Origin of the sequence: Herbidospora sakaeratensis (assembly GCF_001570525.1) — a bacterium.
GTDB lineage: Bacteria > Actinomycetota > Actinomycetes > Streptosporangiales > Streptosporangiaceae > Herbidospora > Herbidospora sakaeratensis.
The window spans coordinates 102478-146064 of the sequence record NZ_BBXC01000025.1 but is presented as its reverse complement, the minus strand read 5'-3'; the positions used below and the strand labels follow the sequence as shown (position 1 = coordinate 146064).

At 70.8% G+C, this 43587-nt stretch carries 35 protein-coding genes; 12 read left to right on the top strand and 23 right to left on the bottom strand.

What is annotated here, in order from left to right; genetic code table 11:
* Positions 1-380: cellulose binding domain-containing protein (locus AW271_RS35300; protein ID WP_174553137.1), on the top strand; the 380-nt coding region annotated here is incomplete at its 5' end.
* A 117-nt stretch (positions 381-497) separates the two neighbouring features.
* On the opposite strand, the gene ligA is transcribed toward AW271_RS35300, so the two are convergent.
* The 3 genes from ligA to AW271_RS35285 all read right to left on the bottom strand — a co-directional run bounded on the left by ligA (position 498) and on the right by AW271_RS35285 (position 4196).
* Positions 498-2690 carry an NAD-dependent DNA ligase LigA gene (gene ligA / locus AW271_RS35295; RefSeq protein ID WP_062342188.1) on the bottom strand — a complete coding sequence of 731 codons (2193 nt, stop codon included), beginning with the start codon at positions 2688-2690 and terminating at the stop codon, positions 498-500.
* Between the two features lie 61 nt (positions 2691-2751).
* A complete protein-coding gene (locus tag AW271_RS35290) occupies positions 2752-3153 on the bottom strand; it encodes a hypothetical protein (protein ID WP_157554960.1) in 402 nt (133 codons plus the stop codon).
* A gap of 41 nt (positions 3154-3194) precedes the next feature.
* Positions 3195-4196, bottom strand: a complete 1002-nt coding sequence (locus AW271_RS35285) for a methionine synthase (RefSeq protein ID WP_062342184.1) — start codon at positions 4194-4196, stop codon at positions 3195-3197.
* Positions 4197-4215: 19 nt separating this feature from the next.
* Between AW271_RS35285 and AW271_RS35280 the strand changes: the two genes are divergently transcribed.
* Positions 4216-4848 (top strand): MBL fold metallo-hydrolase, encoded by a 633-nt coding sequence (locus tag AW271_RS35280; RefSeq protein ID WP_062342183.1) that lies wholly within the window; start codon positions 4216-4218, stop codon positions 4846-4848.
* A gap of 241 nt (positions 4849-5089) precedes the next feature.
* Here the strand turns inward: AW271_RS35280 and mnmA are convergent, their stop codons facing one another.
* Positions 5090-6172 (bottom strand): tRNA 2-thiouridine(34) synthase MnmA, encoded by a 1083-nt coding sequence (gene mnmA / locus AW271_RS35275; RefSeq protein WP_275935792.1) that lies wholly within the window; start codon positions 6170-6172, stop codon positions 5090-5092.
* A 59-nt stretch (positions 6173-6231) separates the two neighbouring features.
* Here mnmA and AW271_RS35270 point away from each other — a divergent pair, with 59 nt between their 5' ends.
* Complete coding sequence (locus tag AW271_RS35270) at positions 6232-7239, top strand: DUF695 domain-containing protein (protein WP_062342181.1); 1008 nt, start codon at positions 6232-6234, stop codon at positions 7237-7239.
* Positions 7240-7405: 166 nt separating this feature from the next.
* Here the strand turns inward: AW271_RS35270 and AW271_RS35265 are convergent, their stop codons facing one another.
* The 11 genes from AW271_RS35265 to glgP form a co-directional block, all read right to left on the bottom strand.
* Positions 7406-8551, bottom strand: a complete 1146-nt coding sequence (locus tag AW271_RS35265; RefSeq protein WP_083977692.1) for a cysteine desulfurase family protein — start codon at positions 8549-8551, stop codon at positions 7406-7408.
* Between the two features lie 339 nt (positions 8552-8890).
* Positions 8891-9838 carry an electron transfer flavoprotein subunit alpha/FixB family protein gene (locus AW271_RS35260; RefSeq protein WP_062342177.1) on the bottom strand — a complete coding sequence of 316 codons (948 nt, stop codon included), beginning with the start codon at positions 9836-9838 and terminating at the stop codon, positions 8891-8893.
* A 12-nt stretch (positions 9839-9850) separates the two neighbouring features.
* Positions 9851-10633, bottom strand: a complete 783-nt coding sequence (locus tag AW271_RS35255) for an electron transfer flavoprotein subunit beta/FixA family protein (protein WP_062342175.1) — start codon at positions 10631-10633, stop codon at positions 9851-9853.
* Positions 10634-10788: 155 nt separating this feature from the next.
* Positions 10789-12021 carry a serine/threonine-protein kinase gene (locus AW271_RS35250; RefSeq protein ID WP_062342173.1) on the bottom strand — a complete coding sequence of 411 codons (1233 nt, stop codon included), beginning with the start codon at positions 12019-12021 and terminating at the stop codon, positions 10789-10791.
* 53 nt (positions 12022-12074) lie between these two features.
* Positions 12075-14054, bottom strand: coding sequence for a serine/threonine-protein kinase (locus AW271_RS35245; protein WP_062342171.1), 1980 nt, complete (start codon positions 14052-14054; stop codon positions 12075-12077).
* Positions 14055-16406 carry a serine/threonine-protein kinase gene (locus tag AW271_RS41755; RefSeq protein ID WP_218008256.1) on the bottom strand — a complete coding sequence of 784 codons (2352 nt, stop codon included), beginning with the start codon at positions 16404-16406 and terminating at the stop codon, positions 14055-14057.
* 106 nt (positions 16407-16512) lie between these two features.
* Positions 16513-17025, bottom strand: coding sequence for a YbaK/EbsC family protein (locus AW271_RS35235; protein WP_062342167.1), 513 nt, complete (start codon positions 17023-17025; stop codon positions 16513-16515).
* Complete coding sequence (locus tag AW271_RS35230) at positions 17025-18521, bottom strand: flavin monoamine oxidase family protein (protein WP_062342166.1); 1497 nt, start codon at positions 18519-18521, stop codon at positions 17025-17027. Before AW271_RS35230 ends, AW271_RS35235 begins: the two co-directional genes overlap by 1 nt.
* Positions 18518-19360 (bottom strand): M55 family metallopeptidase, encoded by an 843-nt coding sequence (locus AW271_RS35225; RefSeq protein WP_062342163.1) that lies wholly within the window; start codon positions 19358-19360, stop codon positions 18518-18520. Before AW271_RS35225 ends, AW271_RS35230 begins: the two co-directional genes overlap by 4 nt.
* Positions 19360-19560, bottom strand: coding sequence for a hypothetical protein (locus AW271_RS35220; protein ID WP_034386164.1), 201 nt, complete (start codon positions 19558-19560; stop codon positions 19360-19362). Before AW271_RS35220 ends, AW271_RS35225 begins: the two co-directional genes overlap by 1 nt.
* 110 nt (positions 19561-19670) lie before the next feature.
* Positions 19671-22268 carry an alpha-glucan family phosphorylase gene (glgP, locus tag AW271_RS35215; RefSeq protein WP_062342161.1) on the bottom strand — a complete coding sequence of 866 codons (2598 nt, stop codon included), beginning with the start codon at positions 22266-22268 and terminating at the stop codon, positions 19671-19673.
* A gap of 349 nt (positions 22269-22617) precedes the next feature.
* Here glgP and AW271_RS35210 point away from each other — a divergent pair, with 349 nt between their 5' ends.
* The 6 genes from AW271_RS35210 to sppA all read left to right on the top strand — a co-directional run bounded on the left by AW271_RS35210 (position 22618) and on the right by sppA (position 33483).
* The gene (locus AW271_RS35210; protein WP_062342159.1) at positions 22618-24702 is read left to right on the top strand and encodes an alpha-1,4-glucan--maltose-1-phosphate maltosyltransferase; all 2085 of its coding nucleotides are present in this window, start codon (positions 22618-22620) and stop codon (positions 24700-24702) included.
* A 33-nt stretch (positions 24703-24735) separates the two neighbouring features.
* On the top strand, positions 24736-26469 hold the full coding sequence (treS, locus tag AW271_RS35205; protein ID WP_062342156.1) for a maltose alpha-D-glucosyltransferase: 1734 nt from the start codon (positions 24736-24738) through the stop codon (positions 26467-26469).
* A gap of 3 nt (positions 26470-26472) precedes the next feature.
* The gene (locus AW271_RS35200; RefSeq protein WP_062342154.1) at positions 26473-27822 is read left to right on the top strand and encodes a maltokinase N-terminal cap-like domain-containing protein; all 1350 of its coding nucleotides are present in this window, start codon (positions 26473-26475) and stop codon (positions 27820-27822) included.
* Between the two features lie 12 nt (positions 27823-27834).
* Entirely contained in the window at positions 27835-29979 is a 2145-nt protein-coding gene (gene glgB / locus AW271_RS35195) for a 1,4-alpha-glucan branching protein GlgB (RefSeq protein ID WP_062342152.1), read from the top strand.
* A gap of 147 nt (positions 29980-30126) precedes the next feature.
* On the top strand, positions 30127-31725 hold the full coding sequence (locus tag AW271_RS35190) for a glycosyl hydrolase family 18 protein (RefSeq protein WP_245653353.1): 1599 nt from the start codon (positions 30127-30129) through the stop codon (positions 31723-31725).
* A 69-nt stretch (positions 31726-31794) separates the two neighbouring features.
* Positions 31795-33483 (top strand): signal peptide peptidase SppA, encoded by a 1689-nt coding sequence (sppA, locus tag AW271_RS35185; RefSeq protein WP_062342150.1) that lies wholly within the window; start codon positions 31795-31797, stop codon positions 33481-33483.
* Here the strand turns inward: sppA and AW271_RS35180 are convergent.
* From AW271_RS35180 to AW271_RS35160, 5 genes are read right to left on the bottom strand one after another with little or no spacing between them, the layout of a single operon-like run.
* Positions 33480-33980 (bottom strand): flavin reductase family protein, encoded by a 501-nt coding sequence (locus AW271_RS35180; protein ID WP_062342148.1) that lies wholly within the window; start codon positions 33978-33980, stop codon positions 33480-33482. The two genes, sppA and AW271_RS35180, sit on opposite strands and share 4 nt — an antisense overlap.
* Complete coding sequence (locus AW271_RS35175) at positions 33980-34894, bottom strand: ABC transporter substrate-binding protein (RefSeq protein WP_083977698.1); 915 nt, start codon at positions 34892-34894, stop codon at positions 33980-33982. Before AW271_RS35175 ends, AW271_RS35180 begins: the two co-directional genes overlap by 1 nt.
* A 36-nt stretch (positions 34895-34930) precedes the next feature.
* Positions 34931-35593: an ABC transporter permease gene (locus AW271_RS35170; protein ID WP_030456524.1), complete on the bottom strand. Its 663-nt coding sequence runs from the start codon at positions 35591-35593 to the stop codon at positions 34931-34933.
* Positions 35590-36255: an ABC transporter permease gene (locus AW271_RS35165; RefSeq protein WP_062342142.1), complete on the bottom strand. Its 666-nt coding sequence runs from the start codon at positions 36253-36255 to the stop codon at positions 35590-35592. The genes AW271_RS35170 and AW271_RS35165 overlap by 4 nt, the downstream gene beginning before the upstream one ends.
* Positions 36248-37201, bottom strand: coding sequence for an ABC transporter ATP-binding protein (locus AW271_RS35160; protein ID WP_062342140.1), 954 nt, complete (start codon positions 37199-37201; stop codon positions 36248-36250). The genes AW271_RS35165 and AW271_RS35160 overlap by 8 nt, the downstream gene beginning before the upstream one ends.
* A 189-nt stretch (positions 37202-37390) precedes the next feature.
* Here AW271_RS35160 and AW271_RS35155 point away from each other — a divergent pair, with 189 nt between their 5' ends.
* Positions 37391-38791 carry an RNA polymerase sigma factor gene (locus AW271_RS35155; RefSeq protein ID WP_062342138.1) on the top strand — a complete coding sequence of 467 codons (1401 nt, stop codon included), beginning with the start codon at positions 37391-37393 and terminating at the stop codon, positions 38789-38791.
* A gap of 4 nt (positions 38792-38795) precedes the next feature.
* Here AW271_RS35155 and AW271_RS35150 read toward each other — a convergent pair whose 3' ends face one another.
* The 3 genes from AW271_RS35150 to AW271_RS35140 form a co-directional block, all read right to left on the bottom strand.
* Positions 38796-39131, bottom strand: coding sequence for a hotdog family protein (locus AW271_RS35150; protein WP_062342137.1), 336 nt, complete (start codon positions 39129-39131; stop codon positions 38796-38798).
* Positions 39132-39541: 410 nt separating this feature from the next.
* Positions 39542-40696 (bottom strand): acyl-CoA dehydrogenase family protein, encoded by a 1155-nt coding sequence (locus tag AW271_RS35145; protein ID WP_062342135.1) that lies wholly within the window; start codon positions 40694-40696, stop codon positions 39542-39544.
* Entirely contained in the window at positions 40681-41700 is a 1020-nt protein-coding gene (locus AW271_RS35140) for an acyl-CoA dehydrogenase family protein (RefSeq protein ID WP_062342133.1), read from the bottom strand. Before AW271_RS35140 ends, AW271_RS35145 begins: the two co-directional genes overlap by 16 nt.
* A 96-nt stretch (positions 41701-41796) precedes the next feature.
* Here AW271_RS35140 and AW271_RS35135 point away from each other — a divergent pair, with 96 nt between their 5' ends.
* Positions 41797-42414 carry a TetR family transcriptional regulator gene (locus tag AW271_RS35135; RefSeq protein WP_062342131.1) on the top strand — a complete coding sequence of 206 codons (618 nt, stop codon included), beginning with the start codon at positions 41797-41799 and terminating at the stop codon, positions 42412-42414.
* A 20-nt stretch (positions 42415-42434) separates the two neighbouring features.
* Positions 42435-43550, top strand: a complete 1116-nt coding sequence (locus AW271_RS35130) for a steroid 3-ketoacyl-CoA thiolase (protein ID WP_062342129.1) — start codon at positions 42435-42437, stop codon at positions 43548-43550.
* The last annotated feature ends 37 nt before the right edge of the window (positions 43551-43587 follow it).

Here is a 43587-nt window from a genome sequence, read left to right as displayed (position 1 = left end):
CGCCGACCCCCACCCCGACCCCGACGCCCACGCCGACCCCCACCCCGACCCCCACCCCGACGCCCACCCCGGGCGGTAAGGCGTGCGCGGCGACCTACCGGATCATCAACCCGTGGGGCGGCGGCTTCCAGGCCGAGGTCGCGGTCCGCAACAGCGGCAGCGTCGGACTCACCGGCTGGCGGGTGAACTGGACGTTCGCCAACGGCCAGACCATCACCCAGTTGTGGAGCGGCAGCCACACCCAGTCGGGCGGCAACGTCCAGGTGACCAACCTCAACTGGAACGGCAACCTCGCCCCGAACGCCAGCACGAACTTCGGCTTCACGGCCAACTCCGGCAGCACCAACAACGTCCCGTCGGTGACCTGCACGGCGCTGTAGTCCCCTGAACTCTGCGGGCTGCGCCGAACCACACCCGAGCACCCCCGCAGACCGAGGCCACTCGTTCCGGCCCAGAAGCCCGGAACGGGTGGCCTCTTCCATGCCCGCGGGGACCGGCTACTCCTCCCCCACGACCGCCACGCTCCCGGCCGCCTCGGGGCCCTCGGTCAGCAGCACCCCGAAGCCCTCCTCGTCGAGGATCGGCACCTTCAGCGCCACCGCCTTGTCGTACTTCGAGCCCGCGTTCTCGCCCACCACGACGAAGTTCGTCTTCTTGGACACCGACGACGTCACCTTGCCGCCCCGGGCGGTGATCGCCAGCGACGCCTCGTCGCGGCTGTGCCTCGCCAGGGTCCCGGTGACGACGAAGGTCAGCCCGGCCAGCGTCTGCGGTTGCCGGTCGACGGGTTCGGGGTCTTCCATCCGGACCCCCGCCGCCCGCCACCGGTCGACGATCTCCCGGTGCCAGTCGACCTCGAACCACTCCCTGATGGTCTCGGCCACACGTGCGCCGATGCCCTCGACCTCGGCCAGTTCCTCGGCCGAGGCGTCGGCGATGGCCTGGATCGAGCGGAACCGCCCGGCCAGTTCGGTTGCGGTGGGCAGCCCGACGTGCCGGATCGACAACGCCACCAGCACCCGCGCGACCGGGGCGAACTTCGCCTTCTCCAGGTTCTCGAGCATGGTCAGCGCGGTCTTGGTGGGCGCGCCCGACTTGTTGGCGAAGAAGGTGACCTGCTTCTCCTCGCCCGTCTCGGGGTCGAGCCTGGGCAGGCCGCTCTCCTGGTCGCGGACCGTCGACGTGATCGACAGCAGCTGCTCGACGGTCAGGTCGAACAGGTCGGCCTCGGTGCGGACGACCGCCTCGCCGTCGGCCGGCCGCTGGGTGAGGGCGGTGGCCGCCTCGTAGCCGAGGCCCTCGATGTCGAAGGCGTTACGGCCCGCGGCGAAGAAGATGCGCTCGCGCAGCTGCGCTGGGCAGGCCCGGGTGTTGGGGCAGCGCAGGTCGGCGTCGCCCTCGCGTTCGTAGGCGAGCTCGGTGCCGCACTCGGGGCAGTGGGTCGGCATCACGAACGCCCGCTCGCCGCCGTCGCGGAGGTCGGCCACCGGCGCGACGATCTCGGGGATCACGTCGCCGGCCTTGCGGAGCACGACCGTGTCGCCGATCAGCACGCCCTTGCGCGCGACCTCGGACGCGTTGTGCAGTGTCGCCCGCTCGACCGTCGACCCGGCCACGACCACCGGGGTCATCATGCCGAACGGGGTGACCCGGCCGGTCCGGCCGATGCCGACGCGGATGTCGAGGAGCTTGGTGGTGACCTCTTCTGGCGGGTATTTGTAGGCGATGGCCCACCGGGGCGCCTTGCTCGTCGAGCCCAGCTGCCGCTGCACGTCGACCCGGTCGAGCTTGACCACGACGCCGTCGATCTCGTATTCGGTGTCGTGGCGGTGTTCGGCGTAGTGGTCGACGAACCCCTGGACCTCGGTCATCGTCGCGACGACCCGGTAGCGGTCGCTGACCGGCAGGCCGAACGACTTCAGCCGGTCGTACATGTCGGACTGGGCCGTGGGCGGCGCGGCGCCCTCCCACTTGCCGACGCCGTGGACGATCATGCGCAGCGCGCGGTGGGCGGTGACGCGCGGGTCCTTCTGCCGCAGCGACCCCGCCGCGGAGTTGCGCGGGTTGGCGAAGGGCGGCTTGCCGGCGTCCATGAGCTCCTGATTGAGCTTCTCGAAGCCCCACACCGGCAGGAACACCTCGCCCCGGACCTCCATGAGGTCGGGCACGTCGTCGCCGGTCAGCCGTTCGGGCACGTCGGCGATGGTGCGCACGTTGGGGGTCACGTCTTCGCCGACCCGGCCGTCGCCGCGGGTGGCGGCCCTGACCAGGCGGCCCTTCTCGTAGACGAGCGCGACCGCCAGCCCGTCGATCTTCAGCTCGCACAGGTAGGGCGCGGGATCACGCTCGGCCAGCCGCTCGGCCCGGCCCTGCCAGGCGGCCAGGTCGGCCGCGTTGAAGGCGTTGTCGAGGCTTTCGAGCCGCTGCAGGTGCTCGACGGCGGTGAACTCGGTCGAGATCGGCGCGCCGACCTTCTGCGTCGGCGAATCGGGCGTGCGCAGCTCCGGACGCCGCTCCTCGATGGCGGTGATCTCCCGCATCCAGGAGTCGTATTCGGCGTCGCTGACCGTCGGCGAGTCGAGCACGTAGTAGCGCCAGCTCGCCTGCTCGATCAGCTCCGTGAGCTCCGAGTGCCGCCTGCTGAGCTCGGCCTCTTCCGGACTCGGCTCCGGCGCGGTCTGCTCGGTCATGCCCCGCTCCCCTCATCGCGACTCAGGGAAAACCTATCGCCGCCGACCGACTTTCCCGTGCTCAGCCGCCCTGCGCCCAGACCCCCTCATAAGCGGAGCAACGCCCGGTGACCGCCGTGGCCGTGCCCCGGCAGACCCGCGCCTCGACGCTGAGAACGTGTCCGGTTTTGAGGGTGACCGTGCTCCATCCGGCCTTACAGGTCTTGTACGACTTGTACACCGTTTTGCCGCCATCGGTCAGGTACCGGAACCGCACCCATGAACACGAACCGCCCGCCGTGGCGTCGTGGAGCCGCCCGGTGATCTTGAGACCCGTGGCGGTGGAGACGATCTTCCCGTTCGTGACCCGGCCCTTGCCGTCGGCCGACTTCACCGGCCCCCAGTGCCAGGTGTCGGCGGCGGCCGGAGCCGCCGCGACGAGGAGCCCGGCCAGCACCGCGCCCATGACCAGAAATATCCGCATAGTGCAGGAATACCGGGCCACGCTTGCAATCGGATGTACTCCTACTCCTCCTCCGGGTCCTCCCGCAGCACCCGGGCCGACTCCCGGCACTTGGCCAGCGCCGCCTTCGCGTAGGCGGGCGAGGCCCCCGCGAGCCCGCAGGCCGGGGTGAGCACGACCTGGTGCGCCAGCCCTTCTGGCCGGAAGCCCAGCCGCCGCCACAACTCCAGCGCGGGCTTGGCGACCACGCCGACGTCGGGCAGCCTGCTGTCGGTGCCCGGCACCACGCCCAGGAAGAAGGCGGTCCCGGCCTCGATGGCCGCCCCGAGCGCGTCCTCGTCACGCCGCCGCAGGAGCCCCGCGTCGAGCGAGATGCCCTTGGCCCCGGCCGTGCGCAGCACCTCGAACGGCACCGCGGGCGCGCAGCAGTGCACGATCGGGAACTCGGCCGCCGCCAGCACCTGCCCCAGCCGCGCGGCGGCCAGCGGCCCCTCGACCGCCGCGAGCCGCGAGAACCCCGACGCCGTCGGCACCGTCCCGGCCAGCACGCCCGGCAGCCCCGGCTCGTCGACCTGCACCACGAGAGAGGCCCCCGGAACGCGTTTCCGCACGTCGGCGATGTGCGCCGCGAGCCCCTCTGTCAGCGAGTCGGTCACGTCGCGGACCGCCCCCGCGTCGGCGAGGATCTTGTCGCCGTAACGCAGCTCGACGGCCCCGACGAGGGTCCACGGCCCGCAGACCTGGATCTTCAGCGGCCCGGTGTACCCCTGCGCGACCTCCTCCAGCGCGTCGAGGTCACGCAGCAGGTGATCACGCGCCCGCTTGTGGTCACGCCCCGGCCGGTCGGCGACGCGCCAGCCCGAGGGCTGCACCTCGACGGCCAGTTCGACGAGCAACGAGGCGGTACGCCCGATCAGGTCGGCCCCCACCCCCCGCGCCGGCAACTCGGGCAGATAAGGCATCGGCAGCTCCCCCAAAACGGTGCGGAGCGCCTCGAAATGATCTTCGCCGGGGTGGGAGCCGACCCCGGTGGCGGTGGCCTGGTCCCATGGGTACGAATGCACGAGGACTAGCTTAGGAATTATGAAGCTCACCAAACTCGGCCATGCCTGCTGGCGCTTCGAGAAGGACGGCCGCACGTTCGTCCTCGACCCGGGCAGCTTCAGCGGAACCGGCCTGCTCGACGGCGCGGAAGCCGTCCTGATCACCCACGAGCACGTCGACCACCTCGACGTGAACCTGATCAAGTCGGCAAGTCCCGACCTGGAGGTATGGACCTGCAACGGGGTCGTGAACACCCTCGGCGAGGTCCCCGTCAAGATCCAGACGGTCCGCGAGGGCGACGTCTTCGACGTGGCCGGCTTCTCCGTGCGCGTCATCGGCGAATGGCACGCCCCGACCATCCCCGACGCCCCGATCATCCAGAACGTCGGCTTCCTGATCGACGACCGCGTCTTCTACCCGGGCGACGCCCTGACCGACCCGGGGGTGCCCGTCGAAACCCTGCTGGCCCCGTCGAACGCGCCGTGGTTGCGGGTGTGGGACTTCATCGAATACCTCAGGACCGTCCGGCCCGACCACGCCTTCTCGACCCACGACGGGCTGGTCAACGAGGTGGGCCAGGGCATGATCGACAACTTCATGACGATGGAGGGCAAGAAGCAGAAGGCCGACATGCGCCGCCTCAAGCCCGGCGAATCAGTGGAATTCGCCTGAGCCCACCCCGGAATGCCGGCACCCGAACCCATCCAGGGAACTCGGCGCGTGATCCCACCAGGGAAGCCGGCACCCGAAATCCATCCGGGAAGCGGCGCCGATCAGCCTGTGGGCAAGCATCACGACGCCCAAGATCCGTCGTCGCGGCGCGCACCGGGAGCGGCCAGCCCGCGCCGGATTCAACGAGGGCCGGAAACGGCGGTCGGGGCCGGCCGGGCGGAGCCGTAACGGAAAAAGAGATCTACGCGGCGGAGGCGATCGTGGCTGAGCCGATGACGGTGTCGCCGTCGTAGAGCACAGCCCCCTGACCAGGCGCGACGCCGGTGGCAGGCGCTTCGAGCGTGATGTGCACGTCGCCCTCGCCGAGCCGCACCCGCGCCGGATAGACCTCGCCGTGCGCCCGCAGCTGCACCGAGCACCCGATCTCACCTGACGAGGTGTCGACCGGCCCGTTCCAGACCGGCTTGGTCGCGACGATGGACGTCACCTCGAGCGCCGCCCGGGGCCCCACGGTCACCGTGTTGGACACCGGCTCGATCGACAACACGTAGCGCGGCCGCCCGTCGGCGGCGGGCCGGTCGATGTTGAGGCCCTTGCGCTGCCCGACCGTGTAGCCGAACGCGCCGCCGTGGGTGCCGACGACCTTGCCCGACAACGCGTCGACGATGGGCCCCTCGGACTCGCCGAGGCGGTCGGCCAGGAACGCCCGGGTGTCGCCGTCGGCGATGAAGCAGATGTCGTGGGAGTCGGGCTTGTCGGCGACGGTCAGCCCCCGGCGGGCGGCCTCTTCGCGCACCTGGGCCTTGGTCGAGTCGCCCAGCGGGAAGATCGCGTGGGAGAGCTGCTCGCGGGTCAGCACGCCGAGCACGTAGGACTGGTCTTTGCCCTCGTCGGGCGAGCGCCGCAGCACCCCGTCCTCAAGACGGGCGTGGTGGCCGGTCGCGACGGCGTCGAAGCCGAGGGCCAGGGCCCGGTCGAGCACCGCCTCGAACTTGATCTTCTCGTTGCAGCGCAGGCAGGGGTTGGGAGTGCGCCCGGCGGCGTATTCGGCCACGAAGTCTTCGACGACGTCGCGGTGGAACCGCTCGGCCATGTCCCAGATGTAGAAGGGGATGCCGATGACGTCGGCGGCCCGGCGGGCGTCGCGCGAGTCTTCGACGGTGCAGCAGCCCCGGGCGCCGGTGCGGTAGGACTGCGGGTTGGACGACAGCGCGAGGTGCACACCCGTCACATCGTGGCCGGCCTCCGCGATTCGGGCGGCGGCCACGGCCGAGTCGACGCCGCCGGACATGGCGGCGAGCACGCGCAGAGGCTTGAATCCCATAACCCTTCGAGCCTACCCGCGTTGGCGTCCTGCCCGTCCTGCTGGTTGGATTGCACGCCATGCGGTTGTTCGGGCGCAAGAGCGAGCCGGTTGACCCGGCGGTGGCGATCTCCGAGTTCTGGACGTGGTGGGCCGAGACCCGCCCCCGGGTGGAGGCCGCCGACGACAAGGCGGAACTGATGGCCCCCGCCGTGGCGGCGATCGACCCCGGCCTGGTCTGGGAGGTCGGCAACGGACGGGGCAGCCTGTTCTCCCTGACGGTCAGCTCGGCCGCCAACCCGGAACTGCGCTCCGTGGCCCACCGCTGGGCCCAGGCGGCCCCCGAACCTGACGCGATGTGGGAGTTCCATCCGTCGCGGCAGGCCGCCTCGATCCCGGCCGACGTGCGGTTCCCGGCCGGCCCCCACGAGTTCGACATGGCCCGGTTCGTGGTGGCCCTGCGGGTGCCCCCGGGCAGCCCGAGGGTCGACATCTCGGCCTATCACCCGATCTTCGAGGACATCGACGACGACACCCGCATGGACACCGCCATGCTGGCCCTCGACCGCCTCCTCGGCGAAGACGAGGTCGCCCGCTGGGTCGGCGACGTCACCGCCGCCCAGATCGAGCCGATCGACGCCCTCCCCGCGATCCACCTCCCGGCCGTGGTCGCCGACGTCGCCGAGGGCTTCCAGGACGAACAGTGGGCCCTGCTCGAAGGCACCACGGCCCGCGGCAAGAAGCTCACCGCGACCGCCAGGTTCCCGCTGCGCCCGGTCGACTACCCCCTCTACGACCAGCACATCGCCGTCACCCTGCCCTACCGCAAGTCAGACGGCGACGGCCTCCCGGCCGGCGACTCCCTCGACGCCCTCAACGCCTTCCACCAGACCCTCACCGCGGCCCTGGGCCCTGCGGTCGTCGCCGCCCACGTGAGCTCCGAGGGCGTGCGCACCTTCCACGTCTACGCCGACCCGACGGGCACCACCGAACGCGCGGTCAGAGACCTGGTCTGGAAAGAGGGCCGCCCCGCGATCGTCGTCACGATGGACCCGGAATGGTCCGCCGTGGCTCACTTTCTTACCTAGCGCGTGCTCCGCACGCGCGGGCCTGAGCGCTTTTGATCCGGTGTCTTCCCTCGTCGCTCCGGTTCGCTTCGCTCTCCTGCGCTCCTCAGTCCAGACACCGGCGCGCTCAGGCACAGCACAAGTTGACCTGGCCAGAAAAGCATGAGCAGACCTGGTTTTCCGAACGTCAGGAGAGGCCGGCTCGGCGGGCCCGCTCCACGACGCCGCCGATGACCTCGCCGACCCATTCGACGTCTTCGACCGTCGAGGTGTGACCCAGCGAGAACCGCAACGAGCCGCGTGCCCGTGCGCCGTCCTGGCCCATCGCGAGCAGCACGTGAGACGGCTGCGCGACCCCGGCCGAGCAGGCCGAGCCGGTCGAGCACTCGACGCCCTTGGCGTCGAGCAGCATCAGCAGCGCGTCGCCCTCGCACCCCGGGAAGGTGAAGTGGGCGTTGCCCGGCAGCCGCTGGTCGAGGTCGCCGTTGACGACCACGTCGGGCACGGCGGCCCGGACCTTGGCGATCAGCAGGTCGCGCAGCTCGGTCAGCCGGGCGGCCAGCGCGGCCCGGCGTTCCACGGCCAGGTGGACCGCCGTGGCGAAGCCCGCGATGGCGGGCGCGTCGAGGGTGCCCGAGCGCACGTCGCGCTCCTGGCCGCCGCCGTGCAGGACCGGCACCGGGTCGACGCCGCGCGCCAGCAGCAGCGCCCCGACCCCCATCGGGCCGCCGACCTTGTGCCCGGAGATGGTCATCGCGTCGACGCCGGAGGCGGCGAAGTCGACGTCGAGCTGGGCGACCGCCTGCACGGCGTCGGTGTGGAAGGGCACCCCGGCCTCGTGGGCGATGGCCGCCAGCTCGTGGATCGGCTGGACGGTGCCGACCTCGTTGTTGGCCCACATCACGCTGACCAGCGCGACGTCGTCGCCGATCGCCGCCTTCAGCGTCTCGGGCCGCACCCGCCCCTGGGCGTCGACGGGCAGCAGTTCGACCCGCGCCGCCTGGTGGTCGGCCAGCCAGTGGGCCGGATCGAGCGCGGCGTGGTGTTCGATCGAGCTGAGCAGCACCCGGGGCCGCCGCCGCGCCCAGAACAGCCCCTTGATCGCGAGATTGTCGGCTTCGGTCCCCCCGGCCGTGAACACGACCTCACTGGGCCGGGCCCCGAGCGCGCAGGCGATGGTCTCGCGCGACTCCTCGACGATGCGCCGGGTGCGCCGCCCCGCGGCGTGGAGTGAAGAGGCGTTTCCGACCCGGGAGAGCTCCGCCACCATCGCGGCGACCGCCTCGGGAACCATCGGCGTGGTCGCGGCGTGATCCAGGTAGGCAGTTCGCACCAAACAAGCGTATCCGCAGTGAACTCCGACTCCACCGCGGGGAATTGGTGGTCGCCCACTACGGCCCGGGCCGTAAGGGCGACCTGAATCGGTCTGCCCGCCGGACAGCCCTTGGAAACCCCTCGTTCACGTGGTGGAAAGGCCGAAAGACTGCGCTCCGTTACGGCTCCGCCTGGCCGGCGCCCCCCGCCGCCGAGCCTCGGGCGCCGCACCCCACGCCACCCGGCCGCGCCCGCTCCCCGCCGCAACGCCCCATGGCGACCACACCCGAGTGCGACGCCCCCCGCGACACGAAGAAGGGCGCCGAGACCGAAGCCCCGGCGCCCTCAGGAACGCGGACTACTTCCGCTTGGTGATCTCGTCGATCAGCTGCGGCAGCACCTTGTGCAGGTCGCCCACCACGCCGAAGTCGGCGATCTCCCAGATCGGGGCCTGCCCGTCCTTGTTGATCACGACGATCGTCTTGGCGGTCTGCATGCCGGCCCGGTGCTGGATAGCCCCGGAGATGCCCGCCGCGATGTAGAGCTGCGGCGCCACGGTCTTGCCGGTCTGCCCGACCTGGAACTCGTGCGGGTACCACCCGGAGTCGGTCACCGCGCGGGACGCGCCGACGGCCGCGCCGAGCGAGTCGGCCAGCTGCTCGATGATCGAGAAGTCGGCGCCCACGCCGCGTCCGCCGGAGACCACGATCGCGGCCTCGGTCAGCTCGGGACGGGAGCTGGTCTTCTCCTTCACCCGCTCGACCACCCGCGCCCCGCGGGCGGCGTCGGAGAGCGCGACGTCGACCTTCTCCTCCGTGCCCGCGCCGGCGGTGGCCACCGGCTGGGTCGAGTTGGGCCGCAGGGCGATGATCGGGGTGCCCTTGGCGACCTTGCTGTGCACGATCACGCCGCCGCCGAACACGGGCTGCTCGGCGACGAAGCCCTCGGCCACGCCGACCGCGTCGGTGATGACGCCGCTGTCGGTCTTGATGGCCAGGCGGCCCGCGACCTCCTTGCCCTCGGTGGTCGAGGCGATCAGGACCGCCGCCGGGGACCGGCTGCCGACCAGCGAGGCGAGCAGTTCGGCCTTGGGGGCCACCAGGTGGTCGGCGATGTCGGCCGAGTCGGCGACGTAGATCTTCTCCGCGCCGTACTCCGACAGGCGCGCCTTGGCGACGTCGGTGTAGCCGGGACCGGCCCACACGGCCGACGGCTCGCCGAGCGAGCGGGCCAGGGTGAGCAGTTCGAGGGTGACCTTCTTGATCTCGCCGTCGACCTGTTCGACGAGCACCAGGATCTCTGCCATTGCCAACCCTCCCTAGATGAACTTCTTCGACACGAGGAACTCGGCCGCCTTGGTGCCGCCGTCGCCCTCGTCGTTGACCACGACGCCCTTGCCGCGCGGGGGCGCGGGGGTGAAGTCGGCGACCACGCTCCAGGCGGCGGCGAGGCCGATCTGGGCGGGGTCGATCTCGGCGTCGGCGATGCCGATCTTCTCGATCGGCTTCTTCTTGGCCGCCATGATGCCCTTGAACGACGGGTAGCGCGGCTTGAAGGGGTCGGGCTTCTCGACGACCGACACGACGGCGGGCAGCGTGGCCTCGACCTTGTCGTAGCCGTAGTCGGTCTGCCGGTGGATGCTGATCGCCGAGCCGGAGACCTCGATCTTGCTGGCCAGCGTCAGCTGCGGCACGCCGAGGCGCTCGGCGAGCATCGCGGCGAGCATGCCGGTGCGGGCGTCGGTCGACTCGGAGCCGAGGATGACGACGTCGAACCCGATCTTCTTGAGCGCCTGGGACAGCGCGTAGGAGGTCGAGAGGGCGTCGGAGCCGTGCAGCGCCTCGTCGGACAGGTGGACGGCCTTGTCGGCGCCCATCGCGAGGGCCTTGCGGATGGCGTCGGTGGCCTGGTCGGGCCCCATGGTGAGGACCGTCACCTCGCCGCCGTAGGCCTCTTTCAGCTTGAGAGCGTCTTCGACCGCGTATTCGCAGAGCTCGTTGATGACCCCGTTGGCGCTGCGGTCGATCGTGTTGTCATCGGACCGCAGCTTGCGCTCGGTCGCGGTGTCGGGAACCTGCTTCACGCAGACGACGATGTTCATGGCCGGTGGCCGACCTCCCGTACTCAGACGGCTGACGCCGCAGCGGACGACTGGCTATTTGTTACCCACGGGTAGCTTACTCACAAACCCCGCGTACGGTGCACTTGCCCTCACCATACCGAACTATGTTCTGGAAGCGTGAGGGCGGGGGGTGGTCAGCTCGCGAGGACGAGCACGCCGAGCGCGAAGAGCACCGCGCCGACGGCCAGCAGCAGAATAAACGTGCTGAAGAAGGTGCTCAGCACCCACCAGAGCACGATCGAGCCCGCGATGGCCGACAGGTCGAGGACCACGCGGCCCTTCGCCTTGGCCGCCAGGCCGAACATGGCGTCGATGAGGAGCGCCAGACCGTACACGACGAGGAGAAGGAGAGAGGCCTCGGGCAGGTGCTCGCGGCCGGTCGCGGCGAGCAGGCCGACGACCGCGCAGGTGCCGATCACCCAGCGGCGCCGCACCACGTCGCGGCGGCGGGCGAAGGCGATCTCGGCCGGCGAGCGGGTGTCGGGCGGCGGCGCGGCCGCCGCCTTCAGCTCGACGGTCTCCTCCTCGCGGTGGGCGCTCGCCGGCGCCGGGGTGACCGGGCTGACCGGCGTGACCGGGCGCTGGGCGCCCAGGCGGGCGAGCAGCTGACCGGCCGTCGGGCGGGCCGCCGGATCGGTGGCCAGGGCGTCGCGCAGGATCGGGACCAGCCACGACGGCACCCCCGTCAGATCGGGGTCGTGGTGGACGATCCGGTAGGCGACCGCCGGCGCGGGACCCTGGCCATAGATCGGACGGCCGGTGGCGGCGAAGGCGAGGGTCGTGGCGAACGCGAACACGTCGGCGGGCGGCCCGGCCTCGCGCCCTTCGAGGACCTCGGGGGCCAGGTAGCCGGGGGTGCCGACGACCGCGCCGGTGTCGGTCACCGAGACCAGGTCGAGCGCGGAGGCGATGCCGAAGTCGATGAGATAGGGCTCGCCGTCGGCCAGCATCACGTTGGCCGGCTTCAGGTCGCGGTGGACGACCCCCGCGTCGTGGATCGCCGCCAGCGCCTCGGCCAGGCCGCGCGCCAGCCGCAGCAGGTCGGCGCCGTCTTCGACCGGGCCCTCGGCGACGATCGTCGACAGGGCCCGGCCGGGCACGTAGCGGGTGACGATGTAGGGCCGGTCGCCGTCGAGCGACACGTCGAGCACCTCGGCGATGTGCGGCCCGCGCACCCGCAACATCGTCTCGACCTCACGCGACAACCGGGTGATGGCCGAGCCGTCGGCCACTATGTGGGGGTGCAGCACCTTGACCGCGACGGTGCGGCCCTCGGCGTCGAGCGCCAGATGCACCTCACCGAACCCACCCTTGCCAAGGGGTGACAGCAGCCGATAGGGACCGGCGTTTGAGACGCTCGACTCCACCGGCTGCTCCCTTCAGGATTCACGAGTCATCGTGCCCCGTCGCGGGCTCTGGCTCACTTTCCGACGAGGAAACCCAATCCGATCTGGCTCATCAGGTCTTCGAACAGGCCGGTGATCAGGTTGACCGCCGTGTCCTGTCCCTTGCCGAGACTGGCGACCAGGTCGTCGATCACCGCCGACGGGGGCCGCCAGGGCGTCCAGACGGCTTCGGCCGACAACGCGGTCATCACGATGAAGAACGCCAGCGTGCCGAACACCAGGGTGACCACCATGCCGGCGCCGGGGCTGCGGATCGCGCCCGCCAGGGCCCGCTGCACCGCCTGGCGCGGCTTGCGCCCGCCCGGCAGCAGGAACAACCCGCCCACGAACGCCGCCGCCGCGTAGGCCGCCGCGCCGTCGGTCGTCAGCCCGCCCAGGTAGCGGCAGGCCCCCCACACGCAGATGCCGAACAGGATGCCCAGCGGCACGTGGACGAGGGTGGCCAGCACCGCCTTGACGAGCGCCCAGGGGGTGCCGAGCACGGCCCGCATCGGGTCGGAGTTGCTGGTGCCCCGGATCGAGCGGCGCTCGCTCAGGTCGCCGACGAGCGAGTTGCCGACCCGCAGGCACAACACCAGCACGATCGCGAACAGGCTCACCATCACCGGCAGCAGGCACGCCGCGCCGACCAGGGTCGCCAGCATCAGCCCCGCCATGACGGGGTGGCTGGTCTTGTAGCGCGGCCGGTCCTGCTCCGGCTGCGCCGGCGGCGGGGCGTAGGGCCGTGCCTGCGGCGGGGCCGGTCGCTGCTGCTGGGGCGCCGGGAAGCCGGCCACCCGCTGGTCGGTGTACTGCGGCGGCGCGAACTGCGGCGGCGGCTGGTAGGGCGGCACGTTCGCCGGGACGTAGGGAGGCGGCTGGCCGGCCCCGCGCCGCCGCGACTCCTTCTGCGGCCGCGGCTCGCGCTCGGGCGCGACGTAGTTGACCGGCGGCAGCAGGTCGGAGAAGGTCTCGTCGCGCCGCGCCCGGGGCACGGCGTCGTCGAGCACGCGGGTGCCGTCGCTCAGCACCCGGGTGCCGTCGTTGAGGACGCGCGTGCCGTCGGTGAGCACCCGCGTCCCGTCGTTGAGGATCCGGGTGCCGTCGGCCAGCACGCGGGTGCCGTCGGAGAGCACCCGGGTGCCGTCGGGCGGCTGGTTCTTCTGGACGGCGGTGCCGCCCTCCTTGAACACCGTCACCGACGGGTCGAGGGCGCGCGAGAGCTTCAGCAGCGACCCGGCCGTCGGACGGGCGGTGGAGTCGGTCGCCAGGGCCAGCCGCAACCAGCCGCGCAGGAACGCGGGCGCGGCGTCGACCTGGGCCTTGCCCTCCAGGATGTTGTAACAGACCGCCTCGAAGGTGCCCTGGCCGAACGGCGGCTTGCCCGTCGCGGCGAAGAACACGGTCGCGGCCAGCGCGTGGACGTCGGCCGCCTGGGTGATCTCGCTGTCACGGATGATCTCGGGCGCCAGATAGCCGGGCGTGCCGACGAACATGCCCGTCTGGGTGAGCCGGGTGGCGTTCACCAGGTGGGCGATGCCGAAGTCGATGACCAGCGGTTCGAACGTGCCGGATCCGTCGTCGACGAGCATCACGTTGGCCGGCTTGAGGTCGCGGTGGATGACGTCGGCCTGGTGGATGGCCACCAGCGCCTCGCACAACCCGCGGGCCAGCTTGGTCAGTTCGTCGCCCTTGAGCGGGCCGTCTTCGAGCACCCGCTGCTCAAGGGTCCGGCCCGGCGCGAAGCGGGTGACGATGTAGGGCGTGGCGCCGGTCAGGTCGGCGTCGAGCACCGCGGCGACGCGGCTGCTGCGCACCCGGCGCATCGTCTCGACCTCGCGGGTGAGACGGTCGCGCGCCTTCAGGTCGGATGCGACGTGTGGGTGGAGGACCTTCACGGCGACTTGGCGATCGTCGGAGTCGAGCCCCAGATGGACGACGCCCATCCCGCCCTCGCCAAGTCGCCGGAGCAATCGGTATGGACCGATCCGCTCCGGTGCTTCCGTTGCGGCCACCTATGACCCCCCTAGTCCTGATTTCCGCAGTTGTTCCAGCCGTTGTGTCAGCTCCGGCAGGTCGAAACCCCAGATCAAACCTGCCGTATGAATGTCGGAACTGAGCGACAACAGCGCGACTCCTGCGAGGACCACCGCCACCACCCCCACGATGGCCGCGACCCCGATCGCCATACCCCTGGTGGGGAACAGCGATGCCAGCGTACGGCGTACCTGGCGGGTGGGGGCCTCGACGGCGGGGCCGGCGCAGACCGTCCAGAGGGCGACCGCGACGCCCCAGCCGAGAGTGGCGGGGATGTCCATGTTCGTGAGCACCGTCAGCAGCAGCGTGACGGGGATGCCGAGGATGAGGCCGTAGAAGATGAGGCCCAGCGTCGCCCCGGCCGACCTGGCCAGCGCGGCGGGCTCGTTGAGCACCCGGAACACATCGCCGGCCGCCGCGCTGACCTGCCGCTGGCCGTTGAGCTGCGGCTGGGCGATGTCGGCGGCCCGGAAGAGGATGACGCTCGGGATGATCAGCAGCGCGGCCAGCGTCGGCGCGATCGCCGCGCCGCCGAGCAGCGCCACCTGCATGAGCACGCTCGCCACGCCGTAGGCGCGGGAGCGCTGCAACATGGCGCCCGGACGCGCGCTCGGGTTGTGCAGCGGCGGGGGCGGCGGGACGCGCAGCGTCTCCAGGAACGGCGCCGGCTTGGGCTGGTGGACCTGCGGGGTGCGCTCGTAGAGCTCCGCGGGCTGCTCGAAGAGCGCCTGCTGCGGGTTCTGCTGCGACTGGCGCAGTTCCTCGGGCCGGACCCGGCGCGTGGGCAGGTCGCCGTCGCGTGGTTGCTCCCAGCCGCCCTGACCGGCCCGGCGGGTCGGCATGTCGCCGTCGTTCCAGCCGCTCTGCTGACCGGGCATCCGCGTGGGGACGTCGCCCTCGCCGGACAGCCCGGCCCGGCGCAGGTCGTCGCCGGTGACCCGGACCGTGGGGAACGGGTCGCCACCGCCCCGGCCGGGCACGTGCCCGGGACCGGACGGGTTGACGGCCTGCCGCGGCGCGGTGGGCTCGGCGAGGCCGGGATTCGCACCGGGGTTCTGACCGGGGTTCGGCCCGGTGTTCGGGTGGCCGGCGAGGCCGGAAGGACCGGTCCCGTGCTGATGGGCGGCGCTCTGGCCGGTCTGCCCCGGATAGCCGGCTGCGCCGGTGCCCGGATGAGCCGGTGAAGGCCTTCCGGCACCGGGGCCCGTCTGGCCCGGGTAGCCCTGGTTCGGGCGGTTCGGGTGGCCCTGGGTCGGGCGGACGTCGCTCGTCGGGATCGGCTCGGCCGGGGGCTGGTGGCCCGCGTAGGGGGTGTCGTTCAGGAGGGAGACGTACTCCTCCTGGGTCGGCTGGCGGCGCACGACCGGGGTGATCAGCGGGTTGGCCTTCTGGCCGGCCACCGGCTGGTTGACCTGGTCGTTCGACGGGGGCCGCGGCGTGGGCGGCGGGCCGTCGACGCCGAAGACGGCGATCGGCTGGCCGTGGTCGTCGATGTTGGGGACCGTGGTGACCTCGTCGGGCACCCGAGGGCGCCGCGCCTGCGGCATCAGCCGGGCCACCTGCTCGCGCAGCTCGACCGCCCGGGGGCGGCGCGAGGGGTCGCGCTGGAACGCCGCGCGCAGCACGGCCTGGATCACCGGCGGGGCGGCGTCGACGTTGGCCTTGCCCGACGTGATGTTGAAGAAGATCATCTCCAGCGTGCCCTTGCCGAACGGCGGCAGGCCGGTCGCGGCGTAGAGCAGGGTGCCGGCCCAGGCGTGCACGTCGACCTCGGGCCCGGCCTCGTGACCTTCGATGATCTCGGGGGCCAGGTAGCCGGGGGTGCCGATGAACATGCCGGTCTGGGTCAGCCGGGTCGCGTCGACCGCCTGCGCGATGCCGAAGTCGATCAGCACCGGGTCGCCGTCGAGCATGAGCACGTTGCCCGGCTTCAGGTCGCGGTGGATGACCCCGGCCGCGTGGACGGCCGACAACGCGTCGGCCACGCCGTAGGCGATCTTGAGCAGACCTTCGACCGACATCGGGCCGTCGGTCTTGATCAGGTCGTCGAGGGGTTTGCCGGGGACGTAGCGCGTGACGATGTAGGGCCGCTGGCCCGTCACGTCGGCGTCGACGACCTCGGCGATGTAGGGGTTGCGGACCCGCCGCATCGTCTCGACCTCGCGGGAGAGCCGGCGGCGCGCGGTGTCGTCGCCCGCGACCTCCGGGCGCAGCACCTTGACGGCCACCTGCCTGCCGTGAGGGTCGAGGGCCAGGTGGACCACGCCCATGCCGCCTTCACCGAGCCGCCTGAGCAGCCGGTAGGGGCCAAGTCGGTCGTCCTGATTCATGCCTTAAGCACCATACCGACTAAAACACCGCCCATGAGTGAACCATCAGGCCACATTCCTGCCCTGTACAACGGCAGGATTGGTCCAACGGTTTCCCACCCTACGGTCACAAAGTGAGCAACAGCACCTCGCCCTGCGTGGCGGTGACGAGATCACTACCGGAAAGCGCCAGCTTGGACCGGCGAAGGCCGCTGCCGACGACGACGAAGTCGCGCCGGGTCACGTTTTCGTCAACGAGCACCGGCCAGCCCTCGGGCAGCCCGATCGGGGTGATTCCGCCGTATTCCATCCCGGTCAGCGAGACGGCGTCGTCCATGGGCGCGAATGAAATCTTGCGGGCGTCCAGGTGACGGCGGACGATCCCGTTGATGTCGGCCCGGTGCGTGGCCAGCACCATGACGGCCGCGTAGCGGGTCTCGCCGCCGCGCTTGGCCGCCACGACGACGCAGTTGGCCGAGTCTTCGGGGGCGACGCCGTACTGCTCGCAGAAGGCGGCGGTGTCGGCCAGGCCGGGGTCGATGGCGGTCGCCCGCAGGTCGATCTTCAGGTCGGGCACGGCCTTCGCCACCGGTTCGGCCAGCAGATCGAGGCGGTCGGCGGCGGGCACCCAGTCGAGCATCAGTTCTCCTTCAGCGCCCTCTCGTGGATCGAGAGCACTGCCTTGCGTGCGGACTCGAAGGCCCCAGCCTGCCAGGCCACCAGGCCGGTCAGCCAGTCGCCCGCCAGGTAGACGCGCCCGTGGGCCGGCGGCACGCCCTGGAGGCCGACGTTCATCATGCCCTCGACGTGCGGCCGGTTCGCCCACGACATCGAGACGGCCGACAGCAGGTCCTTGCGGTAACCGGGCCCGTGGACCTGCTCGCCGGCGCGCAGCGCGCGGTCGAGGCGGGCGGCCGGCGACAGGACGTCGTAGACGGCGGCCTGGTCAGCCACGGTGTAGTAGCCGACCAGCAGGCCCCGGCGTTCGTGGAAGCCGTGGGAGGGGTACCAGATGCGGCCGATGTCGAGGTCGGTCTCGCTGGTGCCGCCGTAGATGTTCTCGTCGAGCTCCCACCAGCGGCGGCCGTACTCCAGGCCGATCTTGCCGCCGGCCAGGAGGAGGCCCCCGCCCAGCTGGAAGACGAGCTCCTGTGGGAGCGAGCTCGGGATGCGGGCCAGGATGTGCGGGGGCAGGGTGGCGACGCAGTAGTCGGCCCGGACCGCGCCGTTGCGGTGTTCGACGACGACCTCGCGGCCGGTGTCGGTGATCTTCGTGGCCGGGGTGCCGGTTCTGATGCGGTGGCGGCCGACGTTGGCGACCAGGGCGTCGACGATGCGGTCCATGCCGCCGACCGGCTGGAACATGGGCATGGCCTGGTCGTGGGCGAGGTCCCAGGTCAGCGCGTAGGGGATGCGGTAGCCCAGCACCTCGCCGACCGACGGGATCGGGCCGGGGGCCGCGCGGCGCTCGCCGCCCTCGTAGGTGAGCTGCTCGCCGAGCTGGCCGAACTCGCGCAGCAGGTCGAGCAGGTTGGTCTTGTCGGCCGCGGTCAGGTCGGCGTCGAGCGCGCCCTGGTTGGCGACCTTGGCCAGCAGTTCCGACAGGTGGCCCTGGGTGTCGGCGCGGGCGGTGCGCAGCCGGATCGACTTTCCCGAGGTGTGGACGTAGGCGTCGGCGTTGGAGTTGACGAAGATCTCCAGGGGCACGCCGAGCTCGCGGCAGTAGTCCATGGTGATCATCCACTGCGCGATGCGGGCCGGGCCGGCGTTGAAGTAGGTGCCCTCGCGGAAGGCGGCCCGCTGGGTGACGCCGCCGATCTCGGCGAGCTCGTCGCCGCCGCGGATCGTCAGGTTCCGGCCGCCGACCTTCTTCGCGGCTTCCAGGATCGTGACGTCGTACCCGGCCTTGAGCAGTTCGTAGGCGACGGCGAGACCGGCGACGCCGGCGCCGAGGATCACGACGCGTTTGGGCGAGCGGCCGGTCAGGGTGAAGTCGCCCGGCTGGGGGGCGGTGTAGGCGCGGGCCTGGCTCGACGGGACCAGCCCGAGCGCGCCCATCGCGGCCAGCATGGCGCCGGCTCCCCCGGCGACGCCGAGCCCGTGGAGGAGAGCCCTGCGGCTTAACTCACCTGTCACCCATATACACCGCTTCCGCACGCGACCTGGCCGGCGATCATGGCGTACAGCCCGAAGAGTGCCATGATCTCCCGGTAGTCGGGCGTTGTGAACTCGGTGTTCCTTGCCGATTTGCGCCGGGTTCCCGGGATGATCGCGCAGGCCGAGGCGATGGCGGTGCTGTTCCACTCCACTTCGAGCGTGTACGGCGGCTCGATGACATAGGGCCGGAAGTCGGGCAGCCGGTTCAGCGCGGTGAAGGTCGACTCCTCGATCTTCCGCTGCGCCACCGCGATCGGCAGCAGTTCGGCGGCGAACATGTCGATGCCCTGCTTGACGGCGACCGTCTCGACGTCGCCGAGCACCTCGCGCGCCTCCTCGCAGACCGCGACGTCGCCGGTGACCAGCACGACCGGCACCCCGACGAACCCGGCGTACGCGGCCACCAGCCGGGTCTCGCCGCAGATCTCGCCGTTCAGCCAGACGTTCTGGATCTCCTTGCCCATCCACGTGTGATTGAGCACGCCGTGGGAGACCCCGGCCCGCGCGTGGTAGCCCGCGAAGATCGCGGCGTCGAAGCCCTCGGTGAGGCCCTGGCCCATGCGGTGGGGCTTGCCGGGGCCGCGGATCAGGGTGGCGCGGGAGTCGAGCTGGTCGATGCGGAGGTTCCTGGTCGAGCCGTGGGCGTCGTTGACCAGCACCTGCGTCGCCCCGGCCGCGAACGCGCCCCGGATGACGGCGTTGGCGTCGCCGGTCATGAACTCACACCCGCGCTCGTAGCCCCGGCCGCCGTGGTGCATCTCCTCGGGGTCGGTGAGCCCGGTGACGCCCTCCATGTCGACGGACAGGTAAACCCGCATCAGTAGCTCCGCAATCGATCGACCTCACGGCGCAGCGCCACCACTTCCCGGCGGAGCATCTGGATCTCCCAGAGCGCCTCCTTCATGTCCTGCGCGTGGTCGGCCCGGGTGACGTACCGGGCGTCGACCCGGACGCGGACGGCCCGGCGCAGCCGGGGCGGGGCGAGCACGCGAAGCATGAGGCGGAGGACGGACCGCATGAGCGGCAACCCTAGCCGGGATGCGAGGAACGTTCCGCACCCAATGGTCACAATAACCGCACGGGCCCGGTTCCCCCGCCAGGGGGAACCGGGCCCGAGGTAGATCTTGCTCAGCGGAGCGTGCCGTTGGTCATGCCGGCCGGCTCCTCGGGCACCGCGATCAGGCCGAGTTCGGCGGGCGAGGCCATCAGCGGGTGGAAGGGCACCACCCTGACCGAGTAGCCGAACGCGCCGGTCCGGTCGAGCGGGATCACCCCGGTGAAGATGGCGTGGCCGTCGTCGTCGAGCGATCCGACGGTCAGCTTCACGTGGTTGGGCTCGATCAGCTCGTCGTGCTGGCCGACCCGGCCGTAGGCGGCCTGCACCTCGACGTCGTCGGGCGACAGTTCGCCCAGCGCGATCGTGGCGTTGACCTCCATGGCGGCCCCCAGTTCCGGGGTGTCGCCGATGCCGGCCGTCTCGACGTGCTCGACCCGGACGGCGGGCCAGGCCTGCGAGACCCGCAACTTCCAGGCCGCGAACGCCTTGGCCTGGGCGTAGCCGTCGCCCGAGAGGGCCTTCGCCGCCCCGGCCGCCGGGCTGTAGAGCTCGACGACGTAGTCGCGCAGCATGCGCCCGGCCAGCACCTTCGGGCCGAGCGAGCTGAGGGTGTGCTTGACCATCTCCAGCCAGCGGCGCGGCAGGCCGTCGGCGGCCCGGTCGTAGAACCGGTCGGCGACCTCGCGCTCGATCAGGTCGTAGAGGGCCGAGGCCTCCAGTTCGTCACGCCGGTCGGGGTCGGAGACGCCGTCGGCGGTCGGGATGGCCCAGCCGTTGTTGCCGTCGAACCACTCGTCCCACCAGCCGTCGCGGATCGACAGGTTCAGGCCGCCGTTGAGCGCGGCCTTCATGCCGGAGGTGCCGCACGCCTCCAGCGGGCGCAGCGGGTTGTTCATCCAGACGTCGCAACCCTGGACGAGCAACTGGCCGACGGTCATGTCGTAGTCGGGCAGGAAGACGATGCGGTGGCGCACGTCCTCCATGTCGGCGAACTTGATGATCTGCTGGATGAGCTTCTTGCCGCCCTCGTCGGCCGGGTGGGCCTTGCCGGCGATCACGATCTGGACCGGCTTGACCGGGTCGAGCAGCAGCGCGCGCAGCCGCTCGGGGTCGCGCAGCATCAGCGTGAGCCGCTTGTAGGAGGGCACCCGGCGGGCGAAGCCGATGGTCAGCACGTCGGGCGACAGGGCCTCGTCGGTCCAGGTCAGCTCGGCGTCGGAGGCGCCGCGCTGCCGCCACGACCTCCGCAGCCGCTTGCGGGCGTCGTTGACCAGGTTGGCGCGCAGTTGCCCGCGGATGGTCCACAGGTCGGCGTCGGAGAGCTTCTGCACGCCCTCCCAGCCCTGGGCGCGCTCGACGATGGTCGGCAGCTCCTTGCCGGCCAGCTCCATGACCTCGCGGCCCACCCACGTGGGGGCGTGCACGCCGTTGGTGATCGAGCCGATCGGGATCTCCGACAGGTCGAAGCCCGGCCACAGGCCCTGGAACATGCCCCGGCTGACCTCGCCGTGCAGGACCGACACGCCGTTGACCCGCTGGGCCAGGCGCATGCCCATGACGGCCATGTTGAAGACGGCCTTCTCGCCGTCGCCGGTGTCGGGCTCGGCGCCGAGGGCGAGCACGCGGTCGACCGGCACGGTCGGCCAGGCGTTGTCGCCGCCGAACTGGCGGGCGATCACGTCGGCCGGGAAACGGTCGATGCCGGCCGGGACCGGGGTGTGGGTGGTGAAGACGGTGCCGGCGCGGACCGCCTCCAGGGCCTCGTCGAACGACAGGCGGGCCTCGGTGAGCTCGCGGATGCGCTCCAGGCCGAGGAAGCCGGCGTGGCCCTCGTTGGTGTGGAAGACCTGCGGCTCGGGGTGGCCGGTGACGCGGCAGTAGGCGCGGATGGCGCGCACGCCGCCGATGCCCAGGAGGAGCTCCTGGAGCAGGCGGTGGTCGCCGCCGCCGCCGTAGAGGCGGTCGGTGACGTCGCGGGCGGTGGTGTCGTTGTCGGCCACGTCGGAGTCGAGCAGCAGCAGCGGGATGCGGCCGACCTGGGCGACCCAGATCTGGGCGTGCAGGCCGGTGCCGCCCGGGAGGCTGATCCGGATGCGGGCGGGGCTGCCGTCGTCCTCCTTCAGGAGGGTGAGCGGGAGGCCGCCGGGGTCGAGAGAGGGGTAGTGCTCCTGCTGCCAGCCCTCGGGAGACAACGACTGGGTGAAGTAGCCGTGGCGGTAGAGCAGGCCGACGCCCAGGATCGGCACGCCGAGGTCGGAGGCGGCCTTCAGGTGGTCGCCGGCCAGGATGCCGAGGCCGCCCGAGTACTGGGGAAGGGCGGCGGCGATGCCGTATTCGGGAGAGAAGTAGCCGACGGCGGCGGGCGCGTCCTGCAGCGTCTGGTACCAGCGCGGCGCCGTCATGTACTCGCGGAGATCGTCGGCGGCGTCGGCCAGGCGGCGCAGGAAACGCCGGTCCTGGGCCAGGGCGCGGAGCCTCTCGGCCGAGACGGCGCCGAGGAGGGCCACGGGGTCGTGCTCGACCCGCTCCCAGACCTCGGGGTCGACCTCGGCGAACAGGTCCATCGTCTCCGGGTGCCATGACCAGCGGAGATTCTGGACCAGCTCGCCAAGCGGCGCGAGCTCGGCCGGAAGGACGGTACGGACGGTGAACCTGCGTATAGCTCTCACGTGGCCAGACCCTAGGCGATCGGAGGGGGTGGATGTGGCCGGAACTTCGCGCCACACAGTGCGAACTCACCATTGGCATACCTGCTCAAACCTCACCGATCGGCCGAGGTGACGGTGAGTACGTGTACGTCGCACGAACCTCCGGAGACCCGTGGATGACACGCGGGTTTGACCCGGCGGACTGACTTTCATTCTGGCGGGTAAAGGGGGAGCATTAGGGCAACTCCAGTACGAGCGAGTGGTCCGGTCAGCGGGCTGTGTTTCGTGCTGCCTCAAGACAGAGCAAAGATCGACAATTGCCCCGTGGACTCCGGCGGTACCGGGCGTGCCGTCGCTACGTTGAGAAACGATGATCGGAAGAATCCCAATCCAGGACATCCATCCCGTCGTCGACTGCGGGAAGCGACCCGCGAAGGCCGCCGCCGGGGAATCCTTCGAGATCACCGCCATCGTGTTCCGCGAGGGACACGACGCGGTGGCCGCCGGGGTCGTGCTCTTCGACCCCGACGGCGTGCCGGGCCGGCTGAGACCCATGCGGGAGCTCGCGCCCGGCACCGACCGGTGGGGCGTCGAGGTCACCCTGCCCGCGGAGGGATTGTGGTCCTACCGCGTCGAGGCCTGGAGCGACCCGATCGCGACCTGGCTCCACGACGCCGGGATCAAGATCCCGCGGGGGCTCGACTCCGATCTGATGTGCGAGGAGGGCGCGCGGTTGTTCGAGCGCGCCGCCAAGGCGGTCCGCGCCGCCGACTGCCCCGACGTCCCGGTCAAGCCGCGTAGGACGACCACGTCGAAGGCGAGGTCCAAAGACCCGGTCTGCGGTCACAAGGCGGCGCTCCAGGCGATGGCGGCCCGGCTCCGCGACGACGACGTCGACCCGCGGGCCCGCTTCGCCGCCGCCCAGCTGCCCGAGACGCAGGCCCTGATCGCCGCCCACCCGCTGCGCGAGCTGGTCACCCGGACCGTCAGGTACAAGGTCATGGTCGACCGCAGGCGGGCCCTGTTCGGTTCCTGGTACGAGTTCTTCCCGCGCTCCGAGGGCGCCATCGTCGAAGAGGGCGTCGCCCCCAAGTCGGGCACGTTCAAGACGGCCGAGAAGCGTCTCCCCGCCGTCGCCCAGATGGGCTTCGACGTGGTCTACCTGCCGCCGATCCACCCGATCGGGGTGGCGTACCGGAAGGGACCGAACAACACCCTCACGCCCGAGCCCTACGACCCCGGCAGCCCGTGGGCGATCGGCGCGGAAGAGGGCGGGCACGACGCGATCCACCCCGACCTGGGCACGATCGACGACTTCGACTCCTTCGTCCGCCGGACCCGTGAGCTGGGCATGGAGGTCGCGCTCGACTTCGCGCTCCAGTGCTCGCCCGACCACCCGTGGGTGAAGGAGCACCCCGAGTGGTTCAACATCAGGGCCGACGGGACGATCGCCTACGCCGAGAACCCGCCGAAGAAGTACCAGGACATCTATCCGCTGAACTTCGACAAGGACCCCGAGGGGATCTACCAGAAGGTGCGCGAGGTGCTGCGCTACTGGATGGACCACGGGGTGCGGATCTTCCGGGTCGACAACCCGCACACCAAGCCGGTGTCGTTCTGGGAGCGGCTGCTGCGCGACGTCCGGGCCACCGACCCCGACGTGCTGTTCCTGGCCGAGGCCTTCACCCGGCCGGCCATGATGCGGACGCTCGGGCGGGTGGGCTTCCACCAGTCGTACACCTACTACACGTGGCGCAACAGCAAGCCGGAGCTCGAGGAGTACCTGACCGAGCTCTCGCGCGAGACAGCCCACTTCATGCGGCCGAACCTGTTCGTCAACACGCCCGACATCCTCCACGAGTACCTGCAGCAGGGCGGGCTGCCCGCGTTCAAGATCCGGGCGGTGCTGGCGGCGATGATGTCGCCGACCTGGGGCGTGTACGCCGGCTACGAACTGGGCGAGAACGTCCCGGTACGCCCCGGCAGCGAGGAGTACCTCGACAGCGAGAAGTACCAATACCGGCCCCGTGACTGGCAGGCGGCCGAACGTGAGGGCCGCAGCCTGGCGCCGTTCATCACGCAGCTGAATTTGTTCAGAAGAGCCCACCCGGCCCTGCAGGAATTGCGTAATCTACGGTTTCACAGCGTCGACCAGCCGGCCGTGATCTGCTTCTCAAAGCGGCTGCCGGGCGCCTACGACACGGCCACACGAAGGCACGCCATAGGCGACGTCGTGCTGACGGTCGTCAATCTTGATCCGCATAACACCCACGAGGGCACCGTCTTCTTGGACATGCCGGCCCTGGGTCTCGACTGGCATGCCGAGTTCGTCGTCGACGACGAGCTGTCGGGCGAGTCGTACCGCTGGCGGCAGGCCAACTACGTGCGCCTCGATCCGCATGTCAATCCTGCACACATCTTCACGCTGCGTCACGGGTCAGCGCACCGCCCATAACAACCGCAGCCTGCACAACCGGGGAGTCCACAGGTGAGCGTTACGACACCTCAGCCGAATCCGCAGAATCAGCACAATGCGCCGATTCCGAACACCTTCACGCACGAGAAGCCGCGCGACGCGTTCTGGTACAAGCGCGCCGTCTTCTACGAGGTGCTCATCCGCGGGTTCGCCGACTCCAACGGCGACGGCACCGGCGACATCCGGGGGCTCATCGACAAGCTCGACTACCTCGAGTGGCTCGGCGTCGACTGCCTCTGGCTGCTGCCGCTCTACGAGTCGCCGCTGCGTGACGGCGGCTACGACATCGCCGACTTCATGAAGATCCTGCCCGACTTCGGCGACCTGGGCGACTTCATCAAGCTGGTCGACGAGGCGCACAAGCGCGGCATCCGGGTCATCGCCGACCTGGTCATGAACCACACCAGCGACCAGCACCCGTGGTTCCAGGCCAGCCGGCACGACCCGACGGGCCCGTTCGGCGACTTCTACGTCTGGAACGACGACGACGAGCTCTACAAGGACGCCCGGATCATCTTCATCGACACCGAGACGTCCAACTGGACCTACGACCCGGTCCGCCAGCAGTACTACTGGCACCGGTTCTTCCACCACCAGCCCGACCTGAACTACGAGAACCCGGCCGTGCAGGAGGCGATGCTGGAGGTCCTGCGCTTCTGGCTCGACCTGGGCATCGACGGCTTCCGCATGGACGCCATCCCCTACCTGTTCGAGGTCGACGGCACCAACTGCGAGAACCTGCCGCAGACCCACGCCTACCTGAAGCGGGTCCGGGCCGAGATCGACCGGCTCTACCCCGACCGGGTGCTGCTGGCCGAGGCCAACCAGTGGCCGAGCGACGTGGTGGAGTACTTCGGCGACCCGGTCACCGGCGGCGACGAGTGCCACATGGCGTTCCACTTCCCGCTGATGCCGCGCATCTTCATGGCGGTGCGCCGCGAGTCGCGCTACCCGATCTCCGAGATCCTGGCCCAGACGCCGAAGATCCCGGAGAACTGCCAGTGGGGCATCTTCCTGCGCAACCACGACGAGCTCACGCTCGAGATGGTCACCGACGAAGAGCGCGACTACATGTACTCCGAGTACGCCAAGGACCCGCGCATGCGGGCCAACGTCGGCATCCGCCGGCGGCTCGCGCCGCTGCTCGACAACGACCGCAACCAGATCGAGCTGTTCACCGCGCTGCTCATGTCGCTGCCGGGCTCCCCGGTGCTCTACTACGGCGACGAGATCGGCATGGGCGACAACATCTGGCTGGGCGACCGCGACGGCGTGCGCACCCCGATGCAGTGGACGCCCGACCGCAACGCCGGGTTCTCCGACTGCGACCCGGGCCGCCTCTACCTGCCGGTGATCATGGACCCGATCTACGGCTACCAGGCGATCAACGTCGAGGCGCAGCAGAAGCACTCCGGTTCGCTGCTCCACTTCACCAAGCGGATGATCGAGATCCGCAAGCGCCACCCGGTCTTCGGGCTGGGCGACTTCACCGAGCTCAACTCCTCCAACCCCAGCGTGCTGGCGTTCGTGCGGGAACTGGGCGACGACCGGGTGCTCTGCGTCAACAACCTGTCGCGGTTCCCGCAGCCGGTGGAGCTGGATCTGCGCCGGTTCGAGGGGGTTTCACCCATCGAGGCGACGGGTAACGTCCCGTTCCCCCCGATTGGCGAACTTCCGTATCTTTTGACGCTCCCGGGGCATGGGTTCTATTGGTTCACCATCCCGCCGTCGTCCCGGGAGGAATAGAAAGTGCTTGCCGAGCTCCTTACCGGATGGATCGCCGATCAACGATGGTTCGCCGGTAAGGGGCGGCCGATCGACGATCTGTCGATCGAGTCCACCGTCCCGCTCGTGGACGGCGACCCCGCCCTGGCCCATCTGATCGTCAAGGTGGTCCAGGGTGACCGCACGACCCGATACCAGCTCCTGCTGGGCCTGCGCGACGCGCTGAGCAGCAGGTTGCGGCACGTCTACATCGGCCGCTGCGAGTGGGACGGCCGCGAGCGCGACGTGTACGACGCCGCCCACGACGCCGAACTCATGGGCCGCCTGCTCCACGGCGTCGCCGGCGACGCGACCGTGGGCCCGCTGAGCTTCCACCGGGTGCCGGGGGCCGAGATCGACACCTCCCAGCGCAGCCTGGTGATGACCGCCGAGCAGTCGAACACCTCGATCGTCTTCGGCGACCAGTACATCCTGAAGATGTTCCGCGTGGTCATCCCGGGGATGAACCCCGAACTCGAGATCGTCCGGGCGCTGGCCGACGAGGGCTCCCACCACGTGGCGCGGCCCTTCGGCTGGGTCGAGGGCGTGATCGACGGCGAGCCCACCACCCTGGCGATCATGCAGGCGTTCCTCGGGGGCGCCAGCGAGGGCTGGGCGATGGCGCTGACCAGCGTGCGCGATCTCTACGCCACCCCGCGCGAGGTGTCCGCGGGCGACGCCGGGGGCGACTTCGCCGCCGAGGCCGAGCGGCTCGGCGTCGCCACCGCCGAGGTCCACCGCGAGATGCGCGAGGCGTTCGGCTACGACGCCCTCGACCCCGACGAGATCCACTCGATGGCCGAGTTGTACCTCGCCCAGCTGGAGCGGGCGGTCGCGGAGGTCCCGGCGCTGGCCGACCACGCCGACGTGGCGCGGGAGGCGTACGACCTGCTGGCCTCGATCGACGAGCCGGTGCTGGTGCAGCGGGTGCACGGCGACTACCACCTCGGCCAGGTCATGCGGACCTACGACGACTGGATCGTGCTCGACTTCGAGGGTGAACCGGGGCAGCCGCTGGCCGAGCGCCGCGCGCTCCACTCGCCGCTGCGCGACGTCGCGGGCATGTTGCGCTCCTTCGAGTACGCCGCCCGCCACCTGCTGGCCGACCACCCCGACGCCGAGACGCTGGAAGACCGGGCCGAGGAGTGGGCGGTGCGCAACCGGGCCGCCTTCCTGTCCGGGTACACGAAGTCGGGCGGCGACCTGCGCCCCGCCGACGTCGTGATGATGCGCGCGCTGGAGCTCGCCAAGGCCGTCTACGAGGTGGTCTACGAGGCGCGCAACCGGCCGTCCTGGCTGCCGATCCCCCTGGCGGCGTTCACCACGAAACACTGAGAGTTGGCATAGATGAGGAACGACTTGGACCGTCTCGCCGGCGGCGCCCACCACGACCCCCATTCGATCCTGGGCGCCCATCTGACGGGCGAGGGCGTGGTCATCCGGGTGCTGCGGCCGTTCGCCGAGACGGTCGAGGCGCTGGTCGACGGGGAGGCCCACGCCCTGGCGCACGTCGAGTTCGGCGTCTTCGAAGTCCTCCTGCCGGGCCTGGACAAGATCCCCGCCTACCGGCTGCGGGTGAAGTACGAGGGCGGCGACGCGATCGAGGCCGGCGACCCCTACCGTCACTGGCCGACGCTCGGCGAGGTCGACCTGCACCTGATCGGCGAGGGCCGCCACGAACGCCTGTGGGAGGTGCTCGGCGCGCGGGTGCTGACCCACGAGGACGAACCGGGCACCGCGTTCGCGGTGTGGGCGCCCAACGCGCTCGGCGTCCGGGTGATCGGCGACTTCAACCACTGGAACGGCGGCGGCCACCCGATGCGGTCGCTGGGCTCGGCCGGGGTGTGGGAGCTGTTCATCCCTGGCGTGGGGGCCGGCACCCGCTACAAGTTCGAGATCCTCGGCGTCGACGGGGTGTGGCGGGGCAAGGCCGACCCGATGGCGCGGCGCACCGAGGTGCCGCCGCTGACCGCCTCGGTCGTCGACGAGTCCGCCTACTCCTGGAACGACGAGGAGTGGATGGCGGCCCGCGCGACCCGCGACGCGCTCAAGGAGCCGATGTCGACCTACGAGGTGCACCTGGGCTCCTGGCGGCCGGGGTTGACCTATCTCGAACTGGCCGACCAGCTGACCGCGTACGTGACCGAGATGGGCTTCACGCACGTCGAGTTCATGCCGGTCGCCGAGCACCCGTTCGGCGGGTCGTGGGGTTACCAGGTCACCTCCTACTACGCGCCGACCTCCCGGTTCGGCTCGCCCGACGAGTTCCGCGCCCTGGTCGACGCGCTGCACCGGGCCGGCATCGGGGTCATCGTCGACTGGGTGCCCGCCCACTTCCCGATGGACGAGTGGGCCCTGGCGCGCTTCGACGGCACTCCCCTGTACGAGCACGCCGACCCCCACCGGGGCGAGCACCCCGACTGGGGCACCTACGTGTTCGACTTCGGCCGCCGCGAGGTGCGGAACTTCCTGGTGGCCAACGCGGTCTACTGGCTGCGCGAGTTCCACATCGACGGCCTGCGGGTCGACGCCGTGGCCTCGATGCTCTACCTCGACTACTCCCGCCGCGACGGCGAGTGGACGCCCAACCAGTTCGGCGGACGCGAGAACCTCGACGCGATCGAGTTCCTCAAGGAGATGAACGCCGTCGCCTACCGCGAGGCCCCCGGCATCGTCACGATCGCCGAGGAGTCGACGGCCTGGCCCGGCGTCTCGCGGCCGGTCCACCTGGGCGGGCTGGGCTTCGGCTTCAAGTGGAACATGGGCTGGATGCACGACACCCTGGCCTACCTCGCCCACGAGCCGGTCTTCCGCCAGTACCACCACCACCAGCTGACGTTCTCGCTGATGTACGCCTACTCCGAGAACTTCGTGCTGCCGCTGTCGCACGACGAGGTCGTCCACCTGAAGGGCTCGCTGCTGGGCAAGATGCCCGGCGACGAGTGGCAGCGCTTCGCCAACCTGCGCGCCCTCTACGCCTTCATGTGGGCCCACCCGGGCAAGCAGTTGCTGTTCATGGGCGGGGAGTTCGGCCAGGGCGGCGAGTGGTCGGAGTCGAAGGGCCTCGACTGGTGGGTGCTCGACTTCGACTTCCACCAGGGCGTGCAGAAGCTGGTCCGCGACCTGAACGGCGTCTACAAGGACACCCCGGCGCTCTACACCCAGGACGACACCGCCGACGGGTTCCGCTGGATCGACGCCGACGACTTCTCGGGGAACGTCTTCTCGTTCGTGCGTTACGGCACCGACGGCTCGGCGCTGGCCTGCGTGACGAACTTCTCCGGCGGCCCCCATGAGGACTACCGGCTGGGCCTGCCCGAGGGCGGCACCTGGACCGAGGTGCTCAACACCGACGCCTACGAGTACGCCGGCAGCGGCGTCGGCAACCTGGGCGGGGTGGTGGCGACCGAGGCCGAGCACCACGGGCTGCCCTACTCGGTCAGGCTGCGGGTGCCGCCGCTCGGGACCATCTGGTTGCGCAAGGAAGCTTGACAGGGGCCCCTTCGGGGGCCCTTTCTTATGGGAACCTTAAGCGCAGATTAACCCCCTTACCGATGAGTTGACCGCCGTCAGATCATGGTCCTAATCTCGGGCTATTAATAGGAAACTTTCCTAAGAGTTACCCCCCGGGAGCGTTCCTTGCGACGTATCACCATCGGCTCGCTGATCGCCGCGGCGGCGCTGCTCGTGCCGTTCGGCTTCGGCCAGGCCGCCGCCGCCACTCCGGCCACCGCCACGTACGCCGTCGACCAGGACTGGGGCAGCGGCTTCCAGGGCAAGGTCACCGTGAAGGCGGGCGACACGGCCCTGCCCACCTGGACGGTCGAGTTCGACCTGCCGGGCGCCACCACCATCAGCTCGGCCTGGGACGCCGACATGGTGAAGTCGGGCAACCACTACACCTTCACCAAGAAGAGCTGGGCGGGCCCGCTCGCCGCCGGCGCCTCGTTCAGCTTCGGCTTCGTCGGCGCCCCGGGCGGCCTGTCGGCGGTCCAGAACTGCAAGCTCAACGGCGCCCCCTGCACCGGCGGCCCGGTGAACCCCTCGCCGTCGCCCACTCCGACGGTTTCGCCTTCCGCCAGCCCCTCCCCCTCGCCGACCCCCACGGTCACTCCCCCGCCGGGCGGTAAGAAGGTCATCGGCTATTTCACCAACTGGGGCGTCTACGGCCGCCAGTTCTACGTGAAGAACCTGCACACCAGCGGCTCCGCCGCCAAGCTGACCCACATCCTGTACGCCTTCGGCAACGTCCAGAACGGCCAGTGCACGATCTCCGACAGCTACGCCGACTACGAGATGGCCTACACCACGGCCAACTCCGTCGACGGCGTCGCCGACACGTGGGACCAGCCGCTGCGCGGCAACTTCAACCAGCTGCGCAAGCTCAAGGCGATGTACCCGGGCCTGAAGGTGATCTTCAGCATCGGCGGCTGGACCTACTCCGGCGGCTTCACCCAGGCCGCCGCGAACCCGACCGCGTTCGCCAACTCCTGCTACAACATGGTCGAGGACCCGCGCTGGGCCGACGTCTTCGACGGCATCGACATCGACTGGGAGTACCCGAACGCCTGCGGCCTCAGCTGTGACGCCTCCGGCTTCGCCTCGTTCAAGAACGTGATGCAGGCCCTGCGCGCCAAGTTCGGTCCCAACGCCCTGGTCACCGCCGCGATCACCGCCGACGGCACCAACGGCGGCAAGATCGACGCCGCCGACTACGGAGGCGCGGCCCAGTACGTCGACTTCTACATGCCGATGACCTACGACTACTTCGGCGCGTTCGCCGCGCAGGGCCCGACCGCCCCGCACTCGCCGCTGACCAGCTACACCGGCATCCCGACCGCCGGCTTCTACAGCGACCTGGCGATCCAGAAGCTCAAGTCGAAGGGCATCCCGGCCGCCAAGCTGCTGCTCGGCATCGGCTTCTACGGCCGAGGCTGGACCGGCGTCACCCAGTCGGCCCCGGGCGGCTCGGCCACCGGCGCGGCGCCGGGCACGTACGAGGCCGGCATCGAGGACTACAAGGTCCTCAAGACCCGCTGCCCGGCCACCGGCACGGTCGGCGGCACGGCGTACGCCCACTGCGGCAACCAGTGGTGGAGCTACGACACCCCCGCCACCATCGCCGGGAAGATGACCTACGCCAAGAACCAGGGTCTGGCCGGCGCCTTCTTCTGGGAGACCAGCGGCGACACCGCCAACGGCGAGCTGATCACCGCGATGAGCAACGGCCTCAAGTAACACCCGTCCTCTGACGGCTGAACGGCTCCGCGCCCTGTGCGCGGGGCCGTTTCGCTTAGTGTGGCTTTCATGGACGCGACCAAGACGATCATCGAGGCCGTCGGCAAGATGCGGCAGCGCCGGACCTCCCCGCTGATGCTGGAGCTCGACCTGACCGAGGGTCTGACCGACGCTCCGCCCGCCGACCCCGTGTCGGCCTTGTTGTCGATGCGCCGGGCCCGGCTGAGCGACGTCATCGGCGGCCTGCGGCGGGCCCGCCGCGACCCCCGCGTGAAGGGCCTGATCGTCAAGATCGGCGGCCATCCGCTCGGGCTGGCCATGGTGCAGGAGATCCGCAACGCGGTCGTGCACTTCCGGGCGGCCGGGAAACTCACCGTGGCCTGGGCCGACAGCTACGGCGAGGTCGCCAACGGCACCGTCCCCTACTACCTGGCCAGCGCCTTCGAGAAGGTCTACCTCCAGCCGTCGGGCGACGTCGGGCTGACCGGCGTGGCGATCGAGCAGCGCTTCCTCAAGGGCGCGCTCGGCAAGCTCGACATCGACTACCAGGTGGGCCAGCGGCACCAGTACAAGACCGCCGCGAACATGTTCACCCAAGACCACATGACCGACGCCCACAAGGAGATGACCGGGCGGCTGGCCGAGTCGCTGACCGAGCAGCTCGTCGCCGGCATCGCCGAGGGCCGCGGCCTAGAGCCCAAGCGGGTGCGCGAACTCATCGACCAGGGCCCCTTCTACGGCCAGGAGGCCGTCGCGGCCGGTCTGGTCGACGGCCTGAAGTACCGCGACGAGGTCTACGCCGACCACGTGCCCGAAGAGACCGTCCTCCTGTACGTCGCCCGCTACGCGAAGACCGCCCTGCCGAAGATGCCCCACCCGGGCGAGCAGGTCGTCGCGCTGGTCCACGGCCACGGCGCGATCAGGCTGGGCCGCAGCGGCCGCTCGCCCCTGGGCGGCGGCAGCGCGATGGGCTCCGACACCATCAGCGCGGCGATCCGCGCGGCTCGCCGCGACGACAAGGTGCGGGCGATCGTCTTCCGGGTCGACAGTCCCGGCGGCTCCTACACCGCCTCCGACTCGATCTGGCGCGAGGTGATCCTGGCCAAGCGGGCGGGCAAGCCGGTCATCGTGTCGATGGGCGACGTCGCCGCCTCGGGCGGCTACTTCGTCTCGATGGCGGCCGACGTCATCTACGCCCAGCCCGGCACCCTCACCGGCTCGATCGGCGTGTTCGGCGGCAAGGCCGTGCTCGGCGGGCTGCTCGACCGGCTCGGCATCGCCACCGAGATCGTCGCCGAGGGCGCCAACGCGGGCATGTTCTCCGCCACCCGGCCGTTCTCCGAGTCGCAGTGGGCCCGCATCAACACCTGGCTCGACCGCGTCTACGACGACTTCGTCGACAAGGTCGCCGAGGGCCGCGGCCTCGACCGCGACAAGGCCGAGTCGCTGGCCAGGGGCCGGGTCTGGACCGGCGCCGACGCACGCGACCACGGGCTGGTCGACGAGCTCGGCGGGGTCGAAGACGCATTGGCCGAGGCGCGCAAGCGGGCCGGGCTGGCCGCCGACGCGCCGGTGCGCTCCTACCCGAAGATCAACCCGCTGGAGCGGCTGATCCCGCCGGAGTCGTCCGAAGACAAGACGGCCGCGATGGCGCGGGTGCGCCTGGAGGCGTGGGGGCCGCTGGCGGCGTTCGCCGCCGAGCTGGGCCTGCCGGCCGCCGGGCCGCTGGTGCTGCCCGGCCAGTGGGTGATCCGCTAGCCGCCGACCGGCCGGTAACGGCCGCGCAGCCGGGTGAGCGGCGGCCTGGCCGCGTCGACGTAGTCGACCGCCGTCACCTGGGCGATGAAGAGCATGTGGTCGCCGGCCGGCACGACCGTCATGGTCTCGGCCTCGACGGCGGCCACCCCGCCCTCGACGATCAGGGCCTCGGAGTGGGCGCCGCGATGGTGGGCCACCGAGGCGAGCAGCAGCCGGGCGCCGGGGCGGCCCGGGGTGGCGAAGCGGGAGGCGATGGCCTGCTGGCCGTCGGCGAGCAGGGTCGCCGCCCACCGGTCGCGCCGCAGCAGCAGCTCGGTCAGGTAGGCGCCGTTCGCGAGGCTGATCAGCACGGTCGGCGGCGTGGCCGAGACCGACAACAGGCTGGTCACGGTGTTGCCGACGTCGTCGCGGTCGTCTTTCACCGTGACGACGGCGACCCCGGCGGCGAGCTGGGCCATCGCCTCGACGAACAGCGCGCCCGCCGCCGGGGTCGTCATCAGAGCAGGCCGTTCTGGGTCAGCCAGTCTTTGGCGACCACCGGCGGGTCGGCCTTGTCGACCGCGACCTGCTTCATCAGTTCGAGCAGGCCCTCGGTGGTGAGCTTGGCCGAGACGGCGTCGAGGGTCGACTTCACCGTGTCGTCGGCGCCGGCCTTGAACACCAGGGGCGCGATGTTGTCGGCGGCGAAGGCGTTCTTGTTGTCCTGGAGCGAGACCAGGTCGTTGAGCAGGATCTTCGGGTCGGTGGTGAAGACGTTGCCGACCTGGATGGTGCCGCTCTTGATGGCGTCGGCCGTGGTCTCGGCCGTGGGCTCCCACGACTTGAACTCCAGGCCGTAGGTGTTCTTGAAGTTCTCCTCCTGACGCTCCTTGAACTCCGGCGGGCCGCCGACCACGAGGTCCTTGGAGATCTTCGCCAGGTCTTCGATCGTCGTCAGGCTCTTCTCGGTCGCGAACGCCTTGGTGACCGTGAGGGAGTTGCCGTCCTGGGCGGCGGCCGGGGTGAGGACCTCGACCTCCGGGGGCAGCTTGGTCTTCAGCGCGGCGACCACGTCGTCGGTCGACTTGGCGGTGGCGGCCGGGTCGACGAAGGCCAGCAGCGAGCCGACGTATTCGGGGAGGACGGTCAGGCCGCCGCTCTTGACCTGGTCGAAGACGACCTCACGGGAGCCGATGTTGGGCTTCTCCTCGACGGTGACGCCCTTGGCCTGGAGGGCCTGCGCGTAGATCGAGCCCAGCAGCACGCTCTCGGGGAAGTTGAAGGAGCCGACGACGACCGTCGAGGCCGCGGCGGAGCCCCCCGAGGCGGCGGGAGCGGACGGGGTGGCCTGCGCCAACGGGTCGCTGCCACCTCCTCCGCAGGCGGATAGGGCGAACACCGCGGCGAGCGCGGTGACGAGTGCTCGTTTCACGTACATTCCCTTCAAAATCGGGGGGATAGGTAGAGATTAGCGGACCTGTCGCACCCCCGGCGAGACGATTACCCGGTTGAGCAGCGTGAACCCGGTCTGCACCGCCAGCGCGAGGAGGACGACCAGGACCGCTCCCCCGAACACCTCGGCGTAGTTCTTCGTCGCCAGCCCGTCGATGATGTATCTCCCCAGCCCCCCAAGCCCGACATATGCCGCCACCGTCGCCGTCGCCACCACGGTGATGGCCGACAGCCGCAGACCCAGCAGGATCAACGGCAGCGCAACAGGCAGCAACGCCCGGAACAGCACCTGGCTTCCCCGCAGACCCATCCCGTATGCGGCGTCGCGCAGATCGGGGTCGGCGCCCCGGATGCCCTCATAGGTGTTGACCAGGATCGGCGGGATCGCCAGGGCGATCAGCGGGATCAGCACCGGCCAGAGCGTGCCGACGCCGATGAGCAGCACGACCAGCACGAGCAGGCCCAGGGTGGGCAGCGCGCGGGCGGCGTTGGCCGACACCACGACGATGACCGCGCCCCGGCCGGTGTGCCCGATGAGCAGGCCGAGCGGGATCGCGATCAGCGCGGCGATGGCGAAGGCCAGGAAGGAGTATTCGAGGTGCTGGAGCAGCCGGAGCGGGATCGCGTCGTCGCCCGACCAGTATTCGGCGCTGCCGAAGAACTCGATGAGCCAGTTCACGCGCGCCTCCTCGCCCACGGCGTCAGCAGGCGCTGGGCCGCGATGATGACCAGGTCGGCGACCAGGGCCAGCGCGACCACGAGCACGATCCCGACCACGATCGGGGTGTAGAACTGCCGCTGCCAGCCGTCGATGAACAGGTAGCCGAGCCCGCCCTGCCCGATGAGCGCGCCCACGCTGACCAGCGAGATGCTCGACACGGCCGCGACGCGCAGCCCGGCCAGCACGACCGGGACCGCGATGGGCAGCTCGACCCGGGTGAGCCGGCGCATCGGCTGGAAGCCCATGGCGACGGCCGACTGGCGTACGTGGTCGGGAACCGACCGCATGCCGTCGACCACGGCCGGGATCAGCACGGCCAGCGAGAACAGGGTCAGCGGGATGATGACGGTCGTCTGGGTCAGGCCGGTGACCGACAGCAGGATCGAGAACAGCGCCAGCGACGGCAGCGAGTAGACGACGTTCATGATGCCGACGGTCGGCTGGTAGAGCCACCGGTAGCGGGCGCACGCGAGGCCGAGCGGGATCGCGATCAGCAGCCCGGCGATCACCGGCACGAACGCCATCACGATGTGGTTCTCCAGCAGCACCTTCACCGAGGTCGGCCCGCCGTTGTCCCAGTTGCGGGCAATCCAGTCCCAGCGGACGAGGGGCTCATCCACGGGCCGCCCCCACGAGCGCGGCCTGGCCGACCACGCCGAGCACCCGCCCGTCGTCGTCGACGGCCACCGCCAGCCCGTCGGGCGACAGCAGCGCGGCGTCGAGCGCGGCCCGCAGGGAGTCGCGCGCCGGATTGAAGGTCCCGTGGCCCTCGGGCGTCACGCCCTCGGGCGCGGGGTCGAGCGCCAGGTTCTTCGCCGGGACGAACCCGAGCCGCCGGATGCCCCGGTCGCGGCCGAGGAACTCGCGCACGAAGTCGTCGGCCGGGTCGCTGAGCAGGTCGGCGGGCGCGGCGACCTGGGCCAGCTTCCCGCCCACCCGCAACACCGCGACGGTGTCGCCGAGCTTGACGGCCTCGTCGATGTCGTGGGTGACGAACACGATCGTCTTGTGCAGCTCCGACTGCAGCCGGAGCAGCTCCTCCTGGAGCGAGGCGCGCACGATCGGGTCGACCGCGCTGAAGGGCTCGTCCATGAGCAGCACCGGCGGGTCGGCGGCCAGCGCGCGGGCCACGCCGACGCGCTGCTGCTGGCCGCCGGACAACTGGTAGGGGTAACGGCGGGCCATCTTGGGGTCGAGGCCGACGCGTTCGAGCAGTTCCATCGCGCGGTCGCGGGCCTTCTTCTTGTCCCATCCGAGCAGGAACGGCACGGTCGCGATGTTGTCGACGATGCGGCGGTGGGGGAACAGGCCGGCCTGCTGGATGACGTAGCCGATGCCCCGGCGCAGGGTCGCCGGGTCGACGGTGGTGACGTCCTTCCCGTCGAGGAGGACGCGGCCCTCGGTGGGGTCGATCATCCGGTTGATCATGCGCAGGGAGGTGGTCTTCCCGCAGCCCGAAGGGCCGACGAAAACCGTGATGGCGCCGTCGGGCACCTCCAGGGAGAGGTCGTCCACCGCGACCGTCCCGTCGGCGTAGCGTTTCGTGACGCCGTCAAAAGTGATCACTGGCGACCTCTGTCCACAGGGTGTCGATCTCCGCGGGCCAGCCTACGAGGGCTTTGTTACATTCCGAAATGATCAATGGTCACTGCCCAGAAGAATATGAATCAAAAGCCCACTAATTAGTGCGCTCCAGCCTTGGTGGCGGCATGATTGACGTACGATCCCTCCACTTCAACACCAGGGGTACCGGCCGTGACAACACCGCTCACGGGTCAGCGTTCCAGGAGCGACCTGATCGCCGAGCTCTACGAGCGTCACGCCGCCGGGCTGTTCGCCTACTGCCACGACCAGCTGGGTGAGACGGCCTCGGCCGCCGACGCCCTGGTCGCCGTGCTCACGGGCGTCCCGCCGACGGATCCGCCTCGCGCGGCGCTCTTCTCCCTCGCCCGGCGCGAGATCTACCGCCGCGACGTCAGCTACGCGATGCCCGCCGTCGACTCCATCGCCGACCCGGCGACCGCGCTGATCGAGCGCGTCTTCCGCGACATCCGGCCCCACCAGCGCGAGGTCCTGCTGCTGTCGGCCCACTGCGGGCTCAGCACCGCCGAGCTCGCCTTAGTCCTCGACGTCGCCGCCGACACCGCAGAAGAGCTGGCCACCAGCGCCCGCCACCGGTTCGGCCAGACCCTCGCGACCGCCGTCGCCGCCGCCCGCACCGCGCCGTTCATCGCGCGCGACGTCGAAGAGGTGTACGACGCCATCGGGGTCGCCCCTCTCGAAGACGTGCTGGCCCGGCTCCCCTGGCGTGAGCCGCCCCACGACGTGCTGCGCCGGCTCCACCAGTCGGCCCTCCCTTTTGACCAGGCTCCGCCGGTCCGCCGGAAGTCCTCGCTGCCGGTCCGCCGGCTCTGGCCGACCGCGCCCTCGTGGCCGCTGCCGCTGGCGACCGACACCGACCCGGCGACGAACACGACGGTCGTCCCGCTCGACGACCTGACCAACCCGACGAAGATCGCCGAGCGGCGCCGCCGCCACGAGGCGCTGACCGAGCCGATGCCCCGTCTGCGCGGCTCGATCCTGAAGAACATCGGCAACGGCCCGCCCAAGCGCCGCATCAGCATGACGGCCGCGCCCGCTCCCGACGTCGCCCCCGCACCGGCCGAAACGGTGGAAGCGGTCGAGGCGGTCGTCGAAGACCAGCTGGCGGCGTTCTCGAAGATGCCGTCGTTCGACGGCTTCACGACGGAGACCGAGCTCCCGGAGATCGAGCCCGCCGAGGCCGACACGCCGGAAGTCGCCTTCTCGCCGTCCGAGCCCGAGACGCCGGGCGAGACCACGATGCCCGACCTGCTGCCGTCCGACCGGCTGGTGTTCGCCAAGCCGATCGTCGAAGACGACGACCTGCCGCAGGGGTCGACCACGATCGACGCGCCCGAGAGCGCGCTGGTCAGAGCGGTGCAGACGGGCGCGCTGCCCGAAGCTCCGGTTGATCAGCCCACGCTGCTGCCGGCCCGCGCCCACTCGGGGCGGCGGGCGCCGAAGGCGAAGGTCAAGGCCGAGCGGCATCACGACTGGGCGTGGGAGCTGATCGGCTTCCTGATCTGCCTGGCGATCGCGCTGGCGGTCTTCTTCTCGATGCCGCTGCTGGTCTGACGCCTCACCAGGAGAGGCGGACCACCCCGGTCGCGTGCACGCCCTCGGTCGACCGGGCGCAGACCTCGACCGTCACGACCTCGGCGGTGGCGTCCACCACGACGCCGGTGAAGGTGAGGGTGTCGCCCGCGTGGGCGGGCAGGCCGAGCTTGACGTTCATGCCGCGCAGGAACGCGTCGGGGCCGGCCCACTCGGTGACGTAGTTCTCGACCAGGTCCATCGTCGTGAGCATGGTCAGCCGCACGTCGGCGGCCGTCGCGGAACCCGGCTTGGCCGTCAGGGCGGCCGACAGGATCAGGCGGGGCAGCTGGGTGCCGGTCGGGATCTCCGGGGTTCGCATCGGGCCGCTCCACGGGGCGGGGCGGCAGGGGGCCGCGAACGGTGTGCCGCGCCTGGGTGTGTTCAGGGTTCGCATCTCACGGCTCCCGGGCTCTCGTCGACAGGACGGACCGCCCTACGCCGGTCGCCGCGGCGTGGTTCCGCCGGAGGAGGACGGCACGCCGGGCGGACCGGGTGTGGGCGGAATGTCGCAGGCTTCCGGGCCCGCCGCACCGCTGGGCCCGGAAGCTCTCCGCACGGTGAACCCTTGCAGACGGGCCGGGTGTCCGTGTTAGCCGGTTGATCCACCGGTTGGGGTCGGGATTCACCGGGTTGAGGTTTTTCCACTCGCGGACGGAACTTCGGCATCCCCCCAGGCAGCGGGAGGTGCGGTATGTCTTCTTTGCGCCTGGAGACGCTCCGAGCGGCGCATCAGCGGGGCGGCCGGGGCAACTGCAGGCCCAGCATGGCGATCAGTTCGCGCTGCACCTCGTTGACGCCGCCGCCGAAGGTCAGCACCAGACCGCCCTTCACGCCCCGGTCGACCCGCTCCATCAGGTCGCGGGTCTCCTCGTCGGCCGGATCGCCGAAGCGGGCCAGGGTCTCGCCGACGACGCGGCCGACGTCCTGCATGCGCTCGGAGCCGTAGATCTTGGTGGCCGAGGCGTCGGGCGCGCCGAGCCAGCCCAGGTCCATGTTGGCGGCGACCTGCCAGTTGAGCAGTTCGTTGGTCCGGAAGGCGGCGTACACCGAACCCAGCGCCCTTCTGACCGCCGGCTCCTCGATGGCGCCCGAGCGCCGCGCCCACGCCTTGAAGCGGTCGTAGGTGTGCGCGATGTTGCCGGCCGGGCCGAGGGTCACGCGTTCGTGGTTGAGCTGGTTGACGATCAGGTCCCAGCCCTTGCCGACCTCGCCGACGACCATGTCGGCCGGGACGCGGGCGTCGCTGTAGTAGGTGCTGTTGGTGTGGTGGCGGCCGTCCATGGTGATGATCGGGGTCCAGGAGTAGCCGGGGTCGGCGGTCGAGACGATCATCATGGTGATGCCGCGGTGCTTCCTGGCGTCCGGGTCGGTGCGGGCGGCCAGCCAGATGTAGTCGGCGAAGTGCGCGCCCGAGGTGAAGATCTTCTGGCCGTTGACGACGTAGTGGTCGCCGTCGCGCACGGCGGTGGTGGTCAGCGAGGCCAGGTCGGTGCCCGCGCCGGGTTCGCTGTAGCCGATGGCGAAGTGGCATTCGCCCGCCAGGATGCGCGGGAGGAAGAACGCCTTCTGCTCGGGGGTGCCGTACTGCATCAGGGTCGGGCCGACCGTCTGCAGCGTGATGATCGGGTAGGGCACCTCGGCGCGGGCGATCTCATTGGCGAAGATCTGCTGTTCGAGGGGGCCGTAGCCGCGGCCGCCGAACTCCTCGGGCCAGCCCATGCCGAGCATGCCGTCGCGGCCGAGCCGGCGGCAGTGCTCCATGTAGGCGGCGCCGAACGGGTCGGCGGCGATGTCGGCGCGCTGTCCGGCGGTCAGGCAGCCGGCGAAGTAGCCGCGCAGTTCGTCGCGCAGAGCACGCTGGGCGTCGGTCAGTTCGACGAACATTCGAGGTCCCCGATCAGGTCGAGCTGCGCCTCGGCCCCGCCCAGGGCGTGCGCGGCGTGCTTGCCCCAGGCGAAGTAGCGGTGCAGCGGATAGGTGACGTCGAGGCCGAGGCCGCCGTGCAGGTGCTGGCAGGTGTAGAGGGCCCGCAGCGCCGAGTCGGCGGTGTGCAGCCCGGCGACGGCCAGGTCGCGGTCGGCGTCGAGCCCGGCCGCCAGCCGGAACACCCCCGACCAGACGGCGACGTCGAGCGCCCTGGCGGCGATGTAGACGTCGGCGACCTGCATGGTGACGGCCTGGAACTCGGCCAGCGCGCGGTCGAACTGGCGGCGGGTCCTGACGTGGCCGGTAGTGATCTTGAGCGCCTGGGCCAGCACCCCCGAGGCGGTGGCGGTGATCGCGGCGCGGACCAGCAGGCCGAGCTCGCGGGCCGCCCCGGCGATCAGCTCTCCCGGGGCGTCGTCGAGGGTCACCACTCCGGCCGGTTCCCCGGTCGCGGTCGGGGTCTCCTGTACGTCCATCGCCTCCGGATGGACCACGTACACGTCGTCGTCCACCGCCACGAGGACACCCGCGGCCTGCGCGGCGTAGGGTACGCCGGTCACCCGCCCGGTGAGCCGCCCGTTCGCGACGGCGACCCGCCCGCCGACGCCGTAGGTGCAGGGCACGGCGCCCTCGGCGACGGGAGCCAGCCGGGCCTGCTGGGCCGCCGAGCCGTGGCGGGCCACGGTCAGCCCCGTGACCAGCGCGGGCAGCAGCGGCACGGGCGCGACGTGCGCGCCGACCTCACGCAGCAGCACCGCCATCTCGACCGGCCCGAGCCCCGCGCCGCCCGACTCCTCGGGCAGGCAGGCCCCGGTCAGCCCCGCGCGGGCCATGGTGGCCCACAGGCGGGCGTCGTAGGGTTCGCCGGTCTTCTCGTGGGCCTCCGGGTCGGCCTCCTTGTCGAGGAGCCCGGCCGCGAGGGTGCGCAACTCCCGTTGCGGCTCGTCGAGATCGAAATCCACCAACCGAAGTTAGAACGGATTCTAGTAAGTGTCCACAACCCCGTGACTGGTGAGTAACCATCCGGTACGGGACCTGGTCAGATAACGTGTTCTGCTATGGAAGCGGTCCAGGACCTCCCGCCCGGCACGGCTCCGGGCCTGCGCACCAAGAGTCAGCTCCAGCGGCGCAGGCGCATCCTCCAGGCCGCCGCGGCCCTGGCCTCCCGCGGCGGGGTCGAGGCCATGCAGATGCGCACGGTCGCCGAACGCGCGGGCGTGGCCCTGGGCACCCTCTACCGCTACTTCCCCTCGAAGATGGACCTCGTGGTCGCCGTGGTCGGCGAGGAACTCGACATGCTGGAGTCGAGCATCGCCCGCCGCCCGCCCGCCGCCGCCACCCCCGACGGCCGGGCCGTCGACGTGCTGATGCGGGCCACCCGCGGCCTGATGCGCGAGCCCGAGCTCGCCGACGCGCTGATCAGGGCGCTGATCCTGGCCGACGTGGAACTGCCCTTCGGCGACCGCATGGCCGGCCTGCTGGTCCGCGTCGCGGGCCTGTCCGACGGCCGCGCGACCGAGGAGCAGGCGGTCCTGGCGGCCTCGCTCGGCGCGGTGTGGGTGCAGGAACTCCTGGAGATGCTGCGCGGGCGGCGGACGTACGAGGACATCCAGCGCCGCATCGAGATCGCCGCGTCCCGCCTCCTGGCGGAGTTCCCGGCTTCCCGGGTGGAATAGAACGCGTTACAGTTTTCGGCATGGGAACGCCGGTCGTCGTCGAGGCCGTCCGGACGCCGATCGGTAGACGCGGCGGCTGGCTGGCCGGAGTCAAACCCCAGGCCCTGCTCGCCGCGGCACTGAGCGGCCTCGTCGAGCGGTCGGGCCTCGACCCCCTGGCCGTCGAACAGGTCTTCGCCGGCTGCGTCACCCAGGCAGGCGAACAGGGCGGCCACGTCGGCCGCCACGCGTGGCTCTACGCGGGCCTTCCCTACCAGACCGGCGTCACCACGGTCGACGCGCAGTGCGGCTCGTCGCAGCAGGCCGTGCACCTGGTCGCGGCCCTGATCCAGGCGGGCGTGATCGACGTCGGCATCGCCTGCGGCGTCGAGTCGATGAGCCGCCAGCCGCTCGGCTCGAACGTGCTGCCCGCCAACCCCCGCCCCGACGACTGGACGATCGACCTGCCCGACCAGTTCACCGCCGCCGAACGCATCGCCGCCCGCCGGAGCCTCTCCCGCACCGACCTCGACGCCTTCGGCGCCCGATCCCAGCAGCGCGCGGCCGAAGCGTGGGCCGAGGGACGCTTCGACCGCGAGATCGTCCCCGTCGCCGGGGTGACCCGCGACCAGGGCCTGCGGGAGACGACGGCCGAGACCCTGGCGGGCCTGAAGCCCGTGCTGGGCGCTGGCGGCCTGCACACCGCCGGGACGTCGTCGCAGATCTCCGACGGCGCGGCCGCGGTGCTCCTGATGAGCGAGCCGGCCGCCGCACGACACGGCCTGCGCCCCCGCGCCCGGATCCTGGCCCAGGCGCTGGTGGGGTCGGAGCCCTACTTCCACCTGGACGGCCCCGTGGAGGCCACCACGCGGGTGCTGGACCGGGCCGGGATGTCGATGTCGGATCTTGACCTGTATGAGGTCAACGAGGCTTTCGCGGCCATCGTCCTGTCATGGGCGTCGGTCCACAAACCCGACCCCACCCGCCTGAACCCCAACGGCGGCGCCATCGCCCTCGGCCACCCGGTCGGCGCGACGGGCAGCCGCCTCATCACCACGGCATTGCACGAACTGGAACGGACGGACGGGTCCACGGCCCTGGTGACGATGTGCGCGGGCGGCGCCCTGGCCACCGCGACCATCCTCGAACGCGCGTGACCCCCTTCGACGCTCTACCGCTTAGGCGGTTGCGAGG

Bases quoted from the DNA above. Each gene is read 5' to 3' on its own strand.
- AW271_RS35135 (WP_062342131.1), top strand. From the start codon at position 41,797: ATGGAAGCGGTCCAGGACCTCCCGCCCGGCACGGCTCCGGGCCTGCGC.
- AW271_RS35270 (WP_062342181.1), top strand. From the start codon at position 6,232: ATGCGGTTGTTCGGGCGCAAGAGCGAGCCGGTTGACCCGGCGGTGGCG.
- AW271_RS35180 (WP_062342148.1), bottom strand. From the start codon at position 33,980: ATGACGACCCCGGCGGCGGGCGCGCTGTTCGTCGAGGCGATGGCCCAG.
- AW271_RS35145 (WP_062342135.1), bottom strand. From the start codon at position 40,696: ATGTTCGTCGAACTGACCGACGCCCAGCGTGCTCTGCGCGACGAACTG.
- AW271_RS35280 (WP_062342183.1), top strand. From the start codon at position 4,216: ATGAAGCTCACCAAACTCGGCCATGCCTGCTGGCGCTTCGAGAAGGAC.
- AW271_RS35150 (WP_062342137.1), bottom strand. From the start codon at position 39,131: ATGCGAACCCCGGAGATCCCGACCGGCACCCAGCTGCCCCGCCTGATC.
- AW271_RS35260 (WP_062342177.1), bottom strand. From the start codon at position 9,838: ATGGCAGAGATCCTGGTGCTCGTCGAACAGGTCGACGGCGAGATCAAG.
- AW271_RS35225 (WP_062342163.1), bottom strand. From the start codon at position 19,360: ATGCGGGTTTACCTGTCCGTCGACATGGAGGGCGTCACCGGGCTCACC.
- AW271_RS41755 (WP_218008256.1), bottom strand. From the start codon at position 16,406: ATGAATCAGGACGACCGACTTGGCCCCTACCGGCTGCTCAGGCGGCTC.
- glgB (WP_062342152.1), top strand. From the start codon at position 27,835: ATGAGGAACGACTTGGACCGTCTCGCCGGCGGCGCCCACCACGACCCC.
- AW271_RS35255 (WP_062342175.1), bottom strand. From the start codon at position 10,633: ATGAACATCGTCGTCTGCGTGAAGCAGGTTCCCGACACCGCGACCGAG.
- AW271_RS35130 (WP_062342129.1), top strand. From the start codon at position 42,435: ATGGGAACGCCGGTCGTCGTCGAGGCCGTCCGGACGCCGATCGGTAGA.
- ligA (WP_062342188.1), bottom strand. From the start codon at position 2,690: ATGACCGAGCAGACCGCGCCGGAGCCGAGTCCGGAAGAGGCCGAGCTC.
- AW271_RS35290 (WP_157554960.1), bottom strand. From the start codon at position 3,153: ATGCGGATATTTCTGGTCATGGGCGCGGTGCTGGCCGGGCTCCTCGTC.
- AW271_RS35235 (WP_062342167.1), bottom strand. From the start codon at position 17,025: ATGCTCGACTGGGTGCCCGCCGCCGACCGCCTCGATCTGCTGGCCGAA.
- mnmA (WP_275935792.1), bottom strand. From the start codon at position 6,172: ATGGGATTCAAGCCTCTGCGCGTGCTCGCCGCCATGTCCGGCGGCGTC.
- AW271_RS35210 (WP_062342159.1), top strand. From the start codon at position 22,618: ATGATCGGAAGAATCCCAATCCAGGACATCCATCCCGTCGTCGACTGC.
- AW271_RS35220 (WP_034386164.1), bottom strand. From the start codon at position 19,560: ATGCGGTCCGTCCTCCGCCTCATGCTTCGCGTGCTCGCCCCGCCCCGG.
- sppA (WP_062342150.1), top strand. From the start codon at position 31,795: ATGGACGCGACCAAGACGATCATCGAGGCCGTCGGCAAGATGCGGCAG.